The organism is Streptomyces sp. NWU339, from assembly GCF_003143855.1.
Lineage (GTDB): Bacteria > Actinomycetota > Actinomycetes > Streptomycetales > Streptomycetaceae > Streptomyces.
Genome location: NZ_QFRK01000034.1, coordinates 1 through 56,299 on the forward strand (window position 1 = coordinate 1; position 56,299 = coordinate 56,299).

General features: G+C 70.6%; 49 protein-coding genes and 6 pseudogenes. 30 read left to right on the forward strand and 25 right to left on the reverse strand.

What is annotated here, in order from left to right; genetic code table 11:
- Positions 1-184 precede the first annotated feature (184 nt).
- The 4 genes from DIZ27_RS30355 to DIZ27_RS48845 all read left to right on the forward strand — a co-directional run bounded on the left by DIZ27_RS30355 (position 185) and on the right by DIZ27_RS48845 (position 2,461).
- Positions 185-733, forward strand: coding sequence for a DUF2231 domain-containing protein (locus DIZ27_RS30355; RefSeq protein WP_109381644.1), 549 nt, complete (start codon positions 185-187; stop codon positions 731-733).
- Positions 734-804: 71 nt separating this feature from the next.
- Positions 805-1,260, forward strand: a complete 456-nt coding sequence (locus tag DIZ27_RS30360) for a hypothetical protein (RefSeq protein ID WP_109381645.1) — start codon at positions 805-807, stop codon at positions 1,258-1,260.
- A gap of 19 nt (positions 1,261-1,279) precedes the next feature.
- Complete coding sequence (folE, locus tag DIZ27_RS30365; protein ID WP_109381646.1) at positions 1,280-1,936, forward strand: GTP cyclohydrolase I FolE; 657 nt, start codon at positions 1,280-1,282, stop codon at positions 1,934-1,936.
- A 267-nt stretch (positions 1,937-2,203) separates the two neighbouring features.
- Entirely contained in the window at positions 2,204-2,461 is a 258-nt protein-coding gene (locus DIZ27_RS48845) for a DDE-type integrase/transposase/recombinase (RefSeq protein WP_375232018.1), read from the forward strand.
- A 26-nt stretch (positions 2,462-2,487) separates the two neighbouring features.
- Here the strand turns inward: DIZ27_RS48845 and DIZ27_RS30380 are convergent, their stop codons facing one another.
- Entirely contained in the window at positions 2,488-3,999 is a 1,512-nt protein-coding gene (locus tag DIZ27_RS30380; protein ID WP_109381649.1) for an alpha/beta hydrolase, read from the reverse strand.
- A gap of 122 nt (positions 4,000-4,121) precedes the next feature.
- On the opposite strand from DIZ27_RS30380, the gene DIZ27_RS30385 reads away from it, so the two are divergent.
- Positions 4,122-5,066, forward strand: coding sequence for a MerR family transcriptional regulator (locus DIZ27_RS30385; protein WP_109381650.1), 945 nt, complete (start codon positions 4,122-4,124; stop codon positions 5,064-5,066).
- A 607-nt stretch (positions 5,067-5,673) separates the two neighbouring features.
- Here the strand turns inward: DIZ27_RS30385 and DIZ27_RS47525 are convergent.
- The 5 genes and pseudogenes from DIZ27_RS47525 to DIZ27_RS30410 all read right to left on the reverse strand — a co-directional run.
- Positions 5,674-5,923: pseudogene (locus DIZ27_RS47525) on the reverse strand (hypothetical protein); the annotation flags it as partial.
- A 343-nt stretch (positions 5,924-6,266) separates the two neighbouring features.
- A complete protein-coding gene (locus DIZ27_RS30390) occupies positions 6,267-7,790 on the reverse strand; it encodes an aldehyde dehydrogenase family protein (protein WP_109381651.1) in 1,524 nt (507 codons plus the stop codon).
- A 102-nt stretch (positions 7,791-7,892) separates the two neighbouring features.
- Positions 7,893-9,170, reverse strand: coding sequence for a GAF domain-containing protein (locus DIZ27_RS30395; protein WP_109381652.1), 1,278 nt, complete (start codon positions 9,168-9,170; stop codon positions 7,893-7,895).
- 529 nt (positions 9,171-9,699) lie between these two features.
- Complete coding sequence (locus tag DIZ27_RS30400; protein ID WP_109381653.1) at positions 9,700-10,308, reverse strand: TMEM175 family protein; 609 nt, start codon at positions 10,306-10,308, stop codon at positions 9,700-9,702.
- Between the two features lie 330 nt (positions 10,309-10,638).
- Positions 10,639-10,938 (reverse strand): hypothetical protein, encoded by a 300-nt coding sequence (locus DIZ27_RS30410; protein ID WP_109381654.1) that lies wholly within the window; start codon positions 10,936-10,938, stop codon positions 10,639-10,641.
- 562 nt (positions 10,939-11,500) lie between these two features.
- On the opposite strand from DIZ27_RS30410, the gene DIZ27_RS30420 reads away from it, so the two are divergent.
- The gene (locus DIZ27_RS30420; RefSeq protein ID WP_109381655.1) at positions 11,501-12,526 is read left to right on the forward strand and encodes a glutathione S-transferase family protein; all 1,026 of its coding nucleotides are present in this window, start codon (positions 11,501-11,503) and stop codon (positions 12,524-12,526) included.
- Between the two features lie 130 nt (positions 12,527-12,656).
- Here DIZ27_RS30420 and DIZ27_RS30425 read toward each other — a convergent pair whose 3' ends face one another.
- Entirely contained in the window at positions 12,657-13,571 is a 915-nt protein-coding gene (locus tag DIZ27_RS30425; RefSeq protein ID WP_109381656.1) for an RNA repair domain-containing protein, read from the reverse strand.
- A gap of 747 nt (positions 13,572-14,318) precedes the next feature.
- Positions 14,319-15,050, reverse strand: coding sequence for an SDR family oxidoreductase (locus DIZ27_RS30435; protein ID WP_109381722.1), 732 nt, complete (start codon positions 15,048-15,050; stop codon positions 14,319-14,321).
- A 302-nt stretch (positions 15,051-15,352) separates the two neighbouring features.
- Between DIZ27_RS30435 and DIZ27_RS45970 the strand changes: the two genes are divergently transcribed.
- A complete protein-coding gene (locus tag DIZ27_RS45970) occupies positions 15,353-15,688 on the forward strand; it encodes a hypothetical protein (protein WP_181383761.1) in 336 nt (111 codons plus the stop codon).
- 208 nt (positions 15,689-15,896) lie between these two features.
- Here DIZ27_RS45970 and DIZ27_RS30440 read toward each other — a convergent pair whose 3' ends face one another.
- Positions 15,897-16,127 carry a universal stress protein gene (locus DIZ27_RS30440; protein ID WP_375232016.1) on the reverse strand — a complete coding sequence of 77 codons (231 nt, stop codon included), beginning with the start codon at positions 16,125-16,127 and terminating at the stop codon, positions 15,897-15,899.
- Positions 16,128-16,326: 199 nt separating this feature from the next.
- On the opposite strand from DIZ27_RS30440, the gene DIZ27_RS30445 reads away from it, so the two are divergent.
- The 3 genes from DIZ27_RS30445 to DIZ27_RS30455 are packed head-to-tail and all read left to right on the forward strand — an operon-like array spanning position 16,327 to position 19,864.
- Positions 16,327-18,003, forward strand: a complete 1,677-nt coding sequence (locus DIZ27_RS30445) for an FAD-dependent oxidoreductase (protein ID WP_109381657.1) — start codon at positions 16,327-16,329, stop codon at positions 18,001-18,003.
- Entirely contained in the window at positions 18,000-19,517 is a 1,518-nt protein-coding gene (locus tag DIZ27_RS30450; RefSeq protein ID WP_109381658.1) for an ATP-binding protein, read from the forward strand. Before DIZ27_RS30445 ends, DIZ27_RS30450 begins: the two co-directional genes overlap by 4 nt.
- Positions 19,514-19,864, forward strand: coding sequence for a UBP-type zinc finger domain-containing protein (locus DIZ27_RS30455; RefSeq protein ID WP_109381659.1), 351 nt, complete (start codon positions 19,514-19,516; stop codon positions 19,862-19,864). Before DIZ27_RS30450 ends, DIZ27_RS30455 begins: the two co-directional genes overlap by 4 nt.
- Positions 19,865-20,111: 247 nt before the next feature.
- Here DIZ27_RS30455 and DIZ27_RS30460 read toward each other — a convergent pair whose 3' ends face one another.
- Positions 20,112-20,636: a hypothetical protein gene (locus tag DIZ27_RS30460; protein ID WP_109381660.1), complete on the reverse strand. Its 525-nt coding sequence runs from the start codon at positions 20,634-20,636 to the stop codon at positions 20,112-20,114.
- A 410-nt stretch (positions 20,637-21,046) separates the two neighbouring features.
- On the opposite strand from DIZ27_RS30460, the pseudogene DIZ27_RS47530 reads away from it, so the two are divergent.
- Positions 21,047-21,307 (forward strand): annotated as a pseudogene (locus tag DIZ27_RS47530) (IS3 family transposase); the annotation flags it as partial.
- A complete protein-coding gene (locus DIZ27_RS48850) occupies positions 21,300-21,452 on the forward strand; it encodes an integrase core domain-containing protein (RefSeq protein WP_109381723.1) in 153 nt (50 codons plus the stop codon). The pseudogene DIZ27_RS47530 and the gene DIZ27_RS48850, both read left to right, overlap by 8 nt.
- A 203-nt stretch (positions 21,453-21,655) precedes the next feature.
- Here the strand turns inward: DIZ27_RS48850 and DIZ27_RS30475 are convergent, their stop codons facing one another.
- Both DIZ27_RS30475 and DIZ27_RS30480 read right to left on the reverse strand, forming a co-directional pair.
- Entirely contained in the window at positions 21,656-22,486 is an 831-nt protein-coding gene (locus DIZ27_RS30475; protein WP_109381661.1) for a hypothetical protein, read from the reverse strand.
- 303 nt (positions 22,487-22,789) lie between these two features.
- A pseudogene (locus DIZ27_RS30480) lies at positions 22,790-23,321 on the reverse strand (IS6 family transposase); the annotation flags it as partial.
- A gap of 388 nt (positions 23,322-23,709) precedes the next feature.
- Between DIZ27_RS30480 and DIZ27_RS30485 the strand changes: the two are divergent.
- Positions 23,710-24,057, forward strand: coding sequence for a DUF1036 domain-containing protein (locus DIZ27_RS30485; RefSeq protein ID WP_109381662.1), 348 nt, complete (start codon positions 23,710-23,712; stop codon positions 24,055-24,057).
- Between the two features lie 109 nt (positions 24,058-24,166).
- Positions 24,167-24,753, forward strand: a pseudogene (locus tag DIZ27_RS30490) (IS6 family transposase).
- Between the two features lie 15 nt (positions 24,754-24,768).
- Here DIZ27_RS30490 and DIZ27_RS30495 read toward each other — a convergent pair.
- Together DIZ27_RS30495 and DIZ27_RS30500 are read right to left on the reverse strand one after the other, a co-directional pair.
- The gene (locus tag DIZ27_RS30495; protein ID WP_109381663.1) at positions 24,769-25,326 is read right to left on the reverse strand and encodes a MarR family winged helix-turn-helix transcriptional regulator; all 558 of its coding nucleotides are present in this window, start codon (positions 25,324-25,326) and stop codon (positions 24,769-24,771) included.
- 162 nt (positions 25,327-25,488) lie between these two features.
- Entirely contained in the window at positions 25,489-26,859 is a 1,371-nt protein-coding gene (locus DIZ27_RS30500) for an MFS transporter (RefSeq protein ID WP_109381664.1), read from the reverse strand.
- Between the two features lie 956 nt (positions 26,860-27,815).
- On the opposite strand from DIZ27_RS30500, the gene DIZ27_RS30505 reads away from it, so the two are divergent.
- From DIZ27_RS30505 to DIZ27_RS30520, 4 genes and pseudogenes are all read left to right on the forward strand, one after another.
- Positions 27,816-28,043, forward strand: a complete 228-nt coding sequence (locus DIZ27_RS30505; protein WP_109381665.1) for a ferredoxin — start codon at positions 27,816-27,818, stop codon at positions 28,041-28,043.
- Positions 28,040-29,434 carry an NAD(P)/FAD-dependent oxidoreductase gene (locus DIZ27_RS30510; RefSeq protein WP_109381666.1) on the forward strand — a complete coding sequence of 465 codons (1,395 nt, stop codon included), beginning with the start codon at positions 28,040-28,042 and terminating at the stop codon, positions 29,432-29,434. Before DIZ27_RS30505 ends, DIZ27_RS30510 begins: the two co-directional genes overlap by 4 nt.
- Positions 29,435-29,447: 13 nt before the next feature.
- On the forward strand, positions 29,448-30,662 hold the full coding sequence (locus DIZ27_RS30515) for a cytochrome P450 (RefSeq protein WP_109381667.1): 1,215 nt from the start codon (positions 29,448-29,450) through the stop codon (positions 30,660-30,662).
- A gap of 823 nt (positions 30,663-31,485) precedes the next feature.
- Positions 31,486-31,970 (forward strand): annotated as a pseudogene (locus DIZ27_RS30520) (transposase); the annotation flags it as partial.
- A gap of 43 nt (positions 31,971-32,013) precedes the next feature.
- On the opposite strand, the gene DIZ27_RS30525 reads toward DIZ27_RS30520, so the two are convergent.
- Positions 32,014-32,484, reverse strand: coding sequence for a GNAT family N-acetyltransferase (locus DIZ27_RS30525; protein WP_258308607.1), 471 nt, complete (start codon positions 32,482-32,484; stop codon positions 32,014-32,016).
- 613 nt (positions 32,485-33,097) lie between these two features.
- Positions 33,098-33,997 carry a LysR substrate-binding domain-containing protein gene (locus tag DIZ27_RS30535; RefSeq protein ID WP_109381669.1) on the reverse strand — a complete coding sequence of 300 codons (900 nt, stop codon included), beginning with the start codon at positions 33,995-33,997 and terminating at the stop codon, positions 33,098-33,100.
- Positions 33,998-34,068: 71 nt separating this feature from the next.
- Between DIZ27_RS30535 and DIZ27_RS30540 the strand changes: the two genes are divergently transcribed.
- Both DIZ27_RS30540 and DIZ27_RS45975 read left to right on the forward strand, forming a co-directional pair.
- Positions 34,069-35,085 carry a YeiH family protein gene (locus tag DIZ27_RS30540; RefSeq protein ID WP_219933666.1) on the forward strand — a complete coding sequence of 339 codons (1,017 nt, stop codon included), beginning with the start codon at positions 34,069-34,071 and terminating at the stop codon, positions 35,083-35,085.
- 145 nt (positions 35,086-35,230) lie between these two features.
- Positions 35,231-35,389, forward strand: a complete 159-nt coding sequence (locus DIZ27_RS45975; RefSeq protein ID WP_181383755.1) for a hypothetical protein — start codon at positions 35,231-35,233, stop codon at positions 35,387-35,389.
- Between the two features lie 158 nt (positions 35,390-35,547).
- On the opposite strand, the gene DIZ27_RS30545 is transcribed toward DIZ27_RS45975, so the two are convergent.
- Positions 35,548-36,945: an IS1380 family transposase gene (locus tag DIZ27_RS30545; RefSeq protein ID WP_109381670.1), complete on the reverse strand. Its 1,398-nt coding sequence runs from the start codon at positions 36,943-36,945 to the stop codon at positions 35,548-35,550.
- Positions 36,946-37,257: 312 nt separating this feature from the next.
- Positions 37,258-37,464: a hypothetical protein gene (locus tag DIZ27_RS30550; RefSeq protein ID WP_109381671.1), complete on the reverse strand. Its 207-nt coding sequence runs from the start codon at positions 37,462-37,464 to the stop codon at positions 37,258-37,260.
- 249 nt (positions 37,465-37,713) lie between these two features.
- On the opposite strand from DIZ27_RS30550, the gene DIZ27_RS30555 reads away from it, so the two are divergent.
- The 4 genes from DIZ27_RS30555 (at position 37,714) to DIZ27_RS30570 (ending at position 40,958) form a co-directional block, all read left to right on the forward strand.
- Complete coding sequence (locus tag DIZ27_RS30555; protein ID WP_109381725.1) at positions 37,714-38,016, forward strand: urease subunit gamma; 303 nt, start codon at positions 37,714-37,716, stop codon at positions 38,014-38,016.
- Complete coding sequence (locus tag DIZ27_RS48505; RefSeq protein WP_309074923.1) at positions 38,013-38,498, forward strand: urease subunit beta; 486 nt, start codon at positions 38,013-38,015, stop codon at positions 38,496-38,498. The genes DIZ27_RS30555 and DIZ27_RS48505 overlap by 4 nt, the downstream gene beginning before the upstream one ends.
- Positions 38,491-40,197 carry an urease subunit alpha gene (locus DIZ27_RS30565; protein WP_109381672.1) on the forward strand — a complete coding sequence of 569 codons (1,707 nt, stop codon included), beginning with the start codon at positions 38,491-38,493 and terminating at the stop codon, positions 40,195-40,197. Before DIZ27_RS48505 ends, DIZ27_RS30565 begins: the two co-directional genes overlap by 8 nt.
- A gap of 92 nt (positions 40,198-40,289) precedes the next feature.
- Entirely contained in the window at positions 40,290-40,958 is a 669-nt protein-coding gene (locus DIZ27_RS30570) for an urease accessory protein UreF (protein WP_109381727.1), read from the forward strand.
- A 717-nt stretch (positions 40,959-41,675) separates the two neighbouring features.
- On the opposite strand, the gene DIZ27_RS30580 is transcribed toward DIZ27_RS30570, so the two are convergent.
- Positions 41,676-41,894, reverse strand: a complete 219-nt coding sequence (locus tag DIZ27_RS30580) for an EF-hand domain-containing protein (RefSeq protein WP_109381673.1) — start codon at positions 41,892-41,894, stop codon at positions 41,676-41,678.
- A 198-nt stretch (positions 41,895-42,092) separates the two neighbouring features.
- Between DIZ27_RS30580 and DIZ27_RS45980 the strand changes: the two genes are divergently transcribed.
- Positions 42,093-42,299, forward strand: a complete 207-nt coding sequence (locus tag DIZ27_RS45980; protein WP_181383762.1) for a hypothetical protein — start codon at positions 42,093-42,095, stop codon at positions 42,297-42,299.
- Positions 42,300-42,684: 385 nt separating this feature from the next.
- Here the strand turns inward: DIZ27_RS45980 and DIZ27_RS30590 are convergent, their stop codons facing one another.
- Positions 42,685-42,885 carry a hypothetical protein gene (locus DIZ27_RS30590; RefSeq protein ID WP_146229016.1) on the reverse strand — a complete coding sequence of 67 codons (201 nt, stop codon included), beginning with the start codon at positions 42,883-42,885 and terminating at the stop codon, positions 42,685-42,687.
- 416 nt (positions 42,886-43,301) lie between these two features.
- Between DIZ27_RS30590 and DIZ27_RS30595 the strand changes: the two genes are divergently transcribed.
- Positions 43,302-45,128, forward strand: coding sequence for a glycoside hydrolase family 3 protein (locus tag DIZ27_RS30595; protein ID WP_109381676.1), 1,827 nt, complete (start codon positions 43,302-43,304; stop codon positions 45,126-45,128).
- A 409-nt stretch (positions 45,129-45,537) separates the two neighbouring features.
- Here the strand turns inward: DIZ27_RS30595 and DIZ27_RS30600 are convergent, their stop codons facing one another.
- The gene (locus DIZ27_RS30600) at positions 45,538-45,900 is read right to left on the reverse strand and encodes a hypothetical protein (RefSeq protein WP_109381677.1); all 363 of its coding nucleotides are present in this window, start codon (positions 45,898-45,900) and stop codon (positions 45,538-45,540) included.
- A 162-nt stretch (positions 45,901-46,062) separates the two neighbouring features.
- Between DIZ27_RS30600 and DIZ27_RS30605 the strand changes: the two genes are divergently transcribed.
- Entirely contained in the window at positions 46,063-48,045 is a 1,983-nt protein-coding gene (locus DIZ27_RS30605) for a histidine kinase (protein ID WP_109381678.1), read from the forward strand.
- Complete coding sequence (locus tag DIZ27_RS30610; RefSeq protein ID WP_109381679.1) at positions 48,033-48,674, forward strand: response regulator transcription factor; 642 nt, start codon at positions 48,033-48,035, stop codon at positions 48,672-48,674. The genes DIZ27_RS30605 and DIZ27_RS30610 overlap by 13 nt, the downstream gene beginning before the upstream one ends.
- A 103-nt stretch (positions 48,675-48,777) precedes the next feature.
- On the opposite strand, the gene DIZ27_RS30615 is transcribed toward DIZ27_RS30610, so the two are convergent.
- Positions 48,778-49,980, reverse strand: coding sequence for a S8 family peptidase (locus DIZ27_RS30615; protein WP_109381680.1), 1,203 nt, complete (start codon positions 49,978-49,980; stop codon positions 48,778-48,780).
- 173 nt (positions 49,981-50,153) lie between these two features.
- Complete coding sequence (locus DIZ27_RS48510; RefSeq protein ID WP_309074925.1) at positions 50,154-50,657, reverse strand: transposase family protein; 504 nt, start codon at positions 50,655-50,657, stop codon at positions 50,154-50,156.
- Positions 50,658-51,131: 474 nt separating this feature from the next.
- On the opposite strand from DIZ27_RS48510, the gene DIZ27_RS30635 reads away from it, so the two are divergent.
- Together DIZ27_RS30635 and DIZ27_RS45985 are read left to right on the forward strand one after the other, a co-directional pair.
- The gene (locus tag DIZ27_RS30635) at positions 51,132-51,944 is read left to right on the forward strand and encodes a class I SAM-dependent methyltransferase (RefSeq protein WP_109381681.1); all 813 of its coding nucleotides are present in this window, start codon (positions 51,132-51,134) and stop codon (positions 51,942-51,944) included.
- 417 nt (positions 51,945-52,361) lie between these two features.
- Positions 52,362-52,505, forward strand: coding sequence for a hypothetical protein (locus DIZ27_RS45985; RefSeq protein ID WP_181383756.1), 144 nt, complete (start codon positions 52,362-52,364; stop codon positions 52,503-52,505).
- A 152-nt stretch (positions 52,506-52,657) separates the two neighbouring features.
- Here the strand turns inward: DIZ27_RS45985 and DIZ27_RS30640 are convergent, their stop codons facing one another.
- Together DIZ27_RS30640 and DIZ27_RS48855 are read right to left on the reverse strand one after the other, a co-directional pair.
- The gene (locus DIZ27_RS30640; RefSeq protein ID WP_109381682.1) at positions 52,658-54,808 is read right to left on the reverse strand and encodes a hypothetical protein; all 2,151 of its coding nucleotides are present in this window, start codon (positions 54,806-54,808) and stop codon (positions 52,658-52,660) included.
- Between the two features lie 764 nt (positions 54,809-55,572).
- Positions 55,573-55,740 (reverse strand): annotated as a pseudogene (locus DIZ27_RS48855) (pirin family protein); the annotation flags it as partial.
- Between the last annotated feature and the right edge of the window lie 559 nt (positions 55,741-56,299).

Sequence of the window (56,299 nt, forward strand, 5' to 3'; positions counted from 1 at the left end):
GGACGCTGACGGAGTCGATGGCGCTGCCGGCCGTGTCGGCCTGCGTTGTCTGATCGGAAGCCACAAGACCACGGTAACGCTCGTCTGCGTGGGCGCAAGTGTTCTCATAACCCTTTGTCCTGCATCTCTTGACGCCCTCCCTCAATAAGACCAAGCTTTATTGGTGAAATTAGAGGAGGCCGCGATGGCTGATGAGGCACAGTTTCAGGCGAAGCGCCCGGTCAGCGCCTGGCTCGCCGGCCCGTACGGCCACCCGTTCCACCCGATCCTGGTCACGGTGCCGATCGGTGCCTGGGTGACCAGCCTGGTGTTCGACATCGCTTCCCACGTCGTCAGCCGTCCGGGTTTCCTGACCCAGCCCTCGGAGTGGCTGATCGCGGTCGGGGTGATCGGTGCCCTGTTGGCAGCGACGGTCGGATTCCTCGACCTGTTCGCGATCCCCGGCCGGACTCCGGCCTTTCGCACCGCCCTGGTCCACATGACGCTGAACCTGCTGGTCACCGCCGCCTACGCCGTCAACTTCCTGTGGCGGTACAGCGACTACACCGACGGCGGAAGCGTCGGGGCGGGCAGGCTCGTCCTGTCCGCACTCAGCGTGGCGGTCCTGGGCGTCTCGGGATTCCTGGGCGGCAAGCTCGCCTACCGTTACGGCGTCCGCGTCGCCGACGAGAACACCCAGGCCGAGGGATACACACCCGGCGGCAGCAGGCGAAACGCCCGCCCCGCCGCCTGATACCGCACGACCTTGCACAGCGGGCCGGTGCCGTCCGGCTGCCTTCGACATCTCATCACTCGGGAGTCCCCATGGACATCGCCGCACTGATCACCTGGGTGGTCACCGCCCTCGGCGGCTTCTACATGCTCGGCACCTGGATCCGACGCGGCGGAATCCGCCAGCAGCAGTCCGGCACGAGCCGCCTGCCCGCACCTGTGATTTTCGGGCACTTCGCCCTGGCCGCGATCGGACTGGTGGTGTGGATCGTTTATGTCGTGGCCGAAAAGAGCGCCCTGGCCTGGACCTCCTTCGGCCTGCTGCTGCCGGTCGCCCTGCTGGGATTCGTGATGCTGGCCCGCTGGATCCCCGTCCACCGCGACCGCACCACCGCCGGAGCACCGACCGCCGCAACGGTTCAGGGAGCCGACGGGACCGTCCCCGCCGAACGTCACTTCCCGGTGCCGGTCGTCCTCGCCCACGGTCTGTTCGCCGTGGTCACCCTCGTCCTGGTTCTGCTCGCCGCCCTCGGCATCGGAGGCACCTGAGATGACGGAGGCACCTGAGATGACCGAGCACCCGTCTCACGTCACCGCCCGGACAGACCTGCACGACGAGGAAGACACGACACCGGCGCGGCCCGCCCTGCGGGTCGTCCACGAGTCCGGGGGTGTCGACCTGGCCGCCGCCGAAGAAGCGGCCGGCCAGTTCCTCAACGCCCTGGGCATCTCCACCGCCTCCGAGAGTCTGCGCGGAACGCCGGGCCGGATGGCCCGCGCGTATGGCGAACTGTTCAGCCCGCGCCCCTTCGACCTGACCACCTTTGCCAACGACGAGGGCTACGACGAGCTCGTCCTGGCGCGCCGCATACCCGTCCGGTCGGTGTGCGAGCACCATCTGCTGCCGTTCGTCGGTACCGCCCATGTCGGCTACCTGCCCGGGGCCCGCATCCTGGGGTTGTCCAAGCTGGCCCGTGTCGTCGAGTACTTCGCCTGCCGCCCGCAGGTCCAAGAACGCCTGACCAAGCAGGTCGCCGACTGGCTGCAGACCCACCTGGAGCCCAAGGGGGTCGGCGTGGTGATCGAAGCCGAGCACGCCTGCATGACCCTGCGCGGCGTCCAGGCCACCGGCTCCACCACCATGACTTCCACCCTGCTCGGCCTGCTCCGGTCCGACGCACGCTCCCGCAGCGAATTCCTCGCCCTGACCGGTGCCACCTCCTGACGCACCGCACCGCACCGCACGCAGCCCGCCCCACCACCGGAGGGCCACGCCACCACCCGGAGACTCCTGCCGCATGGCTTACCGCCGTGGCAAACGGCTCATCGATCCCGGCGGCGCCCACGGCTCGCCCCGGATCACCGCCGAGCTCCACGACGCCGGAATACCGGTCAACGAAAAGCGGGGCACGGGTGATGCGGGCCTCCAGCATCACCGGCATCCGCCTGCGCAGAAGGGTCCGCACCACGATCCCCGACCCCGCGGCCGGGGCTGAAGCACATGGGAGACATCATCTACTTGCCCCTGGAAGGCGGGGAGTTCCTCTACCGGACAACCGTGCTGGACTGCTTCAGCCGCACGGTCGTCAGCCGGCCCGTCGCCGACCACATGCGCGCCGGCCCGGTCACCGACGCTCTGCGGATGGCCGCCCGCACCCGCGGCGGCCTGCACGGGGCCGTGTTCCACTCCGACCACGGGGCCCCGTACGCGTCCCGGGCCTTGGCGGCTCTCTGCGCCGAGGGGTCTTGACCCAAGGCCCGTGCGCAGCCCGGACGTCAGCCGGCCAGGTGGGTCACCACCGAGCGCATCGCACGGCGCAGGGCCGGGCGGACCTCCTCGGGCGCATCGAGGGTCTCGAAGCCGTGGTGGCCGTTCGGGATGTCGATCAGTTCCAGGTGCGCTCCGCATTCCTCGGCCGTGGTCACGAACGCCTCCACGGTGGCGGCGATCTCGGGGGTCTCTCGCCCTACGCGGAGGAGGACGACGGGCAGGGCGCCCGCGTGCGCGACCGCCCGAGCCGGGTGGAACCGGCTGCCGGTCAGCCCCCAGTTGGGCAGCGGCGCCAGGATCGGGTAGGAGGCGGCCAGGCAGCGCAGCCAGGCCGGGGGCTCTCTCAGCCAGTCCGCAGTGAGCAGGCCGCCACCGGAGAAGAACCACAGGGCGACCCGCTCGGCGTCCACTCGAGGATCGGCCCGCACCAGTTCCACCGCGGCGGTGACGTCCGCGGTGGCGCGCTCGTAGTCGGCGATGTCGTGCAGCCGGTGGTCGAGGGTCACGCCGACCATGCCCTCGGCGGCCGCCAGGCGGGCGTACCCCACCAGGGTCGGCCAGTCGCGCGGGGTCGGCCGGGCTCCGGCGGGCACCGGGCCGCCGTGCACGAAGACCACGGCCGGTCGCGGGCCCTCGGCGTCGGGGACGTACAGGTCGACATGTCCCTTGCGGTCCCGGGGCAGCTCGGGCACGTCCAGCGGGAACGGGCGCAGATGGGCGGGCGGGGCGCCGGCGCCGACCGGTCGCAGGGAGCGCCCCTCGCCGGCCGCGGCCCGCAGCAGGACGTCCGCCAGTGCGGCGGGGCAGGACAGCATTGGCCAGTGTCCTGTGGGTAGTTCGAAGAAGGTGACCTGAGGGCTGGTCAGGGCCGTCAGCATGGGGTCGCCGAAGTCGACGAGCCGTTGCACCAGGTCGATGCTGACGCCGTTGCGGGTGCACAGCACTCCGGTGGTGGGCACCGCGACCACCGTTCCGGTCAGCCGCAGCGGCTGGAGCAGGGTGCCCAGCGGCTGCGGCGCGGCGAGGGCGGTGAGCCGGTCCAGTGCCGCGTCGGAGACGCCGGCGGTATTACCCCAGCGCTGCCACTCGTCACGGGCCGGCGGCGCCAGCTCACCCTCACGATCACCGCGTTGGGCCTGCTCAGCCAGCTGCGCGCGCAGAGCCTGGTCCGGTACGGTGGCCAGGGCCGGGACGCCGTTCTGCGGCATCCCGCAGTCCAGATAGACCACGCGGGCGACGCGCTGTGGCCGCCGGTCGGCGGCGCCGAGCACCGGATGGATGCCGTACTCGTGACCGACGAGTACGATCTCCCGGCCGGACGCCGCGTCGATCGCCGCGATCACGTCCGCGATGTGCGTCTCCAGATCGACGCGGGCCGAGGCGGCGGGGCGGCCCGGGTCGACTCCGGTGAGCGGGACCGCGTGCACCTCGCTGCCTGCCGCGGCCAGCCGCGCGGCCGTCTCCTGCCACACATGGGCGCCGGTGAACACGCCCGCCACCATGATGAACACGGTCATGGCTCTCTCCTCGGGTCCGTCGCATGGCGTCGCGCCGGTCGCGTACGCCGTGGTCCGCGGACCGGGGCGTACGCCCGGCCCGCGCGCCGATACCGTAGGAACTCCCCCAGAGGGAGGTTCAACTGTCCACATCGCACGAGGTTTTCTGGAGCATCGGCGAGCTTGCCGAGCGCGCGGGTGTCACCGTGAAAAGCGTCCGCTTCTACTCCGACCAGGGCCTGCTGCCTGAGGCCTCCCGCAGCGGCGGCGGACACCGCCGGTACGCCCCCGAGGCGCTGGAGCGGCTGCGGCTGATCCGTTCCCTGCGCGCCCTCGATCTGCCGCTGCCCGAGGTGCGCCGCGTTCTCGAAGACGAGGGCGCGGCAGGCCACGTGCTGGAGGACGCCGTCGCGGGCCGCCTACGCGAGCTGGGCAGTGAGCTGAAGACGTTGCGCTGGCGGGAGGCGGCGTTGCGTCTGGTGCGGGAGTGCCCGCCCGCGGAGCGGGCCGACCGGCTGCGGCTGATCGGCGCGGTGAGCACCCCGCCGAGCACGGCACCGCTGGCCCGGTTCTGGCGTGCCTGGCTGCCGCCGCGGATGCCGGCCCCGGCGACGGCGGCGTTTTTGGAGGTGGCCGTTCCACAGCCGCCCGACGAGCCGGACCCGGCTCAGGTGCTCGCCTTCGCCCGGCTGCACGCGATGACGACGGCCCCCTGCCCGGACGGCCGGCAGCCCCAGCCGGAGGTGCACCGAGTGGCCGGGACCCGCGGGGCGGCCGTGCTGTACGCGGGCCTCGCCGAGGCGTACGAGATCGCGGGCCCGCAGCTGCGCCGGGCGCGGAATCCGTACCCGGGTGAGGCGCTGGACGCCTACGTGGCGGCGTACGCGAGCGCGTACGGCAGCAGGGACACCCGGGAGTTCCGCCGCCTGCTGGCCGCGCGGCTCGCGACCGGGCCGCGTCTGAACCGGTACTGGGAGCTGACGGCCGTGGTGCTCACGCCGCCGGGCGGCCCGCCGGAGCCGACCCCGGGCTCCGCGGACGACTGGCTGCGCGCGGCACTGGAGCGGGACAACGCCGAAGCGGCGTAGAGCCCGGGAAAGAAGCTGACGATCGTGACCGTCGACCAGATCCAGCGATCACGGCCCCGCACCTGACCCACCGGCATACTGACAAGGCGACACCACCGAAGCGGGAGACAGCTCGCCCCGCCGTACATCTGGGTGTGCCCTCCGATCTGCGAAGGCAGGGCCTGGTGGAGAACGGCGGTCGCACCCGGGGCGGGCGGGCCCTGCGCAACCTCACCCCCATGGGCCGCCCAGGAGCTGCGCCGCGTGGAGGGGGAGCCGGGTGCGCAGCAGCTTGTGGGCGCCGCTGTCTGTCGCGGGGGGCTGTTTCTGGGCATCGGGTAGTGGCTGGTGGCGGGCCTGGCAGGCCGCAAGCGTCTGTCGGGCATGCGCCCCATGACGAGGATGCGGTCCAGTACCGCACGCCAAAGGCTGCCGAGGACGCGCTCGCAGTGGGCGTTCATCGACCGCGTCCGAGGAGGCTCCTGGCCTCGCGCTTTCGCAAGGTGGGCTGTCCAGGAGCTGATCAGAAACGCGAAAAGCGCCCTTGACCTGCGACGACAGAGCTTGCTGAGGGTCCTGTTGGCTGCAAGGAAAAGAGCACTTCCCAGGTGAGAGAGCGTGTCGGTTCCTAAGGGCTCGCAGAAAACCACCACGCTGGTTCGCTCTTCGTTCCGTCGTTGGCCGTGGGGAGGAATGCGGTCACGTCGGCGGGTGTGCGAAATCTGGCCGTTGAGGGCGGGATGGTGCGGCCGCATTCGGCGAGGAGCGGTCGAACCTGGTGGATCGCCCTGGTGAGGGTGCTGCCGTTGACGCCGAAGAGCTGAGCCGGCAGGTTCTCGGGCGCCGAGTTCGCACAGGTAGAGCACGGTGGCCAGGACCCACGACATCACGGCCGCCCTCGACCGGCTCGCTCAACTCCCGCCCTCCGGCTGACCGGCACTTTCCCCGTCCCGACGACAGCACCACCCGACCCGGACCAGTGGAGCCCGGCACCCGCCCGGCGCGACGACCGGGCCACCGGCCTGCCCAACGTCAGCCACCCAAAGCGAAACGGTCCGCCGACTCGATCGACGGACCGGCACGCAAGATCGAGGCCAGAAGGGCAGGAGCGGAAGCAGCTGCTCGGACGGTGCCGCCCGCCCCGGCTGCCGATGATTCCCTGACCCGTCGGGAAGGGCGCCCGCCGGGCTTCGACCGAGCTCAGGCGCCCTTCTGCCGCGGCTAGAAGAAACCGAGCTTCTTCGGCGAATACGACACGAGGAGGTTCTTCGTCTGCTGGTACTGGTCCAGCATCATCTTGTGCGTCTCCCGGCCGATCCCGGACTGCTTGTAGCCGCCGAACGCCGCGTGCGCGGGGTAGGCGTGGTAGCAGTTCGTCCAGACACGACCCGCCTGGATGGCGCGGCCGGCGCGGTAGGCCGTGTTGATGTCGCGGGTCCACACGCCCGCGCCGAGACCGTACGACGTGTCGTTGGCGATCTTGATCGCGTCGTCGAAGTCGTCGAAAGAGGCCACCGAGACGACGGGGCCGAAGATCTCCTCCTGGAAGACACGCATCCGGTTGTCGCCCTCGAAGATGGTCGGCTGTACGTAGTAACCACCCTTCAGGTCGCCGTCGTAATCGGCGCGTTCGCCGCCCGTGAGGATCTTGGCCCCCTCCTGTCGGCCGATGTCGATGTAGGACAGGATCTTGGTCAGTTGCTCGCTGGACGCCTGCGCACCGATCATCGTGTCGGTGTCGAGCGGGTGCCCGGGCCTGATCAGCTCGGTGCGGGCGACGGCCGCGGCCAGGAAGTCAGGATAGTTACCTCGTTGGATCAGCCCGCGGGAGGGGCAGGTGCACACTTCGCCCTGGTTCAGCGCGAACATCGTGAACCCTTCGAGGGCCTTGTCGCGCAGCTCGTCGTCCTTCTCCCACACGTCGTCGAAGAAGATGTTCGGCGACTTGCCGCCCAGCTCCAGCGTGACCGGCTTCAGGTTCTCGGCCGCGTACTGCATGATCAGCCGTCCTGTGGACGTCTCGCCGGTGAAGGCGATCTTCGCCACCCGCGGACTCGAGGCGAGCGGCTTTCCGGCTTCCGGACCGAAGCCGTTGACGATGTTCAGCACGCCCGGCGGCAGCAGGTCGGAGACGAGGCTCAGCCAGTAGTGGATGGAGACCGGCGTCTGTTCGGCGGGCTTGAGGACGACCGCGTTGCCCGCGGCGAGGGCGGGCGCGAGCTTCCACGTCGCCATCAGGATGGGGAAGTTCCACGGGATGATCTGGGCGACGACGCCCAGCGGCTCGTGGAAGTGGTACGCGACCGTGTCGTCGTCGATCTCGCTGAGCGAGCCCTCCTGGGTGCGCACGACGCCGGCGAAGTAGCGGAAGTGGTCGATGGCCAGCGGGATGTCGGCCGCCAGGGTCTCCCGTACGGGCTTGCCGTTCTCCCAGCTCTCGGCGACCGCGAGTGACTCCAGGCCGGCCTCCATGCGGTCGGCGATCTTCAGCAGGATGTCGGACCGCTCGGCCGCCGGCCTGCGCCCCCAGCCGGGCGCGGCCGCGTGGGCCGCGTCGAGTGCCGCCTCGACGTCCTCCGCCGTACCGCGCGCCACCTCGGTGAACGGCTGCCCGTTCACCGGACTCGGGTTCTCGAAGTACTGCCCCTTGACCGGAGGTACGTACTCCCCGCCGATGAAGTGGTCGTAGCGGGGCTGGTAGGAGACGATCGCGCCCTCGCTTCCGGGCGCCGCGTAACGGGTCATGCGGAACTGGCCTCCTTCAGCAGGGCTGCCCGCCGTTGGGCAGCTCTGCGCCGGAGCGTAAGGACGCGGACGTTGCATCCACGTTGCGGATGGGCAGCGGCGCTACCGGCCATCGAAGCGGGCCCAGCCGTCCGGAGCCGCCAACTCCGATTCGAGTGAGGCCAGATGGGCCCGGTTCGATGCCGTCGGCCGGACCGTGACCAGTGCCCGCCATACGTCCAGGTCCTCTTCGCCCCACGGCGCGTGGGCCCAGTCGGCCAGCAGGTCGGCGTCCGAGCGGGCGATCAGTGCCGCGCGCAGGCCGTCGGCGAGGCGGCGCCTGAGCCGTACGACCGCCGGTGCCTGGGAGGCGGGCAGCAGTGGGCCCGCGTAGGCGGCCAGGGCGGTGGTGACCGCGCCGGCCGCCAGCCGACGTTCGACGACGGCGATGTCCGACTCCAGGGGCGCCGCGAGCCGGTAGGGACGCGACTCGAGCAGTCCCGGGCCGAGCACCTGACGCAGCCGGGCGAGTTCCGCGCGCAGCGTCACCGGTGTCACCGACTCGTCCTCGTACAGGGCGCACAGCAGTTCGTCGCCGGTCAGGCCGTCGGGGCGCCGGGCCAGAAGGACGAGGATCTCGCTGTGCCGACGGCTGAGCCGGACACTGCGGCCACCTGCCGTCAGCACGGCCTGGTCACGGCCCAGCGTCGCCAGTTCGGGCCCACCGCTGTCCGGGCGCCTCGGGGCGAGCAGCGCCAGCTGGGATTCCGCTGCGCGTGCCACGGCCTGTACGAAGCCCAGGCTGTGCGGATGCGCGAGACCGTCCCCACCGGTGATGTCCACGGCACCGAGCAGCCGCCCCGTGCGCGGATCGTGCACGGGGGCCGCCGCGCACGTCCACGGCTGCACGCGCCGCACGAAGTGCTCGGCCGCGAACACCTGGACCGGACGGCCCACTGCGACCGCCGTGCCCGGCGCGTTCGTCCCGACCGCGCTCTCCGCCCATCGCGCGCCGGGCACGAAGTTCATCCGTCCCGCCTGCCGCAGCGTCGACGCGTGCCCCTCGACCCACAGCAGTCTGCCGTGCGCGTCGCACACCGCCAGCAGATGACGGCCGTCGGAGGCGAACGTGCCCATCAGCTCCCGGAACAGCGGCATCACATGCGCCAGCGGGTGCTCGGCGCGGAAGGCCCCGAGGTCGCCGTCCGTCAGTTCGACGTCGGCGGTACCGTCCGGGTGGACCCCGGCGCGTGCCGAGCGCCGCCACGAGTCGGCGACCACGCCGCGCACTGGACGCGGTACCGTGCCGGCCTCGGTGAAGGTCTCATGAGCCCGGTGCAGCACGCGTAGGCGCTCGGCAGGGTCGGCCCCCGGCTCCAGGGCTACCCAGGGATCGGTCAACACGGCCTCCCGCAGGGTGATGCGCTGGGAATGGGAACATCGTCGCCCGGGGTGTACATGGCGACAACCGTTTCGACGAAGGCGGTGGCCTCCTGCTGCCGTCAGCCGGTTTTCCCGCGCGTGTGTTCGTAGAACGGACGGTCTCAACCGGTTGCGTCCCTTGACGGGCCGGCAACATCCGAGGGTGCGCGGTTGCGGCGAGCAACGCTCAAGATCTATCGGTGAGATCGTCCGGGAAGGCGCCGGACGATGCCGGCCGCCGTTCTGGAGGCCGAACTGCTGGCGTTCTACGACTTCCCTGCCGAGCACTGGATCCATCTGATCCCTTGTCACGGGCGTTCCGGGAGAGCGGTTGTTCCTCGAGGTGTTCGAGTGCCTGATCGTGACGTCTCGTGGCTGCCCGGCGGGCAGCGCCTCGCTTCGGACAGGGCGCGCGGTCCTGCTGCTTGTGGTGGTGGCGGTGTCGCGAGCGCCGGGCGCGTGCCTTGGCTCCCCCCCGGTCGGCAGGCCCATTCGCAGAGCGGCGGGATCAGGGGGCGGACTCGCCCGGGCCCGGGGCCGCTCTGTGGGCGATGATCCGCTCGAGCCTCCGGTCGGGGACCAGCCACATCAGCGCGACGCCGGCATAGATCGCCACCGCGAGCCAGTCGTTCAGGAAGGACAGGCCGATGCCGCTCGCATACAGCAGCGGCGAGACCTTGCCCTTCAGGTCCCTCCCCACGGCGGTGGCGAGCAGGGACTCTGCACCCTGGTCCCGGGTGATCGTCTTCTGCAGTGTGTAGTAGGCCAGGGCGGCGGCGAGCAGGTCGATGCCGTACGCGGCCGTGGGGACGGCGGCGAAGTGGTTCTGGCCCATCCAGGCCGTGGTGAAGGGGATCAGGGAGAGCCAGAACAACAGGTGCAGGTTCGCCCACAGGATCAGCCCGTTCACCCGATCGGTCGCCTGCAGCATGTGGTGGTGGTTGTTCCAGTAGATGCCGAGGTAGACGAAGCTGAGCACGTAGGTCAGCAGCACCGGGAGCGCGTCGTGCAGGGCCGCCCAAGTGGTGCCGTGCGGGGTGGGCAACTCGAGCACCATGACCGTGATCAGGATGGCGATGACCCCATCGCTGAACGCTTCCATCCGCTCGGTCGGCATGAGCCGATGCTAATGGCGCAGGGCTCCAGGCCGGTCACAGCGGTCGACCCTCGGGGCGTCATCATCCGGACCGCATACGTGTGTAGGTGCCGAATGTCCCGTCCGCGCCGGTCAGGCTGTGTGTCGGTACTCGTGGATCACTCCGCCGAGGCGGTCGTGGCGGCGGATGTCGAGGCGGGTGATCCGCATGGGGTCAGTGATCGGTTCGGGTAGGGGGAAGCAGCGGTGCGGCGGCATGGAGTGAGCGGTGGGTGCGGTGCTCGTTGCTCGTTGTAATGCCGCTCGTACTCGTGGGAGTCTGCCACCGTGAGGAGCCTCATGCGCCGGAGATCACGCCATATCGATGTCCGACCGGGGCCGGACCTCCACGATGAAGTCCGCCTCCGCCATGTCGCCTGCCTCGTCGTGCCAGAGGAAGACCCGCACGTGCATCGCGTGGTGGAGGCCAATCCTCTCCCACTCGGTCATCAGATCGCCGAGGATGCGGCCGATGGCGTACTTGGCGCCCTCGGTCGAGTCGGGGGCGGTGATCGCGCCCTGCCACCGCTCGGGGTCGCTGCCGTAGGGGCGCCAGCCCTCGGAGCCGTGCGGCTCGAACACCCGGTACACCCAGTCCGTCTTGGTGTTCATAACACCGATCCTGTCACCGAGGAGTCCCATGCGCCGCATCGGATCCACCCACGCCGAGCGCGGAAGAGTGAGCTGTCCCGAGTTTCGCAGGGTCCGCGATCGTGTGATCAAGCGGTCTGCGAGGCTTCCTCCAGGCTCGCCCGGTACGCCTGCTCGTACTCGCCGGGTGGGACGCAGCCCGTGGCGGAGTGGAGTCGTTCACCGTCCTACCACGCGACCCACTGGAAAACGGTCCGCTCGACCTGGATGAATGAGGCCGGCGTCCTTCTTGGCCTTCTGCCGCCACAGGGCCGTCTCCAGCGCGTCCAGCGGCAGGTCGGTGCGCATGTGGACGGCGGACTGTCGGCCCACGCTCCGACGCGAGTACGCATCCAGGACGAAGGCGACGTAGACCCGGCCCGGCCAGGTCTGCGAGCGCGACCAGGACGGTGACCCGGGTCCTGCGATCCGATCGTGTACCCACTCCGGCCGGCTGCCACGGCCGGCCCCGGTCGCACCGTGCCGACCGCCGAAAACGGGGAACGCGGTCACAGGGTTTCGAAGCGACCAGGAGGAGGACATCATGAGCCACGACGAGGGGGACGGCGGCAACAGCGCCTACGGCCGGAAGGCGTTCAAGCGGTCGAAGGCCCACTTCGCGGACCGGATCACCGCGGACGGCAGGGACGGATGGCCGGTGGAGGCCGGGCGTTACCGGCTCGTCGTCAGCCGGGCCTGCCCGTGGGCGAGCCGGGCGCTGGTGTCCCGGCGGCTGCTCGGTCTGGAGGACGCGCTGTCCCTGGCCGTCGCCGACCCGGTCCAGGACGACCGCAGCTGGCGCTTCACCCTGGACCCGGGCGGCCGTGATCCGGTGCTCGGCATCCGGTATCTGAGCGAGGCGTACGACCGGCGGGAGACGGACTACCCGGGCGGAGTGAGTGTCCCCGCGATCGTGGAGGTGGCCGGCGGGCGGCTGGTCACCAACGACTACCAGCAGATCACTCTCGACTTCGCCACCGAGTGGACGGCCCTGCACCGCGCGGGCGCGCCCGACCTGTATCCCGAGAAGCGGCGCGACGAGATCGACGCGGTGATGGCGGAGGTTTTCGACGATGTGAACAACGGGGTGTACCGGGCGGGCTTCGCCACCGGGCAGCAGGAGTACGAGGTGGCGTGCGCGGGCGTGTTCCGGCGGCTGGAACTGCTGGCGCGGCGGCTGGCGGGGCAGCGGTACCTCGTCGGCGACACGATCACGGAGGCGGACATCCGGCTGTTCACCACGCTGGTGCGGTTCGATGCCGTCTATCACGGCCACTTCAAGTGCAACCGCTGGAAGCTGACGGAGAACCGGGTGCTGTGGGCGTACGTCCGCGATCTCTATCAGACGCCCGGCTTCGGCGACACCGTCGACTTCGACCACATCAAACGGCACTACTACCAGGTGCACACCGGCATCAACCCGACCGGCATCGTGCCCCTCGGCCCCGATCTGTCCGGCTGGTCGGCCCCTCATCACCGCGAGGATCTGGGCGGCCGGCCGTTCGGCGACGGAACGCCGCCGGGGCCGGCCCGCACGGACGGGGAGACAGCCGCGCGGGGCCGCCCCTGACGCTCGGGCCCACCCGGGCACCGAACCGGTGCGCAGCGATTCGGCTGATCCGTACCGAACCGACGCGACCGATCCGGGAGATCCACGTGGCGAAGAGGAAGACGGCGCTTTGCTCCGCCTGGTCATGGCCTCACCTGTCGGTGATCGGAGAGAGCCATGCCGTGTCCTCCGGGCCCGACGCCTCGGGGCCGGGCCCGGGCAGCCGGCGGACCTCGCCCGTTCGCAGGGCGATCGTGGCCCGTGGCCGCATCGGTCCGTCGCCGCTGCGTGAGAGCAGGACGAGTTCCCAGACCGTCGCCGTCATCGCGTCGAGCCGGGTGGCACAGTCGGCGGTGACGCGCTGCGGGTCCCGGGTCCGGCCCAGGGACAGATGGGGGGTGAAACTCTTGGCGGGCCCACGACAGCGCGGGAACCGCTGCCGCAGTAGGCGGTGCAGGTCCGCCCACGGTGCCTCGCCCGCTGCCGTCGGGTCGAGCCACACGGTGAAGTACGCCCTGTGCCGGAAGGTGCGCACCCCGTCCAGCCGGGCGGTGAAGACCTGCGTGTCGGCCGTCGCCGCGGCGAGCAGCGGGGCGGCCCGCTCGAAGTGGGACTCCGGCACGAAGCCGAAGAGCACATTGACGTGCGGCGGCCACCGGTGGATCTGTGGATCGTGATCCCGGCGGATGTCCTGGATCGGCGGCCACAGCTCCGCAGGCGGGATCCAGGCCACCGCCGTGCGGGCCGTCGGGGACGCATCGAGGACCTCGGCGGGCTCGCCCCCGCCGGGGCTCATGCCGAAGCTCAGGTCCGCTCGCGGGTGCCGCACCCGGCCGACACCCGACGTGTCGATGCGGTCCACGCCCGTGGCCCGGTCCCAGACCAGCTCGCCGTCCGCCTCGATGAACACCACCCGGTGCCACGGGATGTCGCCCCCGGGCACGAAGGAGGACAGCAGGAGGCGTTCGAGGCCACCCCCGCGCCGGCGGACCCCCAGCACGAAGCGGGCCGGGTCGAACCGCGGGTCCCAGCGAACCCGGTGATAGATCTCGTCGCTGGTTCGCATCACGCCTCCTCTCCCGCCTTCACGCCTTCTCTTCCTCCAGGGTGCCGCCCGTCCTGTCCTCGACGGTTGTCCCGCTCGCCCCGTCACGCATCAGGCGCGAGGCATGACGGTGCCGACGTATGCCGAGGCGATTCGTCTCGTCAGGATCGGCGATCGGTGTGGACAACGGTCGCAGCGGGCGACCGTTCGCGATTCTTGGAGGAGCAACCCGCCAAGAAGAGTCCGGCGAGAAACACGAACGATGCGGTGCTCACCGTTCCGCCCGCTGCCCGCGGCACGGCACCGGCACGTTGGCTGACGGTGCCGTGGCGCGGCAGCGCGACTCGGTACGACAAGGCTGCCGAGTCCCACCAAGAAGCCGTCACCCCCGCCTCGCTCCCGATACGGGCGCGACACCTTGACGCCAACTCCCAGCGCTCGCCGGTCTTTACGCTGTGCAAGCTCCTCGTCGTCGGCAAGGGTGATCATCGGCTGGCCCGGGGTGACGGTGGGGGGCTGCCGGGGTCGCCGGGAGGAAACTCCACGTGGATGGCTATGACCGCGGCGCCCTCGGAGATGTGCGGTGACTTCGCCGTCTGGAGCACTGTGACGGCCGTTTTCCATGCATCGGAGCGTGGCTGCTGTCCGGCGCCGCCGGACGACTCGTCGTGCGACACGGCGTCTGCTCTTCTTCGAGGAAATCAGAGTGGGAGCGACGCGCGCATCGCCCTGGACTGGCGCAGCGAGTCGAGTGCTGGCGGGGACCGTTCAGGAGAGCCAGTCGGTGTAGTGGGTGGGGGCGATGCGGGCGTCGTCCGAGGCGGTGAGGACGTCGCCGTGGGCGGCGGCGAACATGCCGGCGCTGTCGTCGGTCACGACAGCGCGCCCGTCGCTCTTGGCGGTCAGGGTGAGTCGGCCGAGTTCGTCGAGGGAGTAGACATCGGGACCCGCGATGTTGAGGACGCCGTTCAGAGGGCTGCCTGCGGCGACCTCGGCGACAATGCCGGAGACGTCCGCAGCGGCGATCGGCTGGATCGGCGTGCGTGGCAGACGGACGGTGGCGCCGTCGGCGGTCATGGCCAGGGTCGCGTCCATGAACTCCATGAACTGCGTGGCACGGACGATGGAATACGGGATCGGCCCGGCCTTGAGGATGTCTTCCTGGAGCACCTTCGCCCGGTAGTAGTCCAGATCGGGCACTTGGTCCGCGCCGACGATCGAGAGGATGACGAAGTGCCCGACCCCGCCCTTCTCGCTCGCGGCAAGGAGATTGCTCATCGAAGTCCGGAAGAAGGCGAGCGAGGCGTCGTCGAAGGTCGGGGAATTCGTCAGGTTGATGACGACGTCGGCGCCCGCCACGGCCGCCTCCAGTCCCTGGCCGGTGATGATGTCCACGCCGGTGGACAGGGAGTGCGGTACGGCTTGGTGCCCGGCCGCGTTCAGGTTCTCCACGACCCGTGACCCGATCAGCCCGGTTCCGCCGATTACTGCGAACTTCATGATCTGGCCTTCCTTCGACGACATTGCCATGAATGCGGCTTATGCGACCTTAACCCCGCTCCAGGTACACCCGAACCCGGACACTCTCGCCCCGGCGAACACGGTCGCACCGTCGCCGTCGGCGAATCTTTGTGCATCAGCGGCACCCCCTGGAGGACGCCCGCGCCGCGCCCCTCGAGCAGGACGATGTCCGGCGGGCTGCCGGAACCCGCCTGGTGCCCCGGTCCTGTCCGACCGGGCCCCATCCCGCGATGGGGGTGCAGGGCGGCCCGCACGGCACTGTTACGTCGAGAGGCCACGTCATGCCTGACCGCCCCGCCCGCTTCTACCTGGTGATCAACCCGGGCCCACTGTTCGGCGCCCGCCGCGTCACCTTCCCCAGCCCCGCCCCCGCCGGCCCCCTCGCCCGTGTCGACGTCGGCGGCCGTCTCATCCGCGTGCTGCTCACCGGCACCCCGCTGAACGGCGGTCTCCGCGCCGCCGCGCCGGGCCGGTCCTCGCCGGCCAGGTCCGCCGCCCGCACCAGGGCGAGGCCGGGTGCGACCGGCCAACCGTACGATCCGCCGGGCCGCGGCTCTCGCCCGAGTGCCGACTGCCGGCCGAGCGGCCGGCCGACACCGCCGAGCGAGCCGAGGTGAGCCGCCCTCGAGTACGCGCGTCTCAAGCGTGCTGCCGTCCTGGACACCGGCTGCTCCGCGGATCTCGCGTCCACCAGTTGCGTGAATGTCATACGCACCCGGGTCCACGGCAAGCGCAGGCAGCCCCGAGGCGGGTCACGGTGAAGGCACCACGCGTTCACGAGCAGCGCCGGCCCGGCGCCGCCCTCCACCACGTCGACGGTCACCGTCAGGTCGAGGTGGCGTTCGGTGACGGTCCGGGCGGCCTCCACGAGGCCGTCGTGCACCCGCGCCGCCGGGTGTCCCGGTCGCCCGCGTCGAAGGCGTCGTGCACCTCGAAGCGCCAGGCGTGCACCGGGCGCAGCGGCAGCCCGCGGCGCTCGGCCTCCCGTCCTGCCCACGCCGGCGCGGCGAAGCTCTCCTCCGATCCGTCCACCCCTGCCGGGATCGGCCGCGTCATGCAGTCTGCCTCCCTGTGCGGCGAGCCGCCCTTGGTCCGGCCTCCCCTCACCGGGTGATCACGGAAGCGGACGGCCGGGACGACGGACCTCCGCACACTCGGACAAATCGGGATACTCGAACGTACGATGGGCGGGACCCGGCGCGGTGCCGCAAAGGTGCACCGGGCCGCCTGTCCGACCACGCGGGGTGGCAGACGCATGGCACAGGCCGTGGAGCCGACGCGGACCGTCATCATGACCGTGGACGACGACCCGGGGGTCTCCCGCGCCGTCGCCCGGGACCTACGACGGCGCTACGGCGCCTCGTACCGGATCGTGCGCGCGGAGTCCGGCGAGTCCGCGCTGGACGCGCTGCGCGAGCTGAAACTGCGCGGCGACCTCGTCGCCGTCATCCTGGCCGACTACCGCATGCCGCAGATGAACGGTATCGAGTTCCTCGAACAGGCCCTGGACGTGTACCCGGGCGCGCGGCGGGTCCTGCTGACCGCGTACGCGGACACCAACGCGGCGATCGACGCGATCAACGTCGTCGACCTGGACCACTACCTCCTCAAGCCCTGGGACCCGCCCGAAGAGAAGCTCTATCCGGTCCTGGACGACCTGTTGCAGGCCTGGCGAAGCAGTGACTACCGGCCGGTGCCCAGCACCAAGGTGGTCGGGCACCGCTGGTCGGCGCGGTCGTCCCAGGTGCGGGAGTTCCTGGCCCGCAACCAGGTGCCCTACCGCTGGTACTCCTCCGACGAGCCCGAGGGCAGGCGGCTGCTGGCCGCCGCCGGGCAGGACGGACAGCGGCTGCCACTGGTGGTCACCCCGGACGGCACGCCCCTGCTGGAGCCGGAGCCACCGGAGCTCGCGGCCCACGTGGGGCTGGCGACGACACCGGCGGCCGACTTCTACGACCTCGTCGTGGTGGGCGGCGGCCCGGCCGGGCTCGGCGCTGCCGTGTACGGGGCCTCGGAGGGGCTGCGGACGGTGCTCGTGGAGCGCTCGGCGACCGGCGGGCAGGCCGGGCAGAGCTCCCGGATCGAGAACTACCTGGGTTTCCCGGACGGCGTCTCCGGCGCCCAGCTGACCGACCGGGCCCGCCGGCAGGCGGCGAGATTCGGCGCCGAGATCCTCACCGCGCGCGAGGTGACGGGCCTGGAGGTCGGCGGCGCGGCCCGGACCGTACGGTTCTCGGACGGCTCGGCGGTCGCCGCACACAGCGTGCTCCTGGCGACCGGGGTGTCCTACCGGCAGCTGCCCGCGGCCGGCGCGCGGGACCTGACCGGCTGCGGGGTGTTCTACGGTTCGGCTCTGACCGAGGCGCCGTCCTGCCGGGGCCAGGACGTCTACATCGTGGGCGGCGCCAACTCGGCGGGGCAGGCGGCGATGTACCTGGCACGGGGTGCCAAGTCGGTGACCCTGCTGGTGCGGGGCTCCTCCCTGTCGGCGTCGATGTCGTACTACCTGGTCCAGCAGATCGAGGAGGCCCCCAACATCTCGGTGCGCACGGGCACCGTGGTGGAGGCCGCGCACGGCTCCGACCACTTGGAGAAGCTGACCCTGCGCGACATGGCGAGCGGGCGGAGCGAGCTGGTCGACACCCAGTGGATGTTCGTGTTCATCGGCGCGGCCCCGCTCACCGACTGGCTGGACGGCACGGTGCTGAGGGACGGGCGCGGGTTCATCCTGGCCGGGCCCGACCTCACGCCCGACGGACGTCCGCCTCCCGGCTGGGAGCTGGACCGGCCGCCGTACCACCTGGAGACCAATGTGCCCGGCGTGTTCGTCGCGGGTGACGCGCGCGCGGAGTCCGCCAAGCGGGTCGCGTCCGCCGTAGGAGAGGGAGCCATGGCCGTGATGCTCGTCCACCGGTATCTGGAGCAGTCATGAGCGGCCGGCCGATGCCGTGCAGCCCGGAGGAGATCGGCTCGCTGTTCCTGTTCGAGAAGCTGTCGGGCGAACAGCTGGGCCGGCTGTGCCGCGAGGGGCGGATCGAGCGGTTCGACCCCGGCCCCGTCTACACCGAGGGCGAGCCGGCCGCCTGCTTCTACGTGATGCTGGAGGGCACGGTGGTGCTCTCCCGCCGGGTCGGTGGAGACGACGTGGAGGTCATCCGGTCCTCGCAGCGCGGGGTTTATTCGGGCGCCATGCAGGCGTACCTCGGGGACCGGCTGCGGCAGGTCTACAACAACTCGATGCGCGTCACGGAGCCGACACGGTTCTTCGTGCTGCCCGCCGAGACGTTCGCGGACATCATGCGCGAGTGGTTCCCGATGGCGGTGCATCTGCTGGAGGGGCTGTTCTTCGGATCGAAGAGCACCCAGGCGGCCGTAGGGCAGCGGGAGCGGCTGCTGGCGCTCGGGTCGTTGTCCGCCGGGCTCACCCATGAGCTCAACAACCCGGCGGCGGCGGCCGTCCGGGCCACCGCGACGCTGCGGGAGCGGGTGGCCAGGATGCGGCACAAGCTCGCCCTCATCGCCGGAAGCTCTTTCTCCAGGGACCAGTTGGCGAACCTCATCGACATCCAGCAACGTACCGCCGAGCGGGTCGCCAAGGCACCGGTGCTCACACCGCTGGAGGTGGCCGACCGCGAGGACGCCCTCACCGACTGGCTGGAGGACCACGGCATCGAGCAGGGCTGGCAGATCGCGCCGACCTTCGTACAGGCCGGGCTCGACGTGGACTGGCTGGAGCAGGTCGCGGCGTCCGTCGGGCAGGAGATCCTGCCGGGCGCCGTGGGCTGGCTCAACTACACGGTGGAGACCGAGCTGCTCATGGACGAGATCGCGGACTCCACCACCCGGGTCTCCCGCCTGGTGGACGCCGCCAAGCAGTACTCCCAGCTGGACCGCGCCCCCTACCAGGTCGCCGACGTGCACGAACTCCTCGACAGCACGCTGCTGATGCTGTCCGGCAAGATCGGGCCGCGGATCAGGATTGCCAAGGAGTACGACCGTACGCTGCCGCGGATCCCCGCCTACCCAGCGGAACTGAACCAGGTGTGGACCAACTTGATCGACAACGCGCTCTGCGCGATGGACGGCGCGGGCGGCGACGGCACGCTGACCGTGCGCACCGCGCTCCACGACAACCAGCTTCTCGTCGAGTTCCGGGACACCGGGCCCGGCGTGCCGCCGGAGATCCGCGACCGCATCTTCGACCCGTTCTTCACCACCAAACCGGTCGGCCGGGGCACCGGTCTGGGGCTGGACATCTCCCGGCGGATCGTCGTCAACAAGCACCACGGCAGCATCGGCGTGGAGTCGGTGCCCGGCGACACCCGTTTCCGGGTACTGCTGCCCCTGGCCGCCGTCGAACCCGACGGAACGGCACTCTCCTCCGCCGCGTCCGACGGGCCGCCGCTCACGTCCGAGGACCGTACGACATCCCAGGAGCCGGCATGACCAGCGACACCGGAATCGACCCCAGCGTCCCGCCCAGCGGCACCGCCTGCGTCGAGTGCGACGCCGCAGGCGGCTGGTGGTTCCATCTGCGGCGCTGCGCGCAGTGCGGCCACATCGGCTGCTGCGACGACTCCCCCGGCAAGCACGCCACCGCCCACCACCGGGCCACCGGGCACCCGGTGATCCGCAGCTACGAGCCGGGCGAGGGCTGGTTCTGGGACTACGACACGAACGAGCTGTACGAGACCGGCCCCGAACTCGCGCCGCCGGTGAGCCACCCGGCGGACCAGCCGGCGCCCGGCCCGGCGGGCCGCGTCCCCGCGAACTGGGCGGACGTGCTGCGCTGAGCCGTCCCGAGCTGCCCTGCGCCTGCCGAAAAGCTCATCCGCCTGGCGGATCAAGCCATAACACGCGGTCGCACCTGTGCAGACGGTATGGGTGCGCCGGACCAGCTCCTGCAGGTAGGGACGGAGCTCGACGGGCGGGGACTGCGAGGCGGCCGGGAGACGAGCCGTACGGTCAGTGTGGCCCGGGCCGCCGTTCGACCCGCCCTCGACGGGTCGAACGGTGGCTGCGCGGTGTGCGGGGGACGGCTCAGCAGCCGCCGCAGTTGTAGTACGTGACGTCCCAGTGRTTGCTCTCTTCGGCGTAGATGTTGCCGGAACCGGAACGCCACTGCYGGGCGCCGTCTCCGCGTACCCCGATGTAGGCGAAGTTGTTCTTGATGTAGTTCCCGAGGCACGTGTACTTGCTGTAGTCGAGCTTGTAGCCGTTCCAGTGCGAGTACGTCCCRGARGCRTGGCCCGTCTCGGTGCCGCCGGTGACGTTCAGKGCGCAGCCGCTGGCCCGCTTGAGGGTCTGGGCGCCCTGGGCGGWGGCRAGGTTGAGCTGTTCGAACGACGTGCATGTCGAGACGTTGCGRTTCGAGCAGTTGCCGGAGGACGACCAGGTGATGCCCACCYCRCGGAACATCGAGGTCGCGGTGGCATGRCTGATCTTCGTGGCGGCGGACGCCTCGCCCGCCGTGCCGATGACGGCGGCRCCGGGGGCGATGACCAGGGCGAGAGCGATCAGRACCGAGCGGATCCTCGGGAACCTCAGAGCCTTCACGGCCTTCATGTGCGAACCTTCCTGCTGGGGGCCAGGTTTCCTTGGGGGGTGGCTGTGCAGGTGGTGCACGCAGATCATGGCGGATGTCTACGCGCGTCCGCCAGAGGGCGGACGGTATCCGTCCGCAGGCACGCGGGGAGGCGCAGTGTCATGTCGTGTGCCGAACTGCTCGTGCTGCGGCACGAGAATGCGGTGCTGCGACGCCAACTCCATGCACCCGTGCGGTATGAACCAGCGAACCTGCCGTGGCTCGCGGCCTTGTTCTTGCTGCTCCCCCGCCGCCGCTGGACGCAGGTCTTCCCCCGTCAGGCCGGGCACGCTGACCGCTCCGGATCTGATGGAGGCTCGATTCCCCGAGAGGATCGAATCATGGCCCGCCCGTCCCCTATCCTGCCGAGCTTCGCGAGCGTGCGGTCCGCATGGCTGCGGAGGTCCGCCCCCACCACCCAACCGAGTGGGCCGCGATGAAGGCGGTCGCCGCGAAGCTGGGCATCGGTTCCGCCGAGACGGTGCGGACCTGGGTCCGCAAGGACGAGGTCGACGCCGGCCGACATCCCTGGGTGACTTCGGAAGAGGCCGCGGAGATCAAGCGGCTGAAGGCCGAGAACGCCGAGCTGCGCCGGGCCAACGAGGTCCCCGAAGCGGCCGCGGCTTTCCAGGCCCTGGCACGGCCTGGCCGACGTCGAACTCAGCACCACGGAATGGGGCGACTGGTTCAACGACCAGCGCCCCCACACCGCCATCGGAGACATCCCGCCCCACGAGCACGAGACCAACCACTACGCTCAACACCAGCCCCAACCGGCGGCTGGAGTCAACACATAGAGCCTCCACCGATCCCGGAGCGGTTCACCCGGTCAGTTGAGACCGAGGAGGGGCTGGGCCGACAGGGCGTCGTTGTCCGGATTTACGACGGGGCGCCCGGCGGGTAGGTGAAAGCGGGTGTCCGGGGTGGGATGCTGCAGGGGGGACCCCGGCCCGATTCCAGCGGGCCGGGGTCTGTGTGCTGCGCCGGGGCGGCGATCCGGTCAGCGTCCGCCGAATCCTTCGTCCCCGCCGTGCTTGCCGAAGTGGTGGACGACCCGGAAGCTGCCCACCACTCCGTTCTTGACGAAGACGCCGCCCCTGACGTGGCGGGGGTGCACGCCGTCGCTGGAGCTGTGCGGTCCGACGGTGGCGATGGGGGCGCCGTTGTCGCAGGTGGCCCCGCGGAAGACCTCGACGGTCCTCCGGCTGTCGTTGCGGATGTTCAGGCTGCGGGAGCCCAGACCGCTCACGACGGTGATGCAGTCGCCCGGGTGGGCCGAGTAGGAACGCTCGTTGATGTGGATCCGGCCTTCGAAGCGCCTTCCTTCGTTGTCCTTGCCCTCGAAGTCCCGGTCTTCGTTGTCCTTGCCCTCGAAGTCCCGGTCTTCGTTGTCCTTGCCCTCGAAGTCCCGGCCTTCGTTGTCCTTGCCTTCGCTGTCCTTGCCTCCGTTGTCCTTGCCGGAGTCGCCGCCTTCGTTGTCCTTGCCTTCGCTGTCCTTGCCTCCGTTGCCCTTGCCGGAGTCGCCGCCTTCGTTGTCCTTGCCTTCGCTGTCCTTGCCTCCGTTGCCCTTGCCGGAGTCGCCGCCTTCGTTGTCCTTGCCTTCGCTGTCCTTGCCTCCGTTGTCCTTGCCTTCGCTGTCCTTGCCTCCGCTGTCCTTGCCTCCGCTGTCCTTGCCGGAGTCGCCGCCCGCGGGGGCCGAGGCGGGGGCGGCCGCCTGCTGGACCGCGGGGGCGGCCTGGGCCGGCTCGTAGGCGGACGCCGAGGCGTAGGTGATACCGGTGGCGGCCAGAGCCGCGACGGCCGCGGTAGCGACGGTGGAACGGGTAATCATCACGCGCTTCTCCTGTCTCGGGAAATCGACTGGCCAGCCGACTCGTGATGAACGTACTGACCGATTCCCATATCTGTCATATCGAGAGATAAGGGAAAGTCGGTAAATTGACTCCAATCGGGTTACAGTGGGGGGCATCCGTGCGCCGCGCCATGGCGTGCTGACGGGTAACCAGATGAGTTTTCCTGTAGTGGACTTGATGCCCCGATACGCTGTCCGGGGGACTTTTCCGGCGCCTGCTCACCCGCAGCCTGTCGTCCGTTGACACATCGGGTGAAACCGGTACCCCCGTCGTGCTGCCGGGCCGCGGGCGGGGTGCTCGAGCGCGTGGGCGGGCCGGTGGGATTTCTCGGCCCGGTTGTTCAGACCCTTGCGGGAACGGTGTTCCAGGGAGGGCATGACCGCGCAGTGGGCCGCGCCGTAGGAGCGGAGCGTGTCGGCGCCCCTCACCCACGGCACCGAGCAGGTCTTCTTCAGCAGCCTGCGGAAGAACCGCCTGACCGCAGTGGTGTCCCGCCGGTTCTGCACGGGGATGTCCAGCACCACCCCGTCCTGGTCGACAGCCTGTCACAGGTACTTCAACCCGCCGTTGATCTTCATGAAAGCCTCGTCCAGGTGCCACGGGTCGCCCGGCCTCGCACGCCGACGGCGCAGGCCTGCCCGGACCTGGCGCACCAGCGGCGGACCGTCTCACAGGAGACGACGACACCGCGCTCGAGCATCGGTTCCTCGACCTCGCGGAACGACAGCGGAAAGCGGAAGTACAGCCACACGCAGTGGGCAATAGCCTCGGCCGGGTACCGGTGCCCCTGTACGACGGCGGCGCGGACGACACGAGTGAACCCCTCTCCGGCACGATCAACCCCAAGATCGTTCCAGGCCGGTCAGCCGACGTGGCAACGCCGTTTAGCCTGATCGGGCCCTGTGCCTAGGCCCCGTACGGGGCACCTCCCCACCCGCTGCGGTACGCCGCGCCTTCTCCCGGGCACCTCTCCTCCACACCTGACCGACGGAGATAGGAGGTCCCATGCCGCAGGAGGCTGCCGAGGCGGTCGATCCGAAAACCGATGCGGACGAAGAGGCACTGGAGCGTGCCATCGCAGCGGGCCGGTCCGGCGCTCACCCCGGCGGGACGGACAATTCGAGCCCGCAAAACGCTCTGACCCGGGCCGACGGAAGCCCGGCTGCCCGCAGGCAGCCGAGCGGGGAGTAGGAGGCACGCCGTGGCGCTGAGGTTCAAGAACAACTACGAGCGCGAAATCTGGGCGATGGTCGAGCGGTACCAGCCCAACTGCTCGGCCAGCAGCAACTGGCTGAAGGAGGGCTGGTGGCGGATCGGCCCCGGGGAGACCGCCGTCGTCTACGGCGGTGACGCAAAAGCCGTCAACCCGATCTGGTACTGCTACGCCTACGCGGGCGACGGCACCGAGTGGCGGGACAAATACCAGGAGACGGTCCCGCACAGTGTCTTCGAGTGGTGTTCGAACGTCTCGGACTCGAGCTCGCGGACAATCCTCATGCTGGAGTTCATCGTGACCGCCCCGGACTTCACGTTCAACTTCAACCCGTAGCCGACCGATCCGGGCCGTCCGGAGTGCCGCGCAGGCGTTCGAGCGCGTCGGAGATACTCAAGACAGCGCGCCACCGTCGCACCAGGGGCACCGGTACCCGGCCGAGGCTATTGCCCACTGCGTGTGGCTGTACTTCCGCTTCCCGCTGTCGTTCCACGAGGTCGAGGAACCGATGCTCGAGTGCGGTGTCGTCGTCTCCTGGGAGACGGTCCGCCGCTGATGCGCCAGGTCCGGGCAGGCCTGCGCCGTCGGCCTGCGAGGCCGGGCGGCACGTGGCACCTGGACGAGGTCTTCATCACGATCAACGGCGGGCAGAAGTGTCTCTGGCGCACGGTCGACCAGGACGGCAACGTGCTGGACATCCTCGTCCAGAACCGGCGCAACAGGGCCGCGGCCCGGCGCTTCTTCCGTCTGCTCCTCAAGGGAATCGGGGCCGTGCCGAGGGTGATCGTCACGGACAGGCTCCGTTCCTACGGGGCTGCTCACCGCGAGGTCATGCCCTCGGTCGAGCACCGCTCCCGCAAAGGCTTGAACAACCGGGCCGAAAACTCCCGCCGGCCCACGCGGCAGCGCGAACGCGCCGTGAAAGGCTTCCGCTCCGTCGGCGCCGCACAAAGATTCCTGGCCGCGTTCAGCGGCATCCCACCCCACTTCCGGCCCCGCCGGCACCGGACGCCCGCCCCCTCCACGCCCTGACGCGCTCTCAATCGCTCAACACCCCACCAACGTGACAACGCCCACCGTGGGGTCCGCCGTCGATCCCAAGCTGCGCTCCAGCTTCTGCAGCAGTGCGGCCAGTTGTACCCGCTCCTTCGGCTTCAGCCCCGCCAGCATGGACCGCTCGTTCTCCAGGTGCTCCGCGAACAGGGTGTCGATCAGCTTGAGCCCCGCCGGAGTGAGCCGGCAGTGCACCACCCGGCGGTCCTTCACGTCCCGTTCCCGGACGATCAGCCCGTCGCCCTCCAGCCGGTCCAGTCGCAGCGTCACGCCGGCGGACGAGATCAGGCTTGTCGCCGCCAGCTCACCCGCCGTCAGACGGTACGGTTCCCCGGACCGCCGCAGCGCAGCCAGCACATCGAACCCGGCCAGCGACAGCCCCGCCGCGGCCACCGGTTTGCTCGTCCGCGACTGGTACAGCAGGAAGGACCGGTGTAGGCGTCCCAGCACTTCGATGGGGGACGGGTCGAGATCCGGCCGCTGCCGGTGCCACTCCTCGATGATGCGCGACACCGCGTCGGCGTCCGTGCTGCTCTGAGCCCTGTCGGCCACAGCGGTCTCCTCCTGGTGATTCCTTATGGGTGAGTAACTATTCCCTTAATGGTTTCGGGCGGGCGCCCGGATGTGAGAAGGGCAGGACGACCTCGGAAATCGGGACCTCCGGCCCTCCTGCCGTCGGGAAGAGCGGGGCCTGCGGGGTGCGCGCGACAGCCTTCAGGCGTTGAGCTCCTCGAGCGTCCTGCCCTTGGTCTCCTCTGCGAAGCAGGCGACGATCGCGCCCACCGCGGCGACGACCGCCAGTTGGATGAAGATGACGTTGAGGCTCGCTCCGGAGGCGATGATCGCGCCGACCGCGATCGGGCCGAAGATCACACCGAGGCGGTTCCACACACCGCCGAACGCGGCGCCCTTGGCACGGTTGCGCGTCGGGTACAGCTCCGGCGAGTAGAGGTAGAGCGAGGCGTTGATGACGAAGATGAAGAAGGTGGTGCAGGAGGCGAAGAGCGCGACCTGACCGCCGGAGGTGGCACCGGCGACAGCGAGCGCAGCCAGCGCGGCCGTGGTGCCGATCAGCGCGGTGAGCAGCAGCGGCTTGCGGCCGATGCGGTCGACCACCAGCGCGGCGATCAGCGTGCCCAGCAGACCGGTGGCGTTGCTGATCAGGGAGTAGATCAGCGCGGTGGCGAGGTCCAGCCTGAACTGCTTGGTGTAGAGCGACGGCAGCCAGGTGATGATGCCGTGGTTCACGTAGTAGGCCACGAACCACATGGTCGACAGGATGACGGTGCGCCGCAGGTAGCGGCCATGGAAGATCTCGCGCAGGCGGCCGCGGGACTCCTCGGCCGGGATCTCCAGGGAGGGCTTGGGCAGCGGCTCCTTGGCCGAGGTCCGAACCTCGGCCTCGATCTTGGTGATGACCTCCTCGGCTTCCTCCAGGCGTCCCTGGGAGGCCAGCCAGCGCGGCGACTCGGGCACCTTGCGGACCAAGAACAGCGCCAGCAGCACCGGCAGGCCGCCGATCAGGAACATCGCCTGCCAGCCGAGGTTGGGGACGACCCAGACGGCGGTCAGGGAGGCCGCCGAGAGACCGGCGGGGAAGATCAACTCGTAGAGCAGCACCAGCTTGCCGCGGTTGTCAGAGCGGGCGATCTCGTTGATGTAGGTGGCGGCGATGGGCACCACGCCGCCGATGCCGATGCCCTGGACGAAGCGGAAGCCTGCGAACATCTCGATGTTGGCGGAGCAGGCCACCGCGATGCTGGCGAGGCCGGTGATCAGCACGCCGAGGGCGACGGTGCGCACCCGGCCGATCTTGTCGCCGAGCCAGCCGGCGCCGAACGCGCCGACCAGCATGCCGACCGAGGCGGCGGTGACGGCGAAGGTCGCCTGACCGGTGGAGAGGTTCCACTGCTCGGTCAGGACGGGCAGTGCGGAGGCGGCGAGCAGTAGGTCGAACCCCTCGAAGAAGGTGACGGCGCCGATCAGGAAGCGGACCTTGACATGCCACCGCGAGTGCGGCAACCGTTCGAGTCTCGCAGCAATGGAGCCCAAGCCCAGGCTTTTTCCTGTGGCCACGGTCGACATGGGAATCCTTCCGCGCGCAGTGCGGGAGTCAGCAGAGATGCCGCGACCCTAGGTGGCGTTACCTAAGCGGTCAATAATTCAGCACTTAAACATACGGCGGGAAGAGCCATACTCTCGCATCGTCGCCCCGAGCCTTGCGCAGAGCCGTTTCAGGGCGGGCCGGAGTCACCCGCGGCCCAAGATTCGGACCCGGCCCGCGGGCGGTGGTCAGCGCGTGTGGTGCTGTCACGTTGTCGGGTACGTGGCTGTCTGACGGCGCGCCGGGCGTGGTGGCCCGCGGTCCGGGCCTGGTCTCGGCCTGCTCGCGGTTCTGCCGCCGCGGACGGCGCACCTCTTCCCGTTCCGCGCTCGTCAGCTCGCCCGGCGCCCCCTGGCCCGCGGTCGATCGTGTCCTGCTCGACCCGGTTCCGCAGTCCCTCGACGCTGACCCCGGTCTCCCGGGCGACCTCGGTGACGGTCTTGCCGGAGGACCGGACCAGCGCGACCGCGTCGCGCTGGTCCGGTCCTCCGTATACCGCCTGCTGCGGTTGCTCTCGCTTCCCACCTGGCGCTACTTCCTCTGGAACCCCACGTCCCGGTCTCCAGGTGTCCAACATCAAGGGGAAGCTTCAGTTCGACCTGAGTGGGATGGGACGCGTGTGACCAGTGCCATGCGGTCCAAGGTGACCAGGGGTGACCGACGCCCGCACAGTCCGTTGCTCCGTGCGGACGACATGCGCGCGGGGTAGCTTTTTGAAGGAAGGTGAGGTTCTCCGGACAGCTTTGCAGGCACCGGGCCTCATTCGCGAAGATCAATTCTTCCTGCAGGATCTTTGACGTGCGTCGTACACCTCTTTGCATTCGCAGGGGTGAGCACCAGCCGATCCCCTTCTTCGAAGGCGTGCCCCGCGCTTCGAGTGCCGTAGTGGCACCGGCTTCAGGGCCTGCAGCTTCTCGTCTCTGAAATGGAGCTCGGGATGAAAGTTGTCGTTGATCTTTCCCGCTGTCAGGGGTACGCGCAGTGCGCGTTCCTGGCCCCGGACGCGTTCCGGATGCACGGCGAGGAAGCGCTGATGTACGACCCGAACCCCGACGACGCCCGGCGCGAGCAGGTGCTGCGCGCCGCGGCGGCCTGTCCGGTCCAGGCGATTCTGGTCGACCGGTTGGAGGGTCGGGAAGCACCGGTGGAGGCGTCTGCGTCATGACCAGCGCCGAGAACCTGCAAGCGTTCAAGCGCGACGGCCGCATTGTGGTCGTCGGGGCGTCACTGGCGGGACTGCGGGCCGCTGAGGCGCTGCGCGGCGAGGGTTTCACCGGCTCGTTGACCATGATCGGCGACGAGTCGGGCGAGCCCTACGACCGGCCGCCTCTGTCCAAGCAGGTACTGACCGGGTGGGTTCCAGCCGACGGCACCACGCTGCCGCGACGCCGTGACATCAACGCGGAGTGGCTGCTGGGCGTGCCCGCCGGCGGGCTGGACCTGGCCACCAACCACGTGTGTCTCGCCGACGGACGCGAGATTCCCTTCGACCGCGTCCTGATCTCCACCGGGGTGCGGGCCCGGCCTTGGTTCGTCGAGAGCGAGGCAGCCCTGGGCGGCGTGTTCGTCGTGCGAACACGCGAACACGCCGAGGGCCTGCAACGAGCCCTCGCTGCCGGACCCTCCCGCGTACTGGTCATCGGTGCCGGATTCACCGGCTCCGAGATCGCCTCCATCTGCCGCGAGCGGGACATCCCGGTGACCGTCGCCGAACTCGCGCCGGCCCCACTGGTCGGGGCGCTCGGCGCCATGATCGGTGAGGTCGCGTCGGACATGCAGCGTGCCCACGGTGTCGACCTGCGCTGCGGCGTCAAGGTCACCCGGCTGGAGGGCGACGCGCAGGGGCACTTCCGCCGTGCCCACTTCGACGACGGCAGCACGATCGACGCCGACGTGGCCGTGGTGGCACTCGGAGGCATCCGCAACACCGAATGGCTGCGGGGCTCGGGACTGGCGGCAGGCCCATGGGGGATCGCCTGCGACACGGGCTGCCGCGCCCTCACCCTCGACGGCCTGGTCACCGACGACGTCTTCGTCGCCGGTGACGTGGCGCGCTGCCCGAACCCGGTCTACGAGTACCGGCTCATCTCGCTGGAGCACTGGGCCAACGCCGTGGAACAGGCCGAGGTCGCGGCACACAACATGGTCAGCGGCCAGGCGGACCGCTGGCCCCACCTGTCCATCCCGGTGTTCTGGTCGATCCAGTTCGGCGTCAACATCAAGTCCGTCGGTGTGCCGACCTTCGCCGACGAGGTGGTCGTCACGCAGGGGTCGGTGTCCGACCGCCGTTTCGTGGCCGCGTACGGATATCAGGGCCGTGTCACCGCGGCGGTGAGCTTCAACAACGCGAAATGGCTGGACCACTACCGGAAGTTGATCGAGACGGCCGCACCTTTCCCCCCGCCCTGCCCCACGCCCGACCAGCCCGTCGACATGAAACCCGTGCCCGTCGACTTCCCCGGCCCCGTCCTGCTCGCCCAGGGAGCCACGGTGGTCGTCACCGGGCACGACCCGGGTGAGCGGCGGGTCACGGCCGCGCAGCAGCACCACCGGTAGGAGGGAGAGCGAGATGACCACGACCGAGACGCCCGACACGCTGCACCGGATCCTGGACTACTCCTCCCGGGCCGACCCCTACCCGCTGTACGCCGAGCTGCGCGAGACGCCGGTGGCCCGGCAGGAGGACGGCAGCTACGTCGTCAGCACCTATCGTGAGCTCACGGAGCTACTGCACGACCCGCACCTGAGCTCTGACGTCCGCCATCTGTCCCGCCCGATGCCCTCGGCCGCGGGAGGGGGCACGCCGGCGTTCATCAACATGGACCCGCCCGAACACGACCGCCTGCGGCGTATGGCGATGCGCCATTTCGGCCCCCCGCACACCCCGGGGCTGGTGGCCGGCATGGAAGGCGACCTGTCCGCCATCGTCAGCGGTCTGATCGACGACTTCGCGGGCAAAGAGCAGATCGACATCGTGGACGACTTCGCCTACCCGTTTCCCGTCACTGTCATCTGCCGCCTGCTCGGCGTGCCGCGCGAGGACGAACCGCGGTTCCACCTCTGGGTGAACGACATCGTCAACTCGATCGACTACAACCCCAAGACCGACCCGAAGGAAAAGCTGGAGAGCGGCGTGCAGGCCCGCGAGGACCTGCGCCAGTACCTCGGCGGGCTGCTGGAGCAGCGCCACGATCGGCCGGGCGAGGACCTGTTGACACGGCTGGCCAACGACGACGGGCCCGATGGGCGGATGACCGACGACGAAATCGTGGCCACCGCCAACCTGCTGCTGATCGCCGGCCACGAGACCACCGTCAACCTCATCACCAACGGCATGCTGACGCTGCTGCGCCACCCGCAGGTGCTGCAGCGACTGCGCGACGAACCGGGCCTGGCCGTGCCGCTGGTCGAAGAACTGCTGCGCTACGAGCCGCCCGTGCACATCATTCCCTGGCGGGCGGCGTACAGCGACATCACCGTCGCCGACACCGTCATCCCCAAGGGCTCGCAGATCATGCTCATGCTGGCCTCGGGCAGCCGCGATCCGAACCGCTTCCACGATCCCGACAGTTTCGACCCCGACCGGCGTGACAACCAGCACCTCGGCTTCGGCAGCGGCATCCACCTGTGCTTCGGCGGCCCCCTGGCCCGGCTGGAATCCCAGATCGCGCTGAGCGAGCTGGTACAGCGCCTCGATCGGCCCAGCCTGGTTGCCGACCCGCCGCCGTACCGGCGAAGCCCCGTCCTGCGAGGACCCATTCATCTCCCCATTGAGCAGAGCTGATGATGGAACGCGGTAGTAGCGCGCTTCCGGCCCGGCGGCGGGCTGCGCAGCAGATCGATGGTCGCCGGCGGTGATCGACTCCAGTCACACTCCGCAGCACACGACAGGCCCTGCCTCGTCACGAGCGGTGATCGTGACGAGGCCCTGGTGACGTGTCTCGCGAGGACGTCGCCACGATCCTCGCGGTGGTCGACCCGGCACTGTTGTCCGATCATCCGTGGCCATCGCCGTGACCACCCCTGCAGGCTTGTCAGCCGGAGGCGGTGTCGACGGCGCGATACAGCAGCGGGTCGGGTGCCCGGCCTGTGGGGTGCCAGAAGTAACGCATAGCCTTTGAACAGGCACTTTGCARCCCCGCTCGATCATGRCAGGGTCGGGCTGCATGGCGTTGCGCGTGCTCTRCCTGGTCTTCCTGAGGCTTCTCGGACTGTTCCTGCTGTKGTCGCGGTCGGAGGAGGCCAAGAACGTTGAACTGSTCGCGCTGCGCCACGAGGTCGCGGTGCTGCGCCGCCGACTCGGCGTCCGGCCGCGCCTCACCTGGCCGGACCGCGCCGCGCTCGCAGCTCTGACCCGGTACCTACTGGGCAGGCTGCGCCGGTACCGCCTGGTCAGCCCCGGTGCCCTCCTGGCCTGGCACCGACGTCTGCTGCGCTGGAAGTGGGAGCAGAAACCCGCACGCACCGGCCGACCGCCGATCCCCGAGGAGCTCACCGCCCTGATCCTGCGCCTGGCCAGAGAGGGCCCCGCGCGGGGCTCGACCCGCATCCAGGGCGAGCTGCGCCGTCGGTGGTCCCGGCCCGGCGACAAGTGGCCCTACCTTGTTCCTGGGTTCGCCCCAGCCGTTCGTAGGGTTGTGGTGCCCAGGGGGCCGGGTGTGGCTGACAAGTGGCTGCACCTGGACTAGGTCTTCATCAAGATCAACGGCCGGTTGCACTACTTGTGGCGGCCGTGGGCCAGGACGGGAACGTGTCGGACATCCTGGTCCAGCCCCGGCGCGGCGCGAAGGCGGCACTGCGGTTCCTCCGCCGGCTCCTGAAGGATCTGGAGTCCGTGCCGCGGGTGATGGTGACCGACACGCTCCGCTCCTACGGCGCAGCCCACTGCCAGGTCATGCCCTCCGTGGAGCACCGCTGTCACCAGGGCTTGAACGACCGGACCGAGAACTCTCACCAGCCGACCCGCCGGCGCGAGCGCGCGATGAAACGCTTCACCTCACCCGGCCACGCGCAGCGGTTCCTGTCCCTGCTCAACGGCGTCTCATCCCGCTTCCGACCCGGACGTCACCGCCCGGCCGAGCCGTCACCCCGACGAGCCGTCAGCACCACCCGACCCGACAACGTGACGGTGCCGCTCACCGAGCGGGGAAGGCGAGCCGCAGAACGATCTCGCCGTCGTCGATCTCCCCGGTGGGCTCGAACCCGAACTTCCGGTAGAAGGGCCACGGTTCACCGCCGCCGGGCTCGTAACTGGTCAGCAACTCGGTGGCGCCGTCCGCGCGAACCAGGGCGGCGATCTGCGTGAGCGCCTCTCGGCCGATCCCTCGCTTCTGGTACCGCTTGTCGACGAGGAGGCGCCAGAGGAAGTGCCGCCCCTTGAAAGGCCCAGCCGGCGGTTTCCACGACAGCATCACGAAGCCGACCGGCTCGTCGCCACGGTACACGGCGCGGTACCAGGGATTGGCCTCCGGCGTCCTTGCCGCCTCCTTGAGCGACTTGGACACGGAGGCGACGAACCGCTTCTGGTCACGCCGGACGCGGAGAGCACGAACGGCATCCCGGTTGTCGTCAGTGATCTCCCGCAGGTGCACGCCTGGGGGCCTCATGCCGCACCCCTTCCTGCATCCGGCGGCTGCGCCGTCCGGAGCGACGTGAAACACCGCCACCGGGCGGCATCCCCCTGTGCGCATGCGTTGCCACGGACGCCAGGCTGGACCTCTTCGCAGCCTATCCGGCACAGGCGATCTGGAGCGGAACCGGCACGCCGGACTGTGACCGCCTCCGACTGAAACGGTCAGTCAACCAGTCCGAGGGCTTCGCCACGCAGATCGCCGGCGCGCTCGCGCAGCTGACGGACGCGGCGGCGGAGCGGCCGGGACCGCCGCAGCGGTCCTCCTCATGCCCCGATGGCAGTGGCCGGGGCCGACGAACTTGAGGCAGTGAGGTTTTTCCAACCGGCCTCATGCCGACGCGTGGTGGAGGACGAGAACGGCCTGGACGATTACGGAGACGTGGTCGGTGACGAGGCGAAGCCTCCGCAGGAGGCGCCGGCCTCCTGATCCGCCTCGGCAGCCCGGCTTTGGGGAGTCGAATTCTGCGATTCTCTCCGCTTCAGCGCGGGAACGGTGCTGACACACGCTCCAACGGACGCCGGATCAGGTTCTCTTCCGGGCGGAGCCCCTGTGCCGGCGACCGGACCGCGTCGGCGCGCAGCGTGTCTCACCGGCCCCTGGTCGCGGTGGCGAGCAAGGAGGCGGCAGGGCCGACGAGCTTGCGCCCCGCCGGCCACACCGCGCGCAGCATCCGGCGCAGGTCCAGCCCGGCCACCGCCACCTCGATCAGTCTGCCCTCGGCGAGGTCCGCGGCCACGGCGAGCTCGCTCATCACGGCGGGACCGGTACCGGCGATCACCGCACCCCGGACCGCGGCCGCCGACCCGAGTTCGACCAACGGCATGACCTCGCCCGCCCCGGCGCGACGAAGCGCGCGTTCCAGGGTCTCCCTGGTGCCCGACCCCCGTTCCCTGACCACCAACGGCACGGTCACCAGCTCCGCCGTGCTCAGTGAACGCCGTATGCGCGCCCACGGATGAGCCGGGGCGACCACGACCAGCAGCCGGTCCGCCGCAACCCTGCGGGTGGACAACCCGGCGGGCGCGGTCGGCGACTCGACGAACCCGACATCGATCGCTCCGTCACGCACCAGCTCTCCCACCCGCTCCGAGTTGGTCACCTGCAGGCCGACGTAGAGCTCCGGCTCGGACCGGCGCAGTTCGCCGATCCACATCGGCACCAGGTGCTCGGCGATGGTCATGCTCGCGCCCACCCGCAGTTTGGCGTCGCGCTCGCTGCGCAGGGCCTCGGCCCCGGTCAGCAAGCCGTCCAGCTCCTCGAGCACCCGCTGCGCCCACCCCCACACCACCCGGCCCGCCGGGGTGAGTGCGGAACCACGCCGGGTCCGGTCGACAAGGGTGAGGCCGAGCCGCCGTTCCAACGTGGACAGACGCTTGCTCGCCGAGGGTTGGGCTATTCCCAGCTCGGCCGCCGCCTTGCCCAGACTGCCCCGCTCACCGATCAGCACGAGCAGCCGCAGGGACTCCAGATCGGGTACCGCACTCATAGCCACAGGGTATGACGTCATGCCGAGTGCGCGGCTACCGCCGATCCGGAGCATCGCCGACGGTGGGGATCATGATGAACCCCGGCGGGACGACCGCGACCTCACCGGCATCTGCCGCCCACCCACTGCTACCCGGGCTGACCTGCGCTGTCGCGGGTACCGGCGCGGCATACGCGGTCACCTTGCTCCTGCCCGGGCTCAGTGCGCTGACCGCGGCTGTCGTACTCGGCGCCGGCGTCGGAAACCTCCCGGTGCTGCCCGCCGCGATGCGTCCCGGCCTGCAGTGGGCCACCCGCGGGCTGCTGCGCGCAGGCGTGGTGCTGCTCGGCCTGCAACTGGCCGTCGATCACGTGCTCGACCTGGGCACAGGAACCGTGCTCGCGGTCGCGCTCACCGTGGCGATCAGCTTCCTCGGCACGCTCGGCCTCGGCAGGCTGCTCGGTGTGTCGCGCGGCCTCGCGGTGTTGGTGGCCACCGGGTTCTCCATATGCGGGGCCTCGGCGATCGCGGCGATGGAGAGCGTGGTGCGCCGTGAGGACGAAGACGTCGCCACGGCGATCGCACTCGTGACCGTGTACGGCGGACTGGCGATCGTGGCCGTGCCGCTGTGCGGGCCGCTCCTCGGACTGACCGGCGTGGAACAGGGCGCGTGGGCGGGGCTGTCCGTCCACGAGGTCGCCCAGGTCGTCGCGGCCGCATCGCCGGCAGGAGCCGTGGCGGTGGCCACCGCCACGATGGTGAAGCTCAGCCGGGTGGTGCTGCTCGCGCCCATGGTGGCCGGGGTGAGCCTGGCGGAACGGCGCAACGCGTCACCCCGGCGGGACCGGCGCCCGCCCCTGGTGCCGCTGTTCGTGCTCGGCTTCCTGGCCATGGTCGCGGTGCGTACGCTGGGCGTGCTGCCCGAACCGGTGCTCGACGCATCGCGGACCGTCACCACGCTGCTGCTGGCGGGCGCACTGTTCGGACTGGGGTGCTCGGTTCGGATCGGCGCCCTGCTGCGCACCGGACCCCGGGCGCTGCTGCTCGGCCTGCTGTCCACCCTGCTCGTGGGACTCACCGCATTCGCGATGCTGCGACTGCTCGGTTAGAAACCCATGCCGGTCGGCTATGACAGCAGAGCCGGAAGACCCGTGAGCCACCTCCGCTCCGGCCTCGACGGGCATCCGGGAAGGCCGGTGCCGAGCAGATGCGACATTCGCGGCTCATATGCACACATGAGCCCGGATAAGACGCGTGGTGTGGACCTGGCTGGTGCTGCGGCCGGCCGGCTCCCCCTGGATCAGCGTGTGCGGGCGGGTGCCGCGCGGCTGGTACGTCATCGACCTGGACGCCACGATCGTGGCCTGCTCCAGGCGCAAGGAGAAGGCGACCGGCACGTTCAAGGGCACTTAGCCTCGATCCACCGACGTGCTCTGAAGGTGATCTCTTGATCGTTTTGTGAGCTGGTTTCGGTCGGTGATCGTGGATGGGCAGGTTGTTTCTGCTGGTCTGCCCAGCTTTTCCACGGTGCGGTTCCGGTCGAGCCCTGGCGGGCGGGGTGGGCAGGGGGATCAGGCCAGTGCGGGTGGGTCGTGGACGGTGTCGAAGAGGTGTGTCCAGGCTTGCTCCCAGGGCCAGTTGCAGGGCAGGTGCAGGGTGATGCGTCGTGCGGATCGCGCGATCCGGGCCGGGACCTGGACCAGGTGGGCCCGGAGGGTGGCCGTGGTGGCCTTGGCGTGGAACGCGGAGGCCAGGGAACCTGCGGCCCGCAGCAGGTTGTAGGCCATCGCCCACAGGGTCAGCCAGGCCGCGTTGGCGTGGAAGTGCCCGGACGGCAGATGGGCCAGGGCCCCGGCCTTGCTGTCCGCGATGACCTGCTCGACCACGGCGTGATGGCGGTGTTCCCGCTCGGCCTGCAGGGTTGCGGCGGGCTGGTCGGTGAAGAAGGGGTGGTAGCGCCAGACGGGAAACAGCTCGCCCTGCTCGCCCACGACGGCGGGTTTGGCCAGGTCACGGACCCGGCGCACGATCAGCCGGGCGGTGACCCGATCTGCTTTCTTCCGGCTGGCGAACGCGGTGTATTCGGGTATCTCGGCGACTTCGGCGTCCGAGATGAGTTCACCGGTCTCGGGGTCGGGGACCGCGGTCGGGTAACTGATCTGCTGCCAGGCGTCGTTGGGGATGCCGAGGACGGCCCGCTTGATGGAGGGGTTCATCCCGGTGGTGATCGAGAAGTGGGCGCCGGCCCGGTGGCAGGCGGCGATTACCCCGGCGTTGTAGAACTGAGAGTCGGCCCGCAGGATGCGCAGGCCAGTGCAGCCGGCCTCGACGGCGGTGGCCAGGGCCTCGCTCACGAATTTCGGGGCGCCCCGGGAGTCTGCTGCTTTGCCGCGTCGCATCCGCACCGTGGCGATCACCGGCCGTGCGTGCGGGGTGCAGACCGTGGCGAGGAGGGGGTGCAGGGTGCGGATGCCCTTGAACCGGCCGTACTCGGCGCCCTGCTTGGTCCGGCCGTAGACGCGTTTGTGGGTGGAGTCGACATCGATGAACGCCTTCTCTCCAGAGCCGGGCAGCAGTGGAGTGCGCGCGGCCAGCGCGGCCAGGAATCTGCGGTGCACAGCATGGAGTTGGAGGGCATGACCGTGGGTGAACGCGCGAAGGAAGATGCCGAGCGTGGACGGGGCGCGAATACCGCCGAACAGCGTCGGCATCGCCCCGTGCCGCAGCACGCGGAGGTCGTCGATGCTGTCCGCGCCCGCCGCCATGCCGGCCACGATGCTGCTGACCTTGGAGTCCGCCGCAGCCCCCGCGCCGTTCGTCGTCCCGGTCAGCTTCACCTTCTGCGTCACCAGGTCCGACAGCCCACACCGTTCGGCCAGCCGCATCACCGGAACCAGCCCGGCATGCGCAACCAGGTTCGGGTCATCGAACACAGCGGACACCGCACGTGGCGGCGTGGAAGAATGCATCCCGGAGATGCACCTCCGAACTGGTTGAGTAGAAGCCTAGAGAACTCCTATTTTCCCAGGTCAGAGTGCATCTCCACTTTCATGTCCAGGCACTGGACGAACCATCACCCGGTGGATCGAGGCTTAGGGTCACGACCCCTTGGTCGGGGGCGTGGGTGGCCGACACCCGCGAGTGCGTCGTGATGCTGCTGGGGGCGGGCAACGCCGCGGCGAACGACGTCGGCGACCGCAAGACGGTCCTGGCCCGCGCCCTGGGGCAGCTGCCGCTGCCGCCGTGGTCGAAACTGCTGATCAGGGTCGACGACGCGGTCTTCAGCCACGCCCTCCGAGATGGGCGGGGTCGACCGGCATCAGGTTCAACTGCGGCTGCAGCGTGCAGTAGACGTGGCGCCAGTAGCCCGAGGTGGCCTCGAGGACCACCACCCCGACCCGACGCTCGAGCAGCCAGGCCGGCAGGCGCCGGATCTCGGCCGGAACTGCCGCCGGCCACCGCCCGCCACCGCCCGCTGCCCGACCCACTGACCGGCGGGTGAACGCCGGTCGTCAACGGTTGCGCCGGGCGGGCGGCACGGCGCTCTCGGGTGATCGGCGTGGACACCGTGCCGATGCCGTCGCATGGTCACCTCGACCAGGCCCCCCGGGCGCAGAAGAACGAAGCTGCGCCGAACAGGCCGGTCCCCGAGCGCGCCTGTCTCCCGATGCCTGACCTCGTTAGTAAATCGCTCCAAGTTCGATCATTTTTGGGATGATTTTGACGAGGAGTCGCTCATACTGCTGACCCTGTACGAGCGCGAGCGCCTGATGATTTACACCGCGTCGAAACTCGCGGAGGAGCGCAAGGCCCGCGGGCTTCGCCTGAATCTGCCGGAGGCCACCGCTGTGATCACCTCATACCTTCTGGAAGGGGCGCGCGACGGTCGGTCGGTGGAGGATCTGATGGAGCGCGGACGTGGCCTCCTCCGCCGCGAGGAGGTCATGGACGGCGTGCCGGACATGCTCAGCCAAGTGCAGGTCGAGGCGACGTTCCCGGACGGTACGAAACTGATCACTGTGACGGGGCCGATCTCGTGAACCGCAGCGAACACCCCAGCGACGACCCGGGCGGACCGACGAGACGCGGCTCGGTGCAGCACCCCTCGAGCGGCGCCTCCGGCTCCAACCCTCCCCGTCGGCCCGGCACCGGCTCGCGGCAGGCCGAGCGCCGGCACTATGTGGGCGACCAGCCGGACATCGACGAGCCGATGATCCCCGGCGAGGTGCTGTACGTCGACGAACCGGTGCGGATCAACACCGGGAAGCCGGTCACCACGCTCCGCGTGGCCAATACCGCTGACCGCCCCGTGCAGGTCGGTTCGCACTTCCACTTCGCCGAGGCCAACGCCGCTCTGGAGTTCGACCGGGAAGCGGCCTGGGGCCGGCGGCTGAACATCATGTCCGGCGGCTCGGTGCGATTCGAACCGGGAGCCGTGGAAGAGGTCGAACTGATTCCCATCGGCGGCCGCCGCATCGTGCGCGGCCTCAGGGGCTTGTGCGGGGGTGCGCTGGATGGCTGACATCAGCCGGCGGGAGTACGCCGCATCATTCGGGCCGACCACCGGCGACCGTATCCGGCTCGCCGACACCGACCTCTTCATCGAGGTCGAGGAGGACCGCTGCGGAGGCGGCGACGAAGCGGTCTTCGGCGGTGGCAAGTCGCCCCGGGAGTCCATGGGGCAGTCCGGCGCGACCCGCGCCGAGGGCACACCGGACATGGTCATCACCGGAGCTGTCGTGCTCGACCACTGGGGAGTGGTCAAGGCCGACGTCGGCATCCGCGACGGGCGTGTCGTCGCGCTCGGCAAGGCCGGCAACCCCGGCACGATGGACGGGGTCCACCCGGACCTGGTCATCGGCCCGTCCACGGAGATCACGGTCGGCAACGGCATGATCCTCACCGCCGGAACCATCGACACGCACGTCCACTTCGTCGACCTGGACATGTTCGAGGTGGCACTCGCCGCGGGTACGACGACGTTCGTCGGCGGTGGCACAGGGCCGACCGAGGGGTCGAAGGCGACTCTCGCGACCCCCGGCGCCTGGTGGCTGGAGCGCATGCTCCAGGCGTGCGAACCGTGGCCGGTGAACGTGCTGTTCCTCGGCCGGGGCAGCACGGTCTCCTCCGATGCGCTGTGGGAACAACTGCGCGGCGGCGCCGGCGGCTTCAAGATCCACGAGGACTGGGGTTCGACGCCTGCCGCGGTCGACACCGCGCTGACGGTCGCCGACCAGGCCGGAGTCCAGGTGGCCATCCACAGCGACACCCTCAACGAAGCGGGTTTCGTCGAGGACCTGCTCGCCGCAGTGGCCGGGCGCACCTTCCACTCTTTCCACACGGAGGGGGCGGGCGGAGGTCACGCGCCGGACATCATCCGCATCGCCGGGGAGCCCCACGTGATGCCGGCCTCGACCAACCCGACTCGCCCGTTCACCCGGAACACGGTGGCGGAAGCACTCGACATGGTCATGGTCGCGCACCACCTGAACCCGAAGATCCCCAACGATCTCGCGTTCGCCGAGAGCCGGCTGCGGCTGACGACCATCGCCGCCGAGGACGTCCTGCACGACATGGGCGCTCTGTCCATCATGTCGTCGGACGCCCAGGCCATGGGACGCGTCGGTGAGGTGGTGACCCGCACCTGGCAGACAGCGCACCAGCTGAAGAGGTTGCGTGGCTCACTGCCCGGTGACGGGCACGCGGACAACCACCGCGCCCGGCGGTACGTGGCCAAGTACACGATCTGCCCGGCAGTGGCGCACGGGCTCGACGGCGAGATCGGTTCGGTCGAGCCGGGCAAGATGGCGGACCTGGTGCTGTGGCAGCCCGCGCTGTTCGGCGTACGTCCCACAGTGGTCTTCAAAGCGGGCATGGCAGCCTGTGCCGCACTCGGCGACCCGAACGTTTCCATCCCCACCCCCCAGCCGGTGCTGACCCGGATGGGATACAACGTCCGCACCCCGGCGGCGGCCGGTGCTGTCGCCTTCGTGTCACCCGCGGCGATCGAGGACGGCCTGGCCGACCGACTCGACATCCGCAGGAAACTAGTCCCGGTGGACAACGTCCGCGGACGGGGCAAACAGGACCTGCCCGAGAACACCGCGACCCCGAGAATCGACGTGGACGCCGACACCTACAGTGTCCGCGTGGACGGGGAACTCATCGAGCACGAACCCGCCGACGAGGTGCCGATGGCACAGCGCTACTTCCTGTTCTGATGCGCGGCACACTCTCCTCCCCCGCGCCCCGCGGCCACCCCGGTCCAGCGACTGCCGCAGACACCGACCCCACCGCGCTGGTCACCTTGCTGATGCTCGCCGACGGCCGTTTCCCTTCAGGCGGCCACGCACACTCCGGCGGCCTGGAAGCGGCAGCAGCGCTGTACGGCGTCAAGGACGTCACCACACTCACCGACTTTCTGCGAGGGCGCCTGGCAACGACGGGGCTGGTGTCCGCCGCGTTCGCAGCCGCGGCATGCGCCACGCTCGCCGACACCAACCACCCACCCCACCCGGCCCTTGTACGACTGGACCAGGAACTCGGGGCGCGGACTCCCTCACCGGTACTGCGCGCCGTCTCACGCCGGCTGGGACGCCAGCTGCTCCGCGTGAGCCGGACCGTCTGGCCCCACCCGCACCTGAATGAACAGGAAGCGCTGCCGGCGGGCGGCCCGTACCAGCCCATCGCCCTGGGAATGACGGCGATGGTGGCCGGGCTCAGGCCGCACGCCGCCGCGCTCGCCACCGCCCACGAGGCAGTACTCGGGCCGGCGACCGCGGCGGTCCGGCTGCTCGGCCTCGACCCGTTCGCTGTCCACGCGGCCGTCACCGCACTCGCACCGCAGATCGCCGAGGTCGCCGACCGCGCCACCCGCACCGCGACCGCGCCGCCCGAGGACCTGCCCTCCATGGCAGGACCACCACAGGAAATCTCCGCCGAATGCCACGCCACCTGGGAGGTGCGTCTCTTTGCCTCGTGAACAGCACAGCCGCCCCACCCCCGCCCGGAAACCGACGCAGCGACCCTGGTGACGGGCGAACACGTCTTGGTGGTCAGCGCGCTCGCCGACGACTACGTCACGCTGCGGCAGCGCCTGGACGCATCACTCACGGCGCTGGAAACCTTTCTCACAGGAGAGTCGGAGGCGCTCGCAGGACCCTCGCGGGTGGGGGTCTGAGCGGACCACGCTCCGCCAGTGCACCGTTTGACGCCGCGGTCCTCTCGCAATGTATCGACTTGCCCGTGGCGGACCGGGCCGGCCTGCTGCCGGCGCAGCACCGCGCTCTGGTGGCGCAGGACGAGAAGCTCGGCGTCTTTCGCGGCATCCCCGCGGAGCAGCAACGACGGCGGGGAGGGCAACCTCCGGGTCACCCTGTACAACGGGGACACGATCATCCGGACATGCTCCCGGCCGACGAACCGTCACCGCTGCCATCTGCGACGACGACTTTTCAAGCGGCACAGCGGTGAAGGACTTCCCGCCTCGCCACCGGCCGCTGCTCGTGACGGTCATTCCCGGACCAGAGATCAACGGCTCGGGAGCCCTGCACGCGTACGCGTGCCCTGGGCCCGGGGATTCACGGCGCACGGCTCGTGATCATGAACCGGTGAACCGGACGAGGATCGGTCGAGGCACCCGACGGTACTCGGGGCGGCACGGCCGGGCCCGGCACGCTCGCGTGCCGGGCCCGTGGTGTCAACGGTTCATGGCCGCCCAGAACTCCTCGAAGGACATCTGGCCGTCGCCGTTGGTGTCGAGCAGATCGATCAGTTCCTGGGCCTCCGGCCCGGTGATTTCGGAGCCCTCCAGCTCCGCCACGACCTTCCGGTACTCGTCTGCGGTGACCAGGCCGTCCCCGTCCACGTCGTAGCGCTCGAAGACCTTCCGCGCCGCCGTCTCCACGATGTCCGCCATGTGCTCCGTCTTTCTGCGATCTTCGCTGACGGGCCCACACTATCCGTCCGTCCGGGAGCAACGCGGGCGCTGCCCCGGCCCGCCCGGGCGCCCGTCCGTGGGCCGCGTACATCGTGGCGAAGGCCACGCCCCGACCGGAGCGACCACCGTTCAGGGCGTTCCGACCGAGCATCCCGGTCGGCCGCGGCCCGGATGCCCGTGCTGCTCGTGAACGTCGCCGAGCGGATCGTCGTCCCGGTCACCGTGCTGCCCGGCCCGGACGCGGGCGAGCCGTGCGAGGGGACGTTCCGGTGGGCGACGAAGCCCGCCCAGCCAAGACACCGAACGCGGGGCGTCCACCGCCACCAGCCGGCAGGCGAACGGTTCGAGACGATCGACACCTCGGTGCCGTCGGCTGAGCTCTGACAACACCAACGCAGGAAGGGGGCACGACGCGGGAAGTCTGCTGTTCTTCAACGGGCCGGTCCAGAACGGCGACTTCACTCTCACAGGCCGTCCGGCTGGGGGGCTCCCGACAACCACTGCACCACGACACTCGGCCCGAGGCGGCCGCGGCCGCCCTGTTCACCTCGTACGCAGGCGACACGTGCGGCGGGCCTTGCGGATGCGGCCGCTCCAGCAGCCCTCAGTCGCCGGCTTCGCGGAGGTCGTTGATGACGAGGTGGACGGGGTGTCCCTCGCGCAGCAGTCGGTCGGCGCTTGTGCCGTTGATGACGCGGTTGAGCACGTCCGGGGTGCAGCCGTCCGGCCGGAGCCGGCGGGCGACTCCGGGGCGGTAACGTGCGGCGGGTCAGGCCCGGATGCGGTCCCTGGCGGCGCGTGCCGCGAGCCGGTCTTGCTCTTCGCGTGCACGGCGGGCTTTCTCCTGGGCGGGTGTGGTGCCCTGCTTGCGCAGCTTCAGCGCCCGGTCGAGCGGGCGGCATGCGCGATCAGCGCGGCGTTCGTGGCGCCTCTTTTCGTCCAGGCCGAGGAAGACGCCCGCGTCGTCCATGCCGGACACCCCGTTCTCCCGAACAGTGCCCGTCTTCCGGTGTGCGGGACGTGCCGGAAGGTAGGCCTCTCGGGCCCTGGGCGCCAGGGCTCCGTTTCCCGCCGTCAAGGACGGCCGGGGATGGGGTGATGCCGGCGGGCAACGAGTTCTGCGTCCTCGGCCGGGGCTGACGCGGAACTCCGTCCGCTCCCTCATGGCGGTGCGGCAGTGCGCGGCGTCGGCCCCGCCCTCACCGGCCGCCAACTCACGACAGCCTGACCCACACATACGGCAGGAGAGCCCTCATTTCGTCTAGACCTATTTTGTCTAGACCTCTTGCCCCGCCCGTGATCTGCGGGCTACGTTTCCCGCTGTTCGGAGTCCTTCACGTTTCCCTCAACTCCCTTGATGGGCAAGGCTGGAAGGAGCATGTCCGCATGCAGGACCGGAGTCTGTCCAGACGAACCGTTCTCGCCTCCGCGACCGTGGTCGCTGCGAGCGCAACGGGCGTCGTGGGCGTGACGGCCACCCCCGCGGTCGCGCACCAGCGCGACAACCGCCTCAAGAAGATCATCTCCCAGATGAGCATCGAGGCGAAGATCGGCCAGCTGTTCGTGCCGTACTTCTACGGCACGTCGGCGACTTCTCCCAGCCAGTTCGACCAGGACCGCAACCTCAGGGAACTCGGCGTCCGCACCGTGGCCGAGCTCATCGCCAAGTACCACATCGGTGGTGTCATCTACTTCTCCGGCTGGGCGAACAACATCCAAGGCCCCCGCCAGATAGCGGACTTGACGAACGGTGTGCAACGGGTCTCGCTCGCCCTGCCCACCCCCATCCCGTCCCTTATCTCCATCGACCAGGAGCACGGGGCCAACGTCCGCATCGGCAGCGGCGCCACCCAGCTGCCGGGCGCGATGGCGCTCGGCGCGGGCCGCTCGCTCTCCGACGCGCGCACCGCCGGACGGATATCGGGCACCGAACTCGCCGCCCTGGGCATCCATCAGAACTTCGCCCCGGTCGCCGACGTCAACGTCAATCCGGCCAACCCCATCATCAACGTCCGCTCCTTCGGCGCCGACGCCCGCGAGGTCGGTCGCATGGTGGCGGCCCAGGTGACGGGTTATCAGCAGGTCGGCGTCGTGGCCTGCGCCAAGCACTTCCCCGGCCACGGGGACACCGGGGAGGACAGTCACACCGGACTGCCCGTGATCGCCCACACCCGCGAGGAGTGGGACCGCATCGACGCCCCGCCCTTCAAGGCCGCGATCGCCGCCGGCGTCGACTCGATCATGACCGCGCACCTCCAGGTCCCCGCGCTCGACCCCAGCAACGAACCGGCCACCCTGTCACCCACGATCCTCCAGGGCGTACTGCGCGACGAACTCGGCTTCGACGGCGTGATCGTCACCGACGCCCTCAACATGCGCGGCGTGCGCACCAAGTACGGCGACGACCGCGTGCCCGTCCTCGCCCTCAAGGCCGGCGCCGACCAACTGCTGTTCCCGCCGGACATCGACGTCGCCTACAACGGCGTCCTGGCCGCCGTCCGCAGCGGAGAGATCACCGAGGACCGACTCGACGAGTCGGTGCTGCGCATCCTGCGGGTCAAGGACAAGGTCGGCCTGCTCAGCGGCAGCCCCTACATCTCCCCGAAGGAGGTCGACCGGGTCGTCGGCGCCCGCAAGCACCGGCTCGCCGCCGCCCGGATCGCCGAGCGCACCACCACCCTGCTGGTCAACGAGGACGAGGCGCTCCCGCTGCGCCGCAGGCAGAAGAAGCTGCTCGTGGTCGGCGCCAGCCCGGCCTTCCCGACCGACGACACCCGCACCACGGTGCCCGAGCTGGCCAAGGCGTTCGACGAACTGGGCTACAGCACCACCCACCTCGCCACCGGCCGGGCGCCCGAGGCGGCGAAGATCGACGAGGCCGTGGCCGCCGCACAGGGGCGGGACGCGGTGGTGGTCACCACCGACAACGTCAGCGCCACCAGCGCCCAGCGCACCCTGGTGTCCCGGCTGCTCGCGACGGGCGTCCCCGTCGTCCACCTCGCGGTGCGCAACCCCTACGACATCGCCCACCTCGGCGACGTCCCGGCCTCACTGGTCTCCTACTGCTGGACCGAGGTCGAACTGCGCGCCGCCGCCCGGGTGATCGCCGGCCGGGTCGAGCCGCGCGGCAAGCTGCCCGTGCCCGTCCAACGGGCCGACGACCCGACCAAGGTCCTCTTCCGCTCCGGGCACGGCCTGTCGTACGACGACTGACGTCCGCGTCCCCACACAGCTTGCCGCCCCGGTACCCCCTGAAGGGGGAGCACCGGGGCGGCCGGCCCGATGCCGGCAACGCACCATCCCCGGCCGGCGGTCGACGCAGTGTGAACACCAGCGACAGCCAGAGCGCGGCCCGGGCGGCGCCGAGGTGGGCCGCGCTGCCGGCGATCGCCGTGCCGATCCGGGCGTCCGGCCGGAACGGCAGGACGATCATGTACGTCGCCGGCGCGAGCGCGGGCAAGCGGGGCGAGGGCCGCCGCCGTCACCCGCCAGAAGCCGCGCAGGTCGCGGACGGGGCGGCGGGTCGGCGCTCCCGGCGTGCCCGGCGTGCCGGGGCGGTGTCCGCCGTGCCGGGGCGGTGTCCGCCGTGCCGGGGCGGTGTCCGCCGTGGTGGAGGTCATGGTCACCCCTCCGTCACGGCGCGGGTCCGCAGTGCCGAGGCGACCAGCGCGACGCCGGCGAGGGTGACGAGGAGGGCGAACGCGACCGCGCCGACCAGCGCGCCGGGCACGTCGTCGACGAAGAACGCCGGGACGGCGCTGAGCCCCGACAGCAGGCGGGTGACGATCACGGCCACCGCGCCGGCGCGGCTGCCCCGCCAGGCCAGAACGGCGCCGACCAGGGTGATCAGCCCGAGTACGGCACCCACGACGGCCACCGCGACCGGAGGGTGCTCACCGTCGCCGAACGGCAGCGAGATCACGTCGATGAGGCCGAGCAGGCCGGACAGAACCAGTCCGGTGACAAGAAGGCGGGTGCGGTTCACGTGGTCCTCCTGAGTGCGGGACGAAGTACCGGTGCCGGAAGCACCGGTGCCGTGTCCGCAGTCTGGGTTCGCGGGTCGGGTCCGCGGATCGGGGCGGGCCCGGGACCGTTCTCCGTGCTGCCACGTATTCACTCCCGGTGACCGCCGCCCTACCCTGGGCGCGTGGCAACTCGGGGTCTGTTCGCTGTCGTCGCCGCGGTCCTGACGAGCGTGCTGGCAGCCGCCGGAGTGATCCTGGCGGTGCTCGGCGGTGACGGGGGCGCCACCGCGGCGTTCGCGGTCGGTGTGGCGTTCGCGCTGCCCTCCGTCGTGCTGGGCGTGGTGGCGGCGGTGCGCCGTCCGGACAGCGTGGTCGGGCTGCTGCTGGTGCTGGTCGGCGCTACGGCGGTGTGGCTCACGGTCGGCGAGCTGTGCGGGTTGCTCCTCGCGCGGCGGACGGACCTGGCGTTCGCACAGTGGTACGCGGCCCTGTCGCAGGGCGACTGGATGTTCCTGTACGTCCCTGCCGCGCTGCTCATGCTGGTCTTCCCCGACGGGAGGCTGCCGGGCCGGCGCCGGCGGTGGGCGGCGGCCGGACTGCTGGCCGTGCCGCCGCTGTTCATGCTGATCGCGGCGCTGGACCCCGCACCGTTCCGGCCGCCGTTCGAGGCGATGCCGCACCCTGTGCGGGTGCCCGAGCCCTGCCTCCCGGTGCTGCGCGCGGTGGCGTTCGCTCTGCTGCCGGTCTTCCTCGGGCTGCTGATCGCGTCCGCGGCGGCGGTGTTCGTCCGCTACCGGCGGGCGGCCGACGAGGTGAGGCGGGCGCAGCTCAAGTGGTTCGCGCTCGGTGCCGCCTTCCTGCCGTTGACGCTGCTGCTGTGCTGGGCCGGCTACCTGTTCCTCGGCGGGCCGGAGTTGGCGGTCGTCGGCCTGGCGGCGGCGGCCCTGGCGATTCCGGCCGCGACCACGATCGCGATCCTGCGGCACGACCTCTACGACATCGACCGGGCGATCAGCACCGCCGTCACCTACGGCCTGGTGACCACGATCCTGCTGGGCTTCTACACGGCCGCCTCGTTCGTGGCCGGCCTCGGCGCCGGACGGTCCTCACCGGTCGCGGCCGCCGCGGCCACCGCCGTCTGCGCCGCCGCGCTGTCCCCGCTGCGCACCCGGCTCCAGCGGTGGGTCGACGGGCGGTTCTACCCCGCGCGGCAGGCCGCGCTGACGACCGTTCAGGGGCTGCGCGGCCGTATGCACGCCGGACAGGCCCGGCCGGAGCAGCTGGAGCAGGCGCTGCGCGAGGCGCTGCGCGATCCGCTGCTCCGGGTCGGCTACCGGCTTCCCAGCGCGTCCGGGCTGGTCGACGCGGCGGGCGCGGCGCTGGACCCGGGGCAGGCGCACGTGGCGCCGGTCCGGCTCGGCGGGCACGACATCGGGGCGATCGTGCGGGGCACGACCGGCAGCCGGGAACTGCTGCGCGAAGTGGCGTCCGCCTGCGCGCTGTTGGTCGAGGTGGTCCGGCTGCGCATCGAGGTCAGCCGGGCGCTGGCCGAGGCCGAGGCCGGCCGCGGCAGGCTGCTGCGCGCCGGGTACGAGGAACGGCGGCGGCTCGAACGCGACCTGCACGACGGGGCACAGCAGCGCCTGGTCTCCCTGGGCATGGCGATCCGCCTGGCACAGCGCCACCTGGACGACGGCACGGTCGACGTCGACGACCTGCTCGACCGGTCGGTTGCCGAACTGGCTGCGGCCGTGGCCGAGTTGCGGCAGATCGCACATGGCCTGCGGCCGAGCAGCCTGGACGACGGGCTCGGCAACGCGCTGGCCATGCTGGCCGGCCAGGCACCGGTGCCGGTGGCGCTGGAGGTCTGCGCCGACGCATTGCCCGACGACGTGGCGATGACCGCCTACTACGTGGCGAGCGAGGCGATGACCAACGCGGTCAAGCACGCCGGCCCGGTCCCGATCGACGTCCGGGTCAGCCGGGTCGGTGACCGGGTCACGGTGCGGGTGGGCGACGAGGGGCCGGGCGGCGCGGCGATGCGCCCCGGCGCCGGGCTGGCCGGGCTCGCGGACCGGGTCGAGGCGGCCGGGGGCACGCTGCGGCTGTCCAGCCCGGCGGGTGGCGGCACCCTGGTGGAGGCGGTGCTGCCGTGCGCGTGGTGATCGGCGAGGACTCGGCGCTGTTCCGGGAAGGTCTGGCCCGCCTGCTGGCCGACGCGGGGTACGAGGTCGTGGCCAAGGCACACAACGCCCCGGAGCTGGTCTCCGCGGTCATGGCCACACGCCCCGATCTGGCGGTCATCGACATCCGGATGCCGCCCGATCTCACCGACGACGGCGTCCGGGCGGCCCGGCGGATCCGCGACGCCCATCCGGAGCTCGGGATCGTCCTGCTCTCCCAGCACGTCGAGACCCGGCACTCCGTCGACCTGGTGTCCCGGGGGCGGTTCGGCTACCTGCTCAAGGACCGGGTGTTCGACGTCGACGACTTCCTGGACTCGCTGCGCCGGGTGGCGGCCGGAGGTTCCGCCCTCGACCCGGAGGTGGTGTCGCGTCTGATCGGGGCGCACCGGGCCGCCGATCCGCTGGCCTCCCTGCCCGCCCGCGAGCGCGAGGTGCTGGCGCTGATGGCGGAGGGCCGCACCAACGTCGGCATCGCCCGCCGACTGTGGCTCACCCACCGCACGGTCGAGACCCACGTCAGCTCGATCCTCACCAAGCTCGGCCTGGCCAACTCCGCGGAGGACCACCGCCGCGTACTGGCCGTGCTCCTCTACCTCAACCGGGCCTGACGCCCGGCCGGCGAGCGGACGGAGTCCGCCCGTCGGCCGGGCAAGTGCCGTTTCCCGAAGGCACGGCGGCCTCCGGGAAACGGCGTTCACACCTGACGGGATGTCACGGGACGAGACGCAGAAGCTTGTTCGGCGAACCGGAGCCCGGGCTGGTGACCACGCCCGAAGTGGCGCCGTTCACCAGGGCCGCGGAAACCTGTGCCGGGGTGGCCGTGGTGTGGCCCGCGAGGTAGACCGCGGCCGCGCCCGCGACGTGCGGTGTCGCCATCGACGTGCCCGAGATGGTGTTGGTCGCGGTGTCGCTGGTGTGCCAGCCCGCCGTGATCGAGGAGCCGGGGGCGAAGAGGTCGAGGACCGAGCCGTAGTTGGAGTAGCTGGCCCTGGCGTCCGTACTGGTGGTGGCGCCGACCGTGATCGCCTCGGTGACCCGGGCGGGTGAGGAGGAGGACGCGTTGGCGTTCTCGTTGCCCGCGGCGACCGCGTAGGTGACACCGCTGGCGATCGAGTTGCGCACGGCCGCGTCCAGGGAGGCGGAGGCGCCGCCGCCCAGCGACATGTTGGCGACCGAGGGGCCGGAGTGGTTCCTGGTGACCCAGTCGACGCCCGCTATGACGCCGGCCGTGGTGCCCGAGCCGCTGGCGTTGAGCACGCGGACTGCCACGATCCTGGCCTTCTTGGCGACGCCGTAGGTGGAGCCCGCGATGGTGGTGGCGACGTGGGTACCGTGGCCGTTGCCGTCCGACGGCGTGCCGCCGCTGACGGCGTCGTAGCCGTACGAGGCCCGCCCGCTGAGCTGCGAGTGCGTGATGCGCACCCCGGTGTCGATGACGTACGCGGTCACGCCGCTGCCCGCCGAGTCCGGGTAGGTGTACGTGCCGGAGAGCGGGCGTGCCGCCTGGTCGATGCGGTCCAGGCCCCAGGGGGCATTGGTCTGCGTGGCGTCGAGGTGGACCTTCTGGTTCTGTTCCACCGTGGCGATCGCCGGGTCGGCCGCGAGTCTCCTGGCCTCGGTCGCCGAGAGGTCCGCCGTGTAGCCGTTCAGCGCGCTGCCGAACGTCTTCTTCACCGTGCCGCCGTACTTGGTGATCAGGCCCTTGCCCTTGCTCGACGCGGACTTGAAGTCCGCGGTCTTCTTGAGCGTGATGATGTAGCTGTCCTTGATTGCCGTGGGGGAGTCGGCGGCGAGCACTTTCCCTTCGGCCGGGGCGGCCTGGGCGGGAAGCGCGGTGAGTCCGCCCAAAAGGGCGGCGGTCGCAACACCGGTGAGGGCGGCGAAGCGGATCTTCCTGCTACGCGGTTGTGCCATGTGAGGGGGTCCTCCTCAGGCAAGCGCGCCTGGGTGTGGCGCGCGATGTGGGGGTGCGCGCGGGGTCGCGCACACGGCCCTGAGCGCTGCGTTCCGCCCAGGGCCGAGTAAAGAGTGTGGTAACTGGTGTTTATAATCAAGGGAGTTGAAGACTTGACATGTAAATGTCACATTCATGAAGTGGGTGAGGCCTTCCTCGCCGCCGGTGCCGCCGTCACCGGGACGGATCGTCGCGACGCGGACTTTTCCCTCGCAGCGACCACCTGGCGGATCGTGGACAGCGACGGCGCGACACGCACAGCGAGGGCCCCGGCGGTGCGGGCGCCGAGCCGGACCAGGACCTTCTGCGGGGCCGACCGTGCCCACTGGCCGATCGCGGTCCAGGACCTGGCCCCCGAAGTCACTGCACACGCGGCGACCAGCAGCACCGCCACGAACGGGTGACGCGCCCCCCGCCGTCGGCGTGGATCGGACAGCACTGCCGGCCGCTCGGCCGGCGACGGCAGTGCACGGTGCTGACGCGAGGGCGACTTGATCAAGCAGACGGTGGCAGACCGACGACACACCGAAGCTCCGGTTGCGGACGGCGACTCGGCGAGGTCATCCGTCTTCAACCGGAGCTTCGCTGCTTTCGTCGCGGCCTCCGCTCCGACCGCCACACTGCCGTGCCCAGACACCTCAGCGGTTTCTGACCGTCTTCAGCGGCATCTCACCCCACTTCCGGGCCCGCCGCCATCGGATGACCGCCCCGACCGCCGAGCCGAGATGGCCGTCCGCTTCACCATCTGGGACCAGATCACCGGCCCCGGCCGGCCCACCACGGCCTGAACACAGGACCGGACCGCAAGCCCACCACGCCCCCCGGCACACCGTCAGACACCGACCCGCCCAACAACGTGACAGCGCCTGCGGTACGGCTACCGGTGGCTCAACGCGGTCGACGACCCCGACCTCGCCCTCCTCGACCGGTCGGAGCTCGACGCCGTCGAGCGGCAGCTCCTCGGCGCCGGCGACCGCCACCCCGACGGCTCCCTCGCCCACGAGGGCTCCGGTGCCCGCCCCCTCACCGACTGGTGGCAGCACCTGACCGGCGCCCCGGCGCGTTGACCGATCACCCGACCCCGACCGCACCACCGCGAGAGACTGGACCCGTGGCCTCCCCCACCCCCTCGCACCCGCCCGGAGAGCCGTTCGCGTCCACCGTGCCGTACTACGCCGCCTTCCGGCCCCGCTACGCGCCCGAGTTCTACACCCTGCTCGCCGAGCGCTTCGGCCTGGACGGCACCCGGCGCGCCCTCGATCTCGGCGCCGGCCCCGGCACCATCGCCCTCGAACTCGCCCCGCTCGTCGGCGAGGTCATCGCCGTCGACCCCCAGAAGGGCATGCTCGAAGAGGGCCGCCGCCTGGCCGCCGAGCACGGCATCACCAACATCACCTGGCGCGAGGGCGACTCCACCACGCTGCCGAGGATGGACATCGGGCCCGTGCTGCTCACCGTCATGGGCGCGGCGTACCACTGGATGGACCGCGACCGGGTCGCCCGGGACCTCGACCGGATCATCGAACCGGGCGGAGCGATCGTCCTCGCCTCCCGCGGCGCCCCCGGCGACCTCGAACCCGCCCCCTGGCGGCAGGTCGTCGACGAGGTCCGCGCCCGCCACCTCGGCCCCGAGCGCCGCGCCGGCTCCGGCGCCTGCTCCCACCCCGAGGAACGCCACCAGGACGTCCTCGCCCGCTCCCCGTTCTCCCGGGTCGACACCGCGCACTGGGGCCACCCCCTGACCCGCACCGTGGACGAGGTCCTCGGCTGGGTCTTCAGCCTCTCCTACTCCAGCCCCGCCCGGCTCGGCGAGAAGAAGGACGCCTTCGAGCAGGACCTGCGCGCGGCGCTGCTCGCCTTCGCCCCGTCCGGCCGGTTCGACGAGGTGATCCACACCGAGGCGGTCATCGCCACCAGGCCCTGAAGATCCGCCTGGGACGGGAGAGGTCGGTCGTACGTACCGCCCTCACCCGTGATGGCGACCGGGGGTCCACGCAGCCTGACAGAGCAAGATCGATCCCGACCGGATCTCCTCACTGCAACGGTGCGGCGCGCCCGGCTCATCACCGCCGGACAGACCGCAGCGAACCCGTAAGCCCTGGGCGCCGCCCGACTCGAAGTCGTCCAGGAACTCCTCAACGACCTCCTGCCCCCACGCCGCGACCGCCGCTGCCAACGACTGAAGAAACCACCGAGGAACACGTTCGAAGACGCTGTCACGTTGTTGAGGGTGTGAGCGCCTGGCGACGGCGCCGACCAGGATGCCTACAGCCGCGACTCACTCCTCGCGAACCCGCACATCAAGCTCGCCCACTACCGCCGCGGCTGCATCCGGGCCACGGTGACGTCGGACCTGTGGACGACCGACTTCCGGGTCGTCCCCTATGTCACCATGCCCGGTGCACCGGTCTCCACCCGAGCGACATACGTCGTCGAGAACGGTCACCCCGGCGTCCAGCTCGACAGCGAGGGACCAGCCGTCTGACCGGCGCCGTGGGGCAGCACCGGGCCGGACGCGCTGTGCCAGGGGATGCCGACGCACGGCCGGGTTCTTGAACAGGTGAGGGCCTGCCGGACCCGGGTGTCGGTACGCGGCAGGGTGGGCGCCTGCAGGCTGTCGGCCGAGGCCGGGGCATGTCAGCGGCGGCGCCCGGACGATGCCCGCTGCGCCGTCTTCTTCGCGTGGGCCGCCGCGTCTGCCACCGTGCGGTCCGGGTGGTGGGCGTGCAGGGTGTCCAGGATGCGCAGCGACGTGCCCGGGTCCGCCTCGGCCAGGGCGCCGACGAGGGCTGCGGCGCCGCCGGGCCAGGCGGCGGCCGCCGTGTCGAAGGCGGGGAGCAGGGTCGTCGGCGGGATGTCGGCCGCGGCCGGGGTGCCCGTCTCGTCCGCGTCGTACCGGCGCTTCACATGGCCGAGCATGTCGTCGATCCAGCGCTGGTCCAGCTCCTCGACGAGCACCGTGGCGCGGGCGGTGAGGGGGACCGTGTCCTCGGGGACGGACTCTCCCCGGGCCAGCAGCAGCCCGCGGGCGGCGGCCCCGGTCACCGGGTCGGTGAGCGCGGCGCGCAGCACCGTGTCGGGAATCGCGGCGACATCGAGGCGGGCGAAGTACTCGGACGTGCGGGCGGCATCGGCCTCGTCGGCCTTGGCCGCGGAGACGGCGCCGAGCAGTTCGCCCCATGCCTCGTCCGTGCCACCGCGGTGCGCGGCCCACGCGGCAAGCGTGGCGGCGGCGATCCGGGTGGGCCAGTGGCGGGTGGCGGCCACGGTCTCGGCCGCGTTCCACTCCGCCACGGTTTCCTGGTCGGGGGCGGCCACATGGCCGGCGGTGAGCACGTGGCGCATGACGGCGGCGCCGAGCGGGGTGAGTCCGTAGGTGTCGCCGGTACGGAATACGCAGCCGGTGGCGGCCAGTTGGTCCACGAGCGACGCCAGTCCGTGTGCGGGGGCGTCGAGTTCGGCGCGGTCGGCGTCCGTGACGGCGGGCATCCCGAGGAGTTGGGACAGCTCCTCGGGCGACGGGAGCTCGTAGGCGTCGGGGGCGTTGCGCGACACGGGCGTCGGAGCGTCCTCCAGTTCGGGCGGCAGGCCGTCGGACTTCGCGTCGGCGATCTTGCGGGCGACCGAGTCGGGGGTGCTGCCGCGTTCGTACAGCGAGTAGAGGAGGTGCGCTGCGTCGAACGAGTACGCCTCCTGCGGGCCGGTGACCGGCGGCAGCCGTTCGGCCTGGGCGGCCAGGACGTCGGCGGCCAGCTCGAGCAGCTCCTGCGGGGTGCCGTCGGCCCACACGACGGTGGCGGGGCCGGGCAGGCCGCAGCGTTCCGCGACGTCGCGCAGCTCGTCGTCGAAGGTCCCGGCCGCGAGCGCCGCGGGGAGCGGGGCGGCGTGCAACAGGTCCCGGATCTCGTCGGGCGACGGGACCGCCGGCGGGGGCGGCAGCGGGACGGACGAGTCGCCGTAGTAGTCGAGGTGTTCGTCGAGCATGCGGTCGGCGAGCTCGACGTGCGGCATCGCCTCCGGGGCGGGGGCGAGTGCGGCGTGCCGGGCGGCGAACGCCTCCGCGAGCCCCGCCGCGGTCCACCGGTCGGTCAACGCATCGGCGATGCGCTCCAGTTCGCCGCTGAGCGCGTCGTCGGGGTGTCGGTCGTCCAGCGGCGGTGTGGGCAGCAACGGACCCGCCGGTGATGCCTCGCGGATGTCGCGGGCGAACGCGGCGAGCAGCGCCTCGCCGAGACGGATCCGCACGGCGAACGTCCGTTCCGCGAGGTCGGAACGGTGCAGCGGCTCGGGCAGGGCCGGCCGGTCGGCGTGCGGTGTGTTCTCGTGGGCGTCGAGCCAGGCCCCCACGGCAGCGGGGTCGTCCGGGTCGACACCGTCGGCGGTCAGCAGCGACGCGTACCAGCGGTGCCAGGTCAGATTCGCCGGGTCCGCCATGGCGCGGCGGAAGCCGGGCACGGCGTCCTCGACGGCGGCGAGCAGGCGCGCGTGGCGCTTGGCGTTGAGCCGGCCCGCTGTCCGGACCCGGTCGGCGAGGGTGCTGAGGACGTCGGGCAGGGCGTCCAGCTCGTCGTCGCCGGCGCACAGCAGCTGCGGCAGGTCCTCGTGCAGCACCTGCCGCAGCAGGCCGGGGGTCGGCTCCGGCACGCCCGCCCTGCGGTCCGCTCCGCGCAGCGCGAGCATCGTCAGCACAGCGTCCGTGAGGCGCTCCGGCAGTGCGACGCCTCTCTTCCCCATCGCCCAGCTGAGGAAGTCGTCGCGGCCGGTGTTCAAGGCGTTCGTACGAGTCACTCGTGGAGCGTATGAGTGCGGGCGGCCCCGGTGATCCTTCCGGGCCCGGGGTTAGCCCGATCGGGCGAGTGATACGTCTGTGTGGCCCGCTCCCCGGCACACCGGACGGAGCGGCGGCGAGACCGGTCGGAGCCCGGAACCGGCAGGGGCGGGGTGGGGGCGGGGCGGGATTCGCGTGGTGGCGATGAGTTCGCGTCGGGCGGACAGTCAGCACCGCACATGGACACCTCCGACACCCCGTCCCTGCCCGATCTCACTCCCGCCGTCCAGGCGGTGACGCAGCTGCTCGGCGTGATCGGCGACGAGCGCCCGGCGCTTTGACCCCGTGTCCCGAGTACGCGGCGCGGGAGCTGCCGGCCCCCATCGAGGGGCTGCCCTCGCCTTCCGGGACGCGGCACTCAGTGCTTGTCGACTTCCCACAACGAGACATGACGAGCCCTGCGTTCGCACGTCGGCGGGCGACTCAACCGCCCGCCGGGTCAGCACTCCTCCGGCCGGCACCGAAGCTGCAAAGCCCGTCACAGACGACGGAGCTACGAGAAGAGCATCTCGACCAATCTTGACGAGGCGTCAGGGAAGTCGGCCTTGGGTCAGCAAGAGTCCTGCCGCAGCTGCCCGTAGACGGCCACATCGTGGAATCGTCCGCCACTCCGCCTCAAGCGTGCAATCTGCTCGGCCGCCGTCTCGCAAGCGACCGGAAAGCGAGAGCCGGTGACCGGCAGTCTCCCACCCGCCAGTCACTGACTCCCCCGCATTCCGGCAGGTCAGCGTACTCGCCCTCGTGGTTTCAGCGGCACCGGCGGGAACTCGGGGGCCGACAGCGGGTCCCCGTCGTAGCCCTTCACCTCACCGAAGCGGGCGCCTTCCATCCAGTCCCGGCGGGCCTGTTCGATCTCCTCCTGGGTCCGGCCGATCCAGTTCCAGGACATAACGAACCCTGCGCACATCAGTGCAGGTCAGCGGCGTTCCGGACCGCCGACGGTCAGCAAACTGTCAGCATCGGTCCCGGAGGAGTCAGCAACCGTGAGTTCCGCTGCCCTGGTTCGTGGGATGGGGCCGTTCTTCAGGCAGTGTGAGCATCCGCGGTCGCAGTGGTCGAGGTGTCCGCACCTGTACAAGGTCCGTTACCGGTCTGCGGTGGGGAGGCAGGTGGAGGAAGTCCGGGTTCGCAAACCAAGAGCGGGCGTCGCGCTTTTGACGGAGGTCTACAACGCGAGGAAAGCCGCGCCGCGCGGTCAGGCCGGGGTGGAACGGGTCGCCAGGTACGGGGCGATGCGGTTCGAGGAGTACGCCCGTGAGTGGAAGGCCGGGCAGCGGGGCCGGGCCGGCGTCGGTGGCGCTTCTGGACTCCCTGCTGCCAATCCCTCTGCTGCCGCTGCTGGGCAGCCGACGGATGAACACCTTCGAAACCAGACGTCGGGACGGACCCCTGTGGGGCTCGTAAAGTCATCGCTGCAGGGGGAGCCCGCGTGCACGACCCCTCGGCGGTGG

Coding starts and splice junctions, on each gene's coding strand:
- DIZ27_RS30355 (WP_109381644.1), top strand. CDS start 185: ATGGCTGATGAGGCACAGTTTCAGGCGAAGCGCCCGGTCAGCGCCTGG.
- DIZ27_RS30360 (WP_109381645.1), top strand. CDS start 805: ATGGACATCGCCGCACTGATCACCTGGGTGGTCACCGCCCTCGGCGGC.
- folE (WP_109381646.1), top strand. CDS start 1,280: ATGACCGAGCACCCGTCTCACGTCACCGCCCGGACAGACCTGCACGAC.
- DIZ27_RS30380 (WP_109381649.1), bottom strand. CDS start 3,999: ATGACCGTGTTCATCATGGTGGCGGGCGTGTTCACCGGCGCCCATGTG.
- DIZ27_RS30390 (WP_109381651.1), bottom strand. CDS start 7,790: ATGACCCGTTACGCGGCGCCCGGAAGCGAGGGCGCGATCGTCTCCTAC.
- DIZ27_RS30400 (WP_109381653.1), bottom strand. CDS start 10,308: ATGCCGACCGAGCGGATGGAAGCGTTCAGCGATGGGGTCATCGCCATC.
- DIZ27_RS30410 (WP_109381654.1), bottom strand. CDS start 10,938: ATGAACACCAAGACGGACTGGGTGTACCGGGTGTTCGAGCCGCACGGC.
- DIZ27_RS30420 (WP_109381655.1), top strand. CDS start 11,501: ATGAGCCACGACGAGGGGGACGGCGGCAACAGCGCCTACGGCCGGAAG.
- DIZ27_RS30425 (WP_109381656.1), bottom strand. CDS start 13,571: ATGCGAACCAGCGACGAGATCTATCACCGGGTTCGCTGGGACCCGCGG.
- DIZ27_RS30435 (WP_109381722.1), bottom strand. CDS start 15,050: ATGAAGTTCGCAGTAATCGGCGGAACCGGGCTGATCGGGTCACGGGTC.
- DIZ27_RS45970 (WP_181383761.1), top strand. CDS start 15,353: ATGCCTGACCGCCCCGCCCGCTTCTACCTGGTGATCAACCCGGGCCCA.
- DIZ27_RS30440 (WP_375232016.1), bottom strand. CDS start 16,127: ATGACGCGGCCGATCCCGGCAGGGGTGGACGGATCGGAGGAGAGCTTC.
- DIZ27_RS30445 (WP_109381657.1), top strand. CDS start 16,327: ATGGCACAGGCCGTGGAGCCGACGCGGACCGTCATCATGACCGTGGAC.
- DIZ27_RS30450 (WP_109381658.1), top strand. CDS start 18,000: ATGAGCGGCCGGCCGATGCCGTGCAGCCCGGAGGAGATCGGCTCGCTG.
- DIZ27_RS30455 (WP_109381659.1), top strand. CDS start 19,514: ATGACCAGCGACACCGGAATCGACCCCAGCGTCCCGCCCAGCGGCACC.
- DIZ27_RS30475 (WP_109381661.1), bottom strand. CDS start 22,486: ATGATTACCCGTTCCACCGTCGCTACCGCGGCCGTCGCGGCTCTGGCC.
- DIZ27_RS30500 (WP_109381664.1), bottom strand. CDS start 26,859: ATGTCGACCGTGGCCACAGGAAAAAGCCTGGGCTTGGGCTCCATTGCT.
- DIZ27_RS30505 (WP_109381665.1), top strand. CDS start 27,816: ATGAAAGTTGTCGTTGATCTTTCCCGCTGTCAGGGGTACGCGCAGTGC.
- DIZ27_RS30510 (WP_109381666.1), top strand. CDS start 28,040: ATGACCAGCGCCGAGAACCTGCAAGCGTTCAAGCGCGACGGCCGCATT.
- DIZ27_RS30515 (WP_109381667.1), top strand. CDS start 29,448: ATGACCACGACCGAGACGCCCGACACGCTGCACCGGATCCTGGACTAC.
- DIZ27_RS30525 (WP_258308607.1), bottom strand. CDS start 32,484: ATGAGGCCCCCAGGCGTGCACCTGCGGGAGATCACTGACGACAACCGG.
- DIZ27_RS30535 (WP_109381669.1), bottom strand. CDS start 33,997: ATGAGTGCGGTACCCGATCTGGAGTCCCTGCGGCTGCTCGTGCTGATC.
- DIZ27_RS30540 (WP_219933666.1), top strand. CDS start 34,069: ATGATGAACCCCGGCGGGACGACCGCGACCTCACCGGCATCTGCCGCC.
- DIZ27_RS30545 (WP_109381670.1), bottom strand. CDS start 36,945: ATGCATTCTTCCACGCCGCCACGTGCGGTGTCCGCTGTGTTCGATGAC.
- DIZ27_RS30565 (WP_109381672.1), top strand. CDS start 38,491: ATGGCTGACATCAGCCGGCGGGAGTACGCCGCATCATTCGGGCCGACC.
- DIZ27_RS30570 (WP_109381727.1), top strand. CDS start 40,290: ATGCTCGCCGACGGCCGTTTCCCTTCAGGCGGCCACGCACACTCCGGC.
- DIZ27_RS30580 (WP_109381673.1), bottom strand. CDS start 41,894: ATGGCGGACATCGTGGAGACGGCGGCGCGGAAGGTCTTCGAGCGCTAC.
- DIZ27_RS30590 (WP_146229016.1), bottom strand. CDS start 42,885: ATGGACGACGCGGGCGTCTTCCTCGGCCTGGACGAAAAGAGGCGCCAC.
- DIZ27_RS30595 (WP_109381676.1), top strand. CDS start 43,302: ATGCAGGACCGGAGTCTGTCCAGACGAACCGTTCTCGCCTCCGCGACC.
- DIZ27_RS30615 (WP_109381680.1), bottom strand. CDS start 49,980: ATGGCACAACCGCGTAGCAGGAAGATCCGCTTCGCCGCCCTCACCGGT.